This window comes from Amycolatopsis sp. NPDC051373 (assembly GCF_040689465.1).
GTDB lineage: Bacteria > Actinomycetota > Actinomycetes > Mycobacteriales > Pseudonocardiaceae > Amycolatopsis.
The window spans coordinates 109,747-166,932 of sequence record NZ_JBFBAE010000020.1; the positions used below are offsets into that span (position 1 = coordinate 109,747).

Annotated in this window: 54 protein-coding genes and 2 pseudogenes (1 of these 56 only partly in view); 35 read left to right on the forward strand and 21 right to left on the reverse strand. The window is 70.3% G+C overall.

The window, feature by feature from the left end; translation table 11 throughout:
- The 6 genes from AB0383_RS32580 to AB0383_RS32605 all read left to right on the forward strand — a co-directional run.
- Positions 1-324: the final stretch of an enoyl-CoA hydratase/isomerase family protein gene (locus AB0383_RS32580; RefSeq protein WP_364184811.1), read on the forward strand. It extends 486 nt beyond the left edge of the window; the window shows 324 of its 810 coding nt (coding positions 487-810); the start codon falls outside the window, past its left edge; the stop codon is at positions 322-324.
- A complete protein-coding gene (locus AB0383_RS32585) occupies positions 324-1,142 on the forward strand; it encodes a nuclear transport factor 2 family protein (protein WP_364184813.1) in 819 nt (272 codons plus the stop codon). Before AB0383_RS32580 ends, AB0383_RS32585 begins: the two co-directional genes overlap by 1 nt.
- A 9-nt stretch (positions 1,143-1,151) precedes the next feature.
- Complete coding sequence (locus tag AB0383_RS32590) at positions 1,152-2,405, forward strand: cytochrome P450 (RefSeq protein WP_364184814.1); 1,254 nt, start codon at positions 1,152-1,154, stop codon at positions 2,403-2,405.
- On the forward strand, positions 2,402-2,596 hold the full coding sequence (locus AB0383_RS32595; RefSeq protein WP_220242096.1) for a ferredoxin: 195 nt from the start codon (positions 2,402-2,404) through the stop codon (positions 2,594-2,596). The genes AB0383_RS32590 and AB0383_RS32595 overlap by 4 nt, the downstream gene beginning before the upstream one ends.
- Complete coding sequence (locus tag AB0383_RS32600; protein ID WP_366189357.1) at positions 2,593-4,518, forward strand: FAD-dependent oxidoreductase; 1,926 nt, start codon at positions 2,593-2,595, stop codon at positions 4,516-4,518. The genes AB0383_RS32595 and AB0383_RS32600 overlap by 4 nt, the downstream gene beginning before the upstream one ends.
- A gap of 153 nt (positions 4,519-4,671) precedes the next feature.
- Positions 4,672-5,364 carry a TetR/AcrR family transcriptional regulator gene (locus AB0383_RS32605; RefSeq protein WP_364184818.1) on the forward strand — a complete coding sequence of 231 codons (693 nt, stop codon included), beginning with the start codon at positions 4,672-4,674 and terminating at the stop codon, positions 5,362-5,364.
- A gap of 42 nt (positions 5,365-5,406) precedes the next feature.
- On the opposite strand, the gene AB0383_RS32610 is transcribed toward AB0383_RS32605, so the two are convergent.
- From AB0383_RS32610 to AB0383_RS32620, 3 genes are all read right to left on the reverse strand, one after another.
- Positions 5,407-6,207, reverse strand: coding sequence for an alpha/beta hydrolase (locus AB0383_RS32610; protein WP_364184820.1), 801 nt, complete (start codon positions 6,205-6,207; stop codon positions 5,407-5,409).
- A 90-nt stretch (positions 6,208-6,297) separates the two neighbouring features.
- Positions 6,298-7,446, reverse strand: a complete 1,149-nt coding sequence (locus tag AB0383_RS32615) for an acyl-CoA dehydrogenase family protein (RefSeq protein WP_364184822.1) — start codon at positions 7,444-7,446, stop codon at positions 6,298-6,300.
- Positions 7,447-7,704: 258 nt separating this feature from the next.
- Positions 7,705-8,451, reverse strand: a complete 747-nt coding sequence (locus AB0383_RS32620) for a transglycosylase family protein (protein WP_364184824.1) — start codon at positions 8,449-8,451, stop codon at positions 7,705-7,707.
- Between the two features lie 474 nt (positions 8,452-8,925).
- Between AB0383_RS32620 and AB0383_RS32625 the strand changes: the two are divergent.
- Positions 8,926-9,345: pseudogene (locus tag AB0383_RS32625) on the forward strand (nitroreductase family protein); the annotation flags it as partial.
- Between the two features lie 158 nt (positions 9,346-9,503).
- On the opposite strand, the gene AB0383_RS32630 reads toward AB0383_RS32625, so the two are convergent.
- Complete coding sequence (locus tag AB0383_RS32630) at positions 9,504-10,232, reverse strand: SDR family oxidoreductase (RefSeq protein ID WP_364184826.1); 729 nt, start codon at positions 10,230-10,232, stop codon at positions 9,504-9,506.
- A gap of 79 nt (positions 10,233-10,311) precedes the next feature.
- On the opposite strand from AB0383_RS32630, the gene AB0383_RS32635 reads away from it, so the two are divergent.
- The 5 genes from AB0383_RS32635 to AB0383_RS32655 all read left to right on the forward strand — a co-directional run bounded on the left by AB0383_RS32635 (position 10,312) and on the right by AB0383_RS32655 (position 15,350).
- Positions 10,312-11,010, forward strand: coding sequence for a helix-turn-helix domain-containing protein (locus AB0383_RS32635; RefSeq protein ID WP_364184828.1), 699 nt, complete (start codon positions 10,312-10,314; stop codon positions 11,008-11,010).
- Between the two features lie 142 nt (positions 11,011-11,152).
- The gene (locus tag AB0383_RS32640) at positions 11,153-12,646 is read left to right on the forward strand and encodes a glycosyltransferase family 39 protein (protein WP_366189358.1); all 1,494 of its coding nucleotides are present in this window, start codon (positions 11,153-11,155) and stop codon (positions 12,644-12,646) included.
- Between the two features lie 138 nt (positions 12,647-12,784).
- On the forward strand, positions 12,785-13,411 hold the full coding sequence (locus tag AB0383_RS32645; RefSeq protein WP_364184831.1) for a DedA family protein: 627 nt from the start codon (positions 12,785-12,787) through the stop codon (positions 13,409-13,411).
- Between the two features lie 31 nt (positions 13,412-13,442).
- Positions 13,443-14,279, forward strand: coding sequence for an undecaprenyl-diphosphate phosphatase (locus AB0383_RS32650; RefSeq protein WP_364184833.1), 837 nt, complete (start codon positions 13,443-13,445; stop codon positions 14,277-14,279).
- Between the two features lie 714 nt (positions 14,280-14,993).
- Positions 14,994-15,350: a polysaccharide deacetylase family protein gene (locus AB0383_RS32655; RefSeq protein ID WP_364184835.1), complete on the forward strand. Its 357-nt coding sequence runs from the start codon at positions 14,994-14,996 to the stop codon at positions 15,348-15,350.
- 235 nt (positions 15,351-15,585) lie between these two features.
- Here the strand turns inward: AB0383_RS32655 and AB0383_RS32660 are convergent, their stop codons facing one another.
- The 3 genes from AB0383_RS32660 to AB0383_RS32670 are packed head-to-tail and all read right to left on the reverse strand — an operon-like array spanning position 15,586 to position 17,128.
- Positions 15,586-16,593, reverse strand: a complete 1,008-nt coding sequence (locus AB0383_RS32660; RefSeq protein WP_364184837.1) for a M56 family metallopeptidase — start codon at positions 16,591-16,593, stop codon at positions 15,586-15,588.
- Positions 16,594-16,597: 4 nt separating this feature from the next.
- Positions 16,598-16,957 carry a BlaI/MecI/CopY family transcriptional regulator gene (locus AB0383_RS32665; protein ID WP_364184839.1) on the reverse strand — a complete coding sequence of 120 codons (360 nt, stop codon included), beginning with the start codon at positions 16,955-16,957 and terminating at the stop codon, positions 16,598-16,600.
- 27 nt (positions 16,958-16,984) lie between these two features.
- Complete coding sequence (locus AB0383_RS32670; protein ID WP_364184841.1) at positions 16,985-17,128, reverse strand: hypothetical protein; 144 nt, start codon at positions 17,126-17,128, stop codon at positions 16,985-16,987.
- Between the two features lie 160 nt (positions 17,129-17,288).
- Between AB0383_RS32670 and AB0383_RS32675 the strand changes: the two genes are divergently transcribed.
- The 4 genes from AB0383_RS32675 to AB0383_RS32690 all read left to right on the forward strand — a co-directional run bounded on the left by AB0383_RS32675 (position 17,289) and on the right by AB0383_RS32690 (position 19,532).
- Positions 17,289-17,798 carry a hypothetical protein gene (locus tag AB0383_RS32675; RefSeq protein WP_364184843.1) on the forward strand — a complete coding sequence of 170 codons (510 nt, stop codon included), beginning with the start codon at positions 17,289-17,291 and terminating at the stop codon, positions 17,796-17,798.
- A gap of 52 nt (positions 17,799-17,850) precedes the next feature.
- Positions 17,851-18,012, forward strand: a complete 162-nt coding sequence (locus tag AB0383_RS32680; RefSeq protein WP_364184845.1) for a hypothetical protein — start codon at positions 17,851-17,853, stop codon at positions 18,010-18,012.
- Positions 18,013-18,041: 29 nt separating this feature from the next.
- Positions 18,042-18,944, forward strand: a complete 903-nt coding sequence (locus AB0383_RS32685; protein ID WP_364184847.1) for an LLM class flavin-dependent oxidoreductase — start codon at positions 18,042-18,044, stop codon at positions 18,942-18,944.
- 171 nt (positions 18,945-19,115) lie between these two features.
- Positions 19,116-19,532: a beta-ketoacyl synthase N-terminal-like domain-containing protein gene (locus AB0383_RS32690; RefSeq protein WP_366189383.1), complete on the forward strand. Its 417-nt coding sequence runs from the start codon at positions 19,116-19,118 to the stop codon at positions 19,530-19,532.
- 370 nt (positions 19,533-19,902) lie between these two features.
- Here AB0383_RS32690 and AB0383_RS32695 read toward each other — a convergent pair whose 3' ends face one another.
- Positions 19,903-20,487 (reverse strand): TetR/AcrR family transcriptional regulator, encoded by a 585-nt coding sequence (locus tag AB0383_RS32695; RefSeq protein WP_366189359.1) that lies wholly within the window; start codon positions 20,485-20,487, stop codon positions 19,903-19,905.
- A 105-nt stretch (positions 20,488-20,592) separates the two neighbouring features.
- On the opposite strand from AB0383_RS32695, the gene AB0383_RS32700 reads away from it, so the two are divergent.
- On the forward strand, positions 20,593-21,642 hold the full coding sequence (locus AB0383_RS32700) for an aldo/keto reductase (protein ID WP_366189360.1): 1,050 nt from the start codon (positions 20,593-20,595) through the stop codon (positions 21,640-21,642).
- A 131-nt stretch (positions 21,643-21,773) separates the two neighbouring features.
- Here the strand turns inward: AB0383_RS32700 and AB0383_RS32705 are convergent, their stop codons facing one another.
- Positions 21,774-22,625 carry an SDR family NAD(P)-dependent oxidoreductase gene (locus AB0383_RS32705; RefSeq protein WP_366189361.1) on the reverse strand — a complete coding sequence of 284 codons (852 nt, stop codon included), beginning with the start codon at positions 22,623-22,625 and terminating at the stop codon, positions 21,774-21,776.
- Between the two features lie 147 nt (positions 22,626-22,772).
- Between AB0383_RS32705 and AB0383_RS32710 the strand changes: the two genes are divergently transcribed.
- The 3 genes from AB0383_RS32710 (at position 22,773) to AB0383_RS32720 (ending at position 25,356) form a co-directional block, all read left to right on the forward strand.
- Positions 22,773-23,606: a helix-turn-helix transcriptional regulator gene (locus tag AB0383_RS32710; RefSeq protein ID WP_366189362.1), complete on the forward strand. Its 834-nt coding sequence runs from the start codon at positions 22,773-22,775 to the stop codon at positions 23,604-23,606.
- Between the two features lie 215 nt (positions 23,607-23,821).
- A complete protein-coding gene (locus tag AB0383_RS32715; protein ID WP_366189363.1) occupies positions 23,822-24,658 on the forward strand; it encodes a helix-turn-helix domain-containing protein in 837 nt (278 codons plus the stop codon).
- Positions 24,659-24,732: 74 nt separating this feature from the next.
- Complete coding sequence (locus AB0383_RS32720) at positions 24,733-25,356, forward strand: dihydrofolate reductase family protein (RefSeq protein WP_366189364.1); 624 nt, start codon at positions 24,733-24,735, stop codon at positions 25,354-25,356.
- Between the two features lie 119 nt (positions 25,357-25,475).
- Here the strand turns inward: AB0383_RS32720 and AB0383_RS32725 are convergent, their stop codons facing one another.
- The 3 genes from AB0383_RS32725 to AB0383_RS32735 all read right to left on the reverse strand — a co-directional run bounded on the left by AB0383_RS32725 (position 25,476) and on the right by AB0383_RS32735 (position 28,275).
- On the reverse strand, positions 25,476-26,147 hold the full coding sequence (locus AB0383_RS32725; protein ID WP_366189365.1) for a fasciclin domain-containing protein: 672 nt from the start codon (positions 26,145-26,147) through the stop codon (positions 25,476-25,478).
- A gap of 133 nt (positions 26,148-26,280) precedes the next feature.
- A complete protein-coding gene (locus AB0383_RS32730; protein ID WP_366189366.1) occupies positions 26,281-27,849 on the reverse strand; it encodes a molybdopterin-dependent oxidoreductase in 1,569 nt (522 codons plus the stop codon).
- Between the two features lie 165 nt (positions 27,850-28,014).
- The gene (locus AB0383_RS32735; protein WP_364184849.1) at positions 28,015-28,275 is read right to left on the reverse strand and encodes a hypothetical protein; all 261 of its coding nucleotides are present in this window, start codon (positions 28,273-28,275) and stop codon (positions 28,015-28,017) included.
- A gap of 125 nt (positions 28,276-28,400) precedes the next feature.
- Here AB0383_RS32735 and AB0383_RS32740 point away from each other — a divergent pair, with 125 nt between their 5' ends.
- The 7 genes from AB0383_RS32740 (at position 28,401) to AB0383_RS32770 (ending at position 39,494) form a co-directional block, all read left to right on the forward strand.
- Positions 28,401-29,249 carry an NTP transferase domain-containing protein gene (locus tag AB0383_RS32740; protein ID WP_364184851.1) on the forward strand — a complete coding sequence of 283 codons (849 nt, stop codon included), beginning with the start codon at positions 28,401-28,403 and terminating at the stop codon, positions 29,247-29,249.
- A 38-nt stretch (positions 29,250-29,287) separates the two neighbouring features.
- Positions 29,288-31,090 (forward strand): aldehyde ferredoxin oxidoreductase C-terminal domain-containing protein, encoded by a 1,803-nt coding sequence (locus AB0383_RS32745; RefSeq protein ID WP_364184852.1) that lies wholly within the window; start codon positions 29,288-29,290, stop codon positions 31,088-31,090.
- A gap of 53 nt (positions 31,091-31,143) precedes the next feature.
- A complete protein-coding gene (gene fdhF, locus AB0383_RS32750) occupies positions 31,144-34,098 on the forward strand; it encodes a formate dehydrogenase subunit alpha (RefSeq protein ID WP_364184854.1) in 2,955 nt (984 codons plus the stop codon).
- Positions 34,095-35,825, forward strand: a complete 1,731-nt coding sequence (locus AB0383_RS32755; protein ID WP_366189367.1) for an NAD(P)H-dependent oxidoreductase subunit E — start codon at positions 34,095-34,097, stop codon at positions 35,823-35,825. Before fdhF ends, AB0383_RS32755 begins: the two co-directional genes overlap by 4 nt.
- On the forward strand, positions 35,822-37,042 hold the full coding sequence (locus tag AB0383_RS32760; RefSeq protein ID WP_364184858.1) for a molybdenum cofactor synthesis domain-containing protein: 1,221 nt from the start codon (positions 35,822-35,824) through the stop codon (positions 37,040-37,042). The genes AB0383_RS32755 and AB0383_RS32760 overlap by 4 nt, the downstream gene beginning before the upstream one ends.
- Positions 37,039-38,946: a molybdopterin biosynthesis protein gene (locus AB0383_RS32765; protein WP_364184860.1), complete on the forward strand. Its 1,908-nt coding sequence runs from the start codon at positions 37,039-37,041 to the stop codon at positions 38,944-38,946. Before AB0383_RS32760 ends, AB0383_RS32765 begins: the two co-directional genes overlap by 4 nt.
- Positions 38,947-39,272: 326 nt before the next feature.
- The gene (locus AB0383_RS32770; RefSeq protein WP_364184862.1) at positions 39,273-39,494 is read left to right on the forward strand and encodes a DUF2188 domain-containing protein; all 222 of its coding nucleotides are present in this window, start codon (positions 39,273-39,275) and stop codon (positions 39,492-39,494) included.
- 75 nt (positions 39,495-39,569) lie between these two features.
- On the opposite strand, the gene AB0383_RS32775 is transcribed toward AB0383_RS32770, so the two are convergent.
- The 5 genes from AB0383_RS32775 to AB0383_RS32795 form a co-directional block, all read right to left on the reverse strand.
- Complete coding sequence (locus AB0383_RS32775; RefSeq protein WP_366189368.1) at positions 39,570-40,613, reverse strand: cytochrome d ubiquinol oxidase subunit II; 1,044 nt, start codon at positions 40,611-40,613, stop codon at positions 39,570-39,572.
- A complete protein-coding gene (locus AB0383_RS32780; protein WP_364190249.1) occupies positions 40,610-42,046 on the reverse strand; it encodes a cytochrome ubiquinol oxidase subunit I in 1,437 nt (478 codons plus the stop codon). Before AB0383_RS32780 ends, AB0383_RS32775 begins: the two co-directional genes overlap by 4 nt.
- A 340-nt stretch (positions 42,047-42,386) precedes the next feature.
- Positions 42,387-42,770 (reverse strand): hypothetical protein, encoded by a 384-nt coding sequence (locus AB0383_RS32785; RefSeq protein WP_364190240.1) that lies wholly within the window; start codon positions 42,768-42,770, stop codon positions 42,387-42,389.
- Positions 42,743-43,027 carry a hypothetical protein gene (locus tag AB0383_RS32790; protein WP_364190237.1) on the reverse strand — a complete coding sequence of 95 codons (285 nt, stop codon included), beginning with the start codon at positions 43,025-43,027 and terminating at the stop codon, positions 42,743-42,745. The genes AB0383_RS32785 and AB0383_RS32790 overlap by 28 nt, the downstream gene beginning before the upstream one ends.
- Positions 43,024-43,542 carry a hypothetical protein gene (locus tag AB0383_RS32795; protein ID WP_364190234.1) on the reverse strand — a complete coding sequence of 173 codons (519 nt, stop codon included), beginning with the start codon at positions 43,540-43,542 and terminating at the stop codon, positions 43,024-43,026. Before AB0383_RS32795 ends, AB0383_RS32790 begins: the two co-directional genes overlap by 4 nt.
- 70 nt (positions 43,543-43,612) lie before the next feature.
- Here AB0383_RS32795 and AB0383_RS32800 point away from each other — a divergent pair, with 70 nt between their 5' ends.
- Both AB0383_RS32800 and AB0383_RS32805 read left to right on the forward strand, forming a co-directional pair.
- Positions 43,613-44,392: a transposase family protein gene (locus tag AB0383_RS32800; protein WP_366189369.1), complete on the forward strand. Its 780-nt coding sequence runs from the start codon at positions 43,613-43,615 to the stop codon at positions 44,390-44,392.
- 581 nt (positions 44,393-44,973) lie between these two features.
- On the forward strand, positions 44,974-46,680 hold the full coding sequence (locus tag AB0383_RS32805; protein ID WP_366189370.1) for a GMC family oxidoreductase: 1,707 nt from the start codon (positions 44,974-44,976) through the stop codon (positions 46,678-46,680).
- Here AB0383_RS32805 and AB0383_RS32810 read toward each other — a convergent pair.
- On the reverse strand, positions 46,569-47,168 hold the full coding sequence (locus AB0383_RS32810; RefSeq protein ID WP_366189384.1) for a DUF389 domain-containing protein: 600 nt from the start codon (positions 47,166-47,168) through the stop codon (positions 46,569-46,571). The two genes, AB0383_RS32805 and AB0383_RS32810, sit on opposite strands and share 112 nt — an antisense overlap.
- 76 nt (positions 47,169-47,244) lie before the next feature.
- On the opposite strand from AB0383_RS32810, the gene AB0383_RS32815 reads away from it, so the two are divergent.
- Entirely contained in the window at positions 47,245-48,081 is an 837-nt protein-coding gene (locus tag AB0383_RS32815) for a cyclase family protein (protein WP_366189371.1), read from the forward strand.
- 343 nt (positions 48,082-48,424) lie between these two features.
- Complete coding sequence (locus tag AB0383_RS32820) at positions 48,425-49,390, forward strand: TIGR03557 family F420-dependent LLM class oxidoreductase (protein WP_366189372.1); 966 nt, start codon at positions 48,425-48,427, stop codon at positions 49,388-49,390.
- 244 nt (positions 49,391-49,634) lie between these two features.
- Here the strand turns inward: AB0383_RS32820 and AB0383_RS32825 are convergent, their stop codons facing one another.
- Positions 49,635-49,994, reverse strand: a complete 360-nt coding sequence (locus AB0383_RS32825; RefSeq protein WP_364190222.1) for a VOC family protein — start codon at positions 49,992-49,994, stop codon at positions 49,635-49,637.
- Positions 49,995-50,998: 1,004 nt separating this feature from the next.
- On the opposite strand from AB0383_RS32825, the gene AB0383_RS32830 reads away from it, so the two are divergent.
- The gene (locus AB0383_RS32830) at positions 50,999-51,379 is read left to right on the forward strand and encodes a hypothetical protein (protein ID WP_364190219.1); all 381 of its coding nucleotides are present in this window, start codon (positions 50,999-51,001) and stop codon (positions 51,377-51,379) included.
- Between the two features lie 199 nt (positions 51,380-51,578).
- Here the strand turns inward: AB0383_RS32830 and AB0383_RS32835 are convergent, their stop codons facing one another.
- Positions 51,579-52,046, reverse strand: coding sequence for a GNAT family N-acetyltransferase (locus tag AB0383_RS32835; RefSeq protein WP_366189373.1), 468 nt, complete (start codon positions 52,044-52,046; stop codon positions 51,579-51,581).
- Between the two features lie 452 nt (positions 52,047-52,498).
- Between AB0383_RS32835 and AB0383_RS32840 the strand changes: the two genes are divergently transcribed.
- From AB0383_RS32840 to AB0383_RS32850, 3 genes are all read left to right on the forward strand, one after another.
- Complete coding sequence (locus tag AB0383_RS32840; RefSeq protein WP_364190213.1) at positions 52,499-53,269, forward strand: DUF2637 domain-containing protein; 771 nt, start codon at positions 52,499-52,501, stop codon at positions 53,267-53,269.
- 792 nt (positions 53,270-54,061) lie between these two features.
- On the forward strand, positions 54,062-55,051 hold the full coding sequence (locus AB0383_RS32845; protein WP_364190210.1) for a hypothetical protein: 990 nt from the start codon (positions 54,062-54,064) through the stop codon (positions 55,049-55,051).
- A 73-nt stretch (positions 55,052-55,124) separates the two neighbouring features.
- Complete coding sequence (locus AB0383_RS32850; RefSeq protein WP_364190207.1) at positions 55,125-55,982, forward strand: SDR family oxidoreductase; 858 nt, start codon at positions 55,125-55,127, stop codon at positions 55,980-55,982.
- Positions 55,983-56,279: 297 nt separating this feature from the next.
- Here the strand turns inward: AB0383_RS32850 and AB0383_RS32855 are convergent.
- A pseudogene (locus tag AB0383_RS32855) lies at positions 56,280-56,691 on the reverse strand (transposase); the annotation flags it as partial.
- Positions 56,692-57,186: the final 495 nt, after the last annotated feature.

Consider the following 57,186-nt stretch of genomic DNA (forward strand, 5'->3'; position numbering starts at 1 on the left):
TCGGTGATCGGGCGGCACTGGACGAAGCTCATGATGTTCGGCGGCGAGCGGGTCGACGCGCCCACGGCGCTGCGGATCGGCTTGGCGCAAAAGGTGGTTCCCGCCGCCGAGCTGATGACCGCCGCACGCGAGCTCGCCGGGCGGTTCGCGGCGATGGCCCCGCTCGCCGTGGCCAGCGGCAAGAACCTGGTCAACCGCGGCGTCGACCGCGGCGAGTTCGACCACTCGACCGCCGCGCTCACCACGCTGCACGCCACCGCCGACGCCGCGGAGGGCATCGCCGCCTTCCTCGGCAAGCGGCCGCCGAAGTTCGAGGGCCGCTGATGGCCGCCCGCCCGGACCCGTTCGTGGCGCTGATGCGCCGCTACGTCAACGACTACACCAACCGCCACGACGTGTCGGTGTGCGCGGAGATCATGGAGCCCGGCTACGTCCTGCGCATGGGCCCGCACGAGGTCGCCGGGCGCGACGACGCGTACATCCCGGCGGCGCAGCGGCAGTTCGAGCAGTATCCCGGGCTGTGCCTGACGGTCCACTCGATCGTCACCGACGGCCGGAAACTGGCCCTGCGGTTCTCCGAACACGGCCGGCGCGCCCGCGACGGGCAGGTCGCCGTGTGGACGGGCATCGGGCTGTACCGCTGGAACGGCCGCCGGCTGGAGACGAACTTCGTGGAGCAGGACTACCTGTCCCGCCGCCGTCAGCTGAGCTCCGGGAACCCGGCGCCGGTCGACCCACCCGCACCGGCCCCGTGGGACACCGAAGCCGAACCGGCGAACCCCGCAGCGGAATCCCTGGTCCGGCAGTGGATCGCCGCCGGTGGGGCCGTTCAGCCGAAGGACTCCCCGGCGTCGGTCCGCTTCGACGACGGCGACGCCGGGCCCGCCTTGCTCACCGACGTCACGTCGAGGATCGACGAGCTGTTCTCCGCGGGCGAGCACGTCGCGTTCCGGATCACCGCCACGGGCGCCTACGCCGGCGGGCTCGGCCCCGACGGCGGCGAGGCGGCCGTCGGCACGCCCGCGACCCTGCACCTCGTCGGTCTGGTCTCCGTCGAGGGCGGCCGGATCGGCGGCTGGATCGTCCGCGACCGGCTCGGGCTGGCCCGCGGCCTCGCGCAGCCTGCCGCCGCCGGCTCCTGAGAGGACACCATGTCTGCCACCGAAAACCCCGCAGTCCCCGACGACCTGCTCGAGCCGTCCGCGAGCGCCGACCCTTATCCCGTGCTGCACGAGCTGCGCGCCGCGGACCCGGTGCACTGGAGCGAGAAGCACCGCGCGTGGCTGCTCACGCGCTACGAAGACGTCTCGGCGGCGTTCCAGAACAAGGCGTTCTCCAGCGACCGCGTCCGGCCGCTGCTCGCCGCGCGCGCCGAGCGGCCCGACCAGCCGGAGGCGACGACCGCGGTGCTCGGGCTGATGGCGAGCTGGATGGTCGTGTCCGACCCGCCGGCGCACACCCGGCTGCGCAAGCTCGCCGCGGGAGCGTTCAAGGGCCAGGGGATCGCGCGGATGGACGGGATGATCACCCGGATCGTCGACGAGCACATCGACGGCTTCCTGCGCGGCTCCGGCCCGCAGGACCTGATCGAGCACATCGCGTATCCCTTGCCCACCACCGTGATCGCCACGATGCTCGGCGCGGCGCCCGAGGACCGCGACCGCTTCCGCGAGTGGTCCGACGAGCTCGCGCTGGTCGCGTTCGGCGCCGGCGGCACCGCGCGGGCCGAACGGCACGAACGGGCGTTGCGGGGCCTGCGGGAGATGGACTCCTACATCCGTGAGCTCATCGCGAAGCGCCGCACCGACCCGGGCGAGGACATGCTGTCCGCGCTCATGGCGCACGACGGCGACGCCGACCACCTCTCCGACGACGAGCTCGTGGCCATGTGCGCCCTGCTGCTGTTCGCCGGCCACGAAACCACGACCAACTCCATCGCCAACTCGTTGCTCGCCCTGCTGCGGCGGCCAGACCAGCTCGACCGGCTGCGCCAGGATCCGGCGCTGATCGGTCCCGCGGTCGAGGAGCTGCTGCGGTTCGACGGGCCGATCAAGGTCCTGATCCGCTGGGTCGTCGCGCAGACCGAGGTCGGGGGACGGACGATCGCGCCCGGCGAACGCGTCCACCTCGTGCTGGCCGCCGCCAACCGCGACCCGGCGAAGTTCACCGACCCCGACTCCCTGGATCTCGGCCGCGCGCCCAACCCGCACCTGGCGTTCGGCAAGGGCATCCACGCTTGCATCGGCGCGCAGCTCGCGCGGATGGAGACAAGGATCGCGGTGGGCCGGATCCTCGCCCGCATGCCCGGACTCGCGCTCGCCGGCGATCCACAGTGGAAGGCGAGCCTGGCGTCGCGGGCCATGGAGACTCTCCCCGTCTCGCACGGCGCCGGGAGGACCTCGTGAAGATCGGCCAGGTGCCCGACGTCTGCCAGGGCCACGCGCAGTGCTACATCATCGACCCGGAGCTGTTCCCTCTCAACGACGACGGCTTCTCCGGCGTCGCCGCGGAACAGGAGGTGCCGCCGGGGGAGGAGGACACCGCCGAGATGGGCGTCGAGGCGTGCCCGGTCGCGGCGTTGCGGATCCTGCCGTGAGCGCGCTGGACGTCCTGTTCACGCCGGTGCGGGTCGGCCGGCTGACGTTCGGCAACCGGCTCGTGATGGCGCCCATGGGCACGTGCCTGGACCAGGGCGGCTATATCACCGACGACACGGTGGCCTACTACCGGCGCCGCGCCGAGGGTGGCGTCGGCGCGATCACGGTCGAGGGCTGCCTGGTTTCCGCGGACACGGTCGGGCCCGAGCCGCGCCTGTGCGCGCCGCAGTTCGTGCCGGGGCTGCGGCGGATCGTCGAGGCGGTGCGCCCGCACGGATCCGTGGTGGGCGTGCAGCTCATGCACCCGGGCCGCCAGGTGGTCGCCGGCCCGTCCGTGGCGCCGTCGCCGGTCCCGCTGAACTCGGCCGCGCCCACTCCGCACGAGCTGACCGGGCCCGAGATCGAGCGGATCGTCGCCGACTACGCGCAGGCGGCGAGGTTCGCGGCCGAGGCGGGCTTCGACTATCTGGAGGTGCACGGTGCGCACGGGTATCTGCCCTCGAACTTCCTGTCGCCTCGGCACAACCTGCGCACCGACGGCTACGGCGGGAGCCTCGAAAACCGGGCCCGGTTCTCGCTCGAAGTGGTGCGCGCGATCGTCGCGGCCGTGGACCTCCCGCTCGTCTGGCGGCTCAACGGGACCGACGCCGAGCCCGGCGGGTTCGACCTGGACTCGGCCGTCGCGGTGGCGAAAATGCTGGAGGACGCGGGTGTCGCGTCGATCTCCGTGTCGTCGGGCACCTGGCTGACCCTGCACGAGACGCTGGCGCCGATGGCGGTGCGGCGTGGCCACATGCGCCCGCTCGGCCAGGCCGTGCGCCGGGCCGTGTCGGTGCCGGTGATGGCCGTCGGCCGGCTGGACGACCCGGCGCTGGCCGCCGAGATCGTGGCTTCCGGCGACGCGGACCTGGTGCTGCTCGGCCGTGGATTGATCGCCGAACCGGACTGGCCGGACCTCGTGCGCGCCGGCCGGCTGGACGAGGTGCGTCCGTGCATCGCGTGCAACGCCTGCGTGGACCTCGTCGGCCGCGGCGAGCGGGCGCGGTGCTCGGTGAACCCGGAGGTGGGGCGCGAGCTCACGTGGTCCGTCGAGCCGGCCGCGGCGCCGCGACGCGTGATGGTGGTGGGCTCCGGGCCGTCGGGGCTGGAGGCCGCGCGGATCGCCCGGCTGCGCGGGCACCGCGTGTCCGTGTGGGAGGCCGACGACGCGCTCGGCGGCAAGCTGTCCGTGGCGGGGGCGGCGCCCAGCAAGCGGGAAGTGTTGCGGTTCCGGGATTTCCAGGCTCGCCGGCTGGCCGAGCTGGGGGTCGAGATCCGCACGTCGGCACGCGTCTCCGCGGGGACGGTGGCCGAGGAGCGGCCGGACGTCGTGGTCGTCGCGACCGGCGCGGTTCCGTTGGTGCCGCCTGTGCCCGGCATCGACGGGCCGGACGTGCACGACGCGCAACGGCTGCTGCGCGGCGAGATCGAGGTGGCGCCCGGGACCCGGCTGGTGGTCGTCGGCGGCAGCGCCACCGGGTGCGAGACCGCGGAGCTGATGCGGGCCCGGGGCGCCGACGTGACGATCGTCGAGATGCGCGGGAGCATCGGCCGCGGCATCGAGGCGATCACGCGGCGGCAGCTGGTGAAACAGCTGCGCCACGACGGTGTCCGCATTTTCACGAAGGCTGTGGTCGTCGGGATCGAGCCAGGCCTTGTGCGTTGGCGCGCGGCCGACGAGGACACCGGCGACACCGCGCCCGAGGAGACCGTGCCGGCCGATCTCGTCGCCCTGGCCATCGGCTGGTGCGCGACCGGCCCGCAGGTCGCCGCCGAGCTCGCGGCCGACGGCATCGACGTCCGCATCCTCGGTGACGCCGAAACCCCGGCGGATTTCGTGCGCGCGATCAACGCCGGCGCGGACACGGGGCTCGCCGTCTGAGTGCCGGCCGCTCGCCGACGGTAGCGTGATCGCCACCCGCCGGGGCCACGGCCGGTGGTTGACTAATCGGTCGTTTGGTAGATTGATGGTTTCGAAAGGTCCGCTCGTGCCCAGTGCGCCCGGCGGCGAAGCTCACGAATGAGGGTGGTCCGGGTGCGGCAGCCGGCGGGCAGGGCGGAGCGGCGCGGCGGTGGTTCGCGCAAACCCCGTGAGGAACGGTGGGCGGAGCTGTTCGCCGTCGCCACCGAGGTCTTCTACGAAAAGGGCTACGAAGGCGCTTCGCTGCAGCACATCGCCGACCGGCTGGGGCTGCTCAAGGGGAGTCTCTACTACTACATCCACTCGAAGGAAGACCTCCTGTTCGAGGTCATGAGCGAGGTCCACCGCCAGGGTCTCGCCAACATCGTCGAACTGGCGAGCCGGCCGGGTGACCCGTTGCAGCGCCTGCGCAACGTGGTGATCGGGCACGTCGACCACATGTGCAGCAACCTCACGGGGACCACCGTGTTCCTGCACGAGATGGCGGCGCTGCCGGAGGAACGGCAGGCCGAGATCCTCGGCGGCGAGCACGCGTACCGCTCGGTGTTCCTCGACCTGGTCCAGAAGGGCAAGGCCGAAGGCCTGGTGCGCGCGGACATCGACCCCAAGCTGGCGAGCCTGTCGATCCTGGGGTCGGTGAACTGGGTGTACCGCTGGTTCCGGCCCGGGGGCGAGTTCACGCCGAAGCAGATCGGTGAGCACTTCGCGGACCTGATCGTCCACAGTCTCGCGGCCGACGGCGTGCTGTCGGCCGAAAAGCCCGCCAAACCCAAGCGGGGCAAGGAAACCACGGCGTCGGACAGCTGACTCGCCGCGAGCCGGGTGGTCCCGGCCCGCAGCGGGTGAGGGTCAGGCGTCGAGGAATTTCCGCAGCACGGCGTCGAACTGCTCGGGCTGCTCCAGGAACGGGCAGTGCGCGGCCTTCCCGATGATCTCCAGCCGGGATCCGGCGATGTGCTCGTGCAGGTAGGGCGCGTTGCCCGCCGGCACCGCGACGTCGTCCGCGCCCGTGATGACCAGCGTCGGGACCTTGATGAGCTCCAGCACGTCGCGGTAGTCCTGGATGATGAAGCCCCACGACGCCAGCGCCATCGCCGCCTGATCGCAGCGGCGCATCTCGGCCAGCGTGGCTTCACGGTCCTCAGGTGAAAGCGGGGCGGCGAAGAACGCCGGCAGCAGGCTTTCCGCGGCGGCGCCGAAGTCGCTGCCGACGAGCCCGACCCAGCCCAGCAGGCCTTCGAGGTCGGCGAAACCCAGGTCCCAGCCCTCGGACTTCAGCAGCTTCGGGCTCGCGCCGACCAACGTCAGCGTGCGCAGGCGGTCGGTGCCGAACAGTTCGACGTACTGCAGGGCCGTGGAGCCGCCGCCGGACCAGGCCACCAGGTGCACCGGCGCGTCGCCCGTCCACGCCACGACCTCGGCGAGATCCGCCGCGAGCCGTGCGGTCCGCTGGCCGCGGGTGGTCTTGTCCGACTCGCCCTGCCCGCGCGGGTCGTAGGACACGACCCGGAACGAGGCGGTGAGTGTCTCGAACTGCTTGCGGAACCACCACGTGGAGACGCCCCAGCCGGGCAGGAGCAGCAGGGTGGGGCCGGCTCCTTCGTCCCGGACGTGCAGCCGGGTGCCGTCGCGCATCGTCAGGTCGGGCATCGTTGCCTCACTCGAATCTACCGGTCGTTTGGTGGCCGAGCTTAGCAGTGGCGCGGGCCACATCCAAGACGGACGCGTCGCCCGCTCGGGTCAGAAGCCCAGCGAGCGGCCGATGATCTCTTTCATGACTTCGGTGGTGCCCGCGTAGATGGTCTGGATCCGGCTGTCGGTCCAGGCCCGGGCGATGGGGTACTCGGCCATGTAGCCGTAGCCGCCGTGCAGCTGCACTCCGCGGTCGACGACGCGCTGGCACAGCTCGGTGGTCCACCACTTCGCCTGTGCCGCCTCGACGGCGTCCAGCTCGTCGCGGCTGTGGGCGAGCAGCAGCCGGTCGACGTAGGACTGGGCGATCTCGGTCTCGGTTTTCATCTCGGCCAGCACGAACCGGTTGTGCTGGAACGAACCGATCGGGCTGCCGAACGCCTCGCGGCTCTTCGCGTACTCCACGCACAGCTCGTAGGCCCGGCGAGCCTGCGCGGTGGCCTGCACGGCGACGGCGAGGCGCTCCTGGCTGAGGTGGTTCATCATCAGGTAGAAGCCGCGGCCCTCGTCTCCGAGGAGATTGGCCGCCGGTACGCGGACGTCGTCGAAGAACAGTTCGGCGGTGTCGGCGGCGTGCTGCCCGACTTTGGCCAGCTTCGCGCCGCGGCGGAACCCCGCGCGGTCGGCCTCGACGACCAGCAGCGAGATCCCCTTGCGGCCCGCCGCGGGGTCGGTTTTCACCGCGGTGATGACGAGGTCGGCGTTGAGGGCGTTGGTGATGAAGGTCTTGGCGCCGTTGACGACGTAGTGCTCGCCGTCGCGCACGGCGCGCGTGGTGATTGCCGCGACGTCGGAACCCGCGCCAGGTTCGGTCATCGCCAGCGCGAGGATGGCCTCGCCGGCGACCACGCCGGGCAGCCAGCGGGCGGCCTGCTCGGCCGTGCAGTGGTCCACGAGGTAGGGCAACGCGATGTCCGCCTGCAGCGACAACCCGAGGCCCGCGCCCAACACGTCCGCGGCGGCCAGCTCCTCGTTGAGGATGGCGTTGAAGCGGAAGTCCGCGCTGCCGCCTCCGCCGTGCTCCTCGGGCGCGGAGATCCCGAGCAGCCCGACTTTCCCGGCGGCGCGGAACAGCTCGCGGTCGACGCGGCCGGCGGCCTCCCACCGTTCACGGTGCGGAACCACCTCGGTCGCCACGAACCGCCGGACGCTGTCCCGGTACGCCTCGTGTTCGGCGTCGTACACCGCGCGCTGCACCGCCCCACCCCGCTTCTGTCGGCTGGGGCGAAACTACCTGACGTCTGTTTGGTGAGCAAAGGCGGCGGATGGTGCCTGCCGGCGGGGACGAGCGGGGTAGACGGGCCGGTGTTCCCACAACGAGAGCCCGCCAACCCCGCGCGCCTTCCGCCGCGAACTCGCCGAAGGTGCCCGAGCGCACCGCGGCGGGGGATCCGCGGTGGCTCGCCGTCCGCGTCCGCGGCGCCCGGGGGAAAGCGGCGCGGACGCGGACGAGGGTCACTTCGTGGCGATCTTCTGTCCGACCAGGATCAGGTCGGCATCGGGGACGTACGCCGAGTTCAGCTGCTGCAGGTGCTGCCAGCCACCGGCGACGCCGGTGCGCGCGGCGATGCCCGACAGGGTGTCGCCCGCGACGACGGTGTAGTCGCCGTTGGGGTTCGACCGCGTCGCACCGGCCGCGGGCGTGCTCTTGACCTGTGGCTTGACCTGCGGCTTGACCTGCTGCTTGACCTGCGGCTTCGCCTTGGCCTTGAGCTTGGTCTTCGCCTCGGGCTTGGCCGCCTTGGCCTTGCTGTGGCCGGTGGCGGCGCCGCTGTTGGCGGACCCGGTGCTCAGCTGGCCCGAGAACGAGCCGAAGCCGGCCGGGCCGGAGCCCGTTTTGCACTCCCACGGCGCCGAACCCGACCTGGCGTAGATCCGGTCCGCGACGACCTGCTGCTGGGCGGGGGACGCCTTGTCCGCGGTCGGGGCGAACTGGCCGCCACCGTTGGCGAGCCAGGTCTTGGTCACGATCTGGAACAGACCGGCCGGGCGTCCGGCGCGCTGGCCGGCCGCGGTGTTGTTGACCGCGGTCGGGTTGCCGGAGCTCTCGCACTTGACCAGTCCGGCCTGCCCGGGGAAGGCGTTGGCCGTGCCGGCGCCGACGAGGCCGATGCCGCCGAGCGCGGCGCTCGCGAGAGCCGCGGTCGCGCCGGTGCGTTTCAGGACGGTTTTGGTGTGGCTGGGTTTGCTGTGTCGCCCCACGGGGGTGGGCTCCTTCGTTTTCACACCGCGCGCCGGGCTCCGCGGCCAGGGGAGGGCCGCGTCTGCCGGAGTCTCGCGGTGGCTTCCGGCCGCTGATCCTCGGGGGTGGATCGCAGGTCACCGCGAAAGCACGAGCAGGTTAAGAACAAGCAACGACATGTGTACAGAGTCCGTGGGAAGCGACACAGATCAACTGGCGGCGTAGTGATCGTGCGACGGTGTGTCATGTCAAATCGGTGTCAGTCGGTGAGTAGATCTTGGCTCAGTGCAAGCAAAATCCAGTTGTGCGGATGTCGATTCGGCATGAAACCGGTTGCGGAGAAAAATTTCCCACTTGCCGTGTGGTTCGCCAAGCGGCACTAGTTTTCGCGGCTGGAGTGTCACGTTCGACTGTTCGCGAAACCCCAGCGGGCACGGTGGATCTTGCGCCATGCTGATCACATGGAGTTCTCCGAGGTTCTGCGCCACCGGCGGATGGTCCGGGCCTACCGGCCCGACCCCGTACCCGAAGACGTCCAGCGCCGCGTGGTGCGGGTGGTTCGCCGCGCGCCGAGTGCCGGTTTCAGCCAGGGGCACCGGCTCGCGGTGATCACCGCGCCCGACGTCCGCGCCCGCATTGCCGAGATCGCCGAGCAGCCGTATCTCGACCTCGGCCTTCCGGCGTGGATCTCGGAGGCGCCCGTGCTCATCGCCGTCGGGATCCGCGAGGCGTCGTACCACGAGCGCTACCAGGAATCCGACAAAACCGACGAGGAAGGTGCGGAAGGCGAGTGGACCGTTCCGTACTGGTGGTTCGACAGCGGCGCGCTGCTGTCCCTGCTGCAGCTCGCCGCCACCGATGAGGGTCTCGCGACGGGGTTCTTCGGCCCCGGTGAGCGCTCCCAGTTCGAGGCCGTCCACGCGCTCACCGGGTTCGCCGAAGACGTGGCGCTGACGGGTGTTCTCACGCTCGGGTTACTCGGCCGAAGACCCCGACGCGCCGCCGAGCGGCAGTGCTGGAAAGCGCCGGAAGCTGCCGCTGGACGAGCTGATCACCTGGCTCGGCTGAGCCGTCAGGCCAGGTTCAGGCCACCGTCGACGGTCAGTACGGCGCCGGTCGTGTACGGGCTGTTCAGCAGGCTCAGCACGGCGGCCGCCGCGTCTTCGGGCGCGCCCAGCCGGCCCAGCGGCGCCCGCTCGCCGACGGTGTCGCGCAGGTCCGTCCAGTCGTGGGTGAGCGGGGTGTCGATGTAGCCGGGGGCGATCGCGTTGACGCGGATCTCGGGCGCCAGCGCGACCGCGAGCAGCTTGGTCAGGTGGATCAGGCCGGCTTTGCTGACCGCGTACGGGATCGAGCTGCCGCTCACGGTGAGCCCGGCCACCGACGCCACGTTGACGATCGTGCCGCGGGTGGCTCGCAACGCGGGCGCGGCGGCGCGCGAGAGGTGCCAGGGACCGAGCAGGTTGACGCCGAGGACCTGGTCCCACCATTCGTCCGGCACGGCGTCGAGGTCCCGGTGCGGGATCTGCCGCGCGATGCCGGCGTTGTTCACGACCACGTCGAGCCGGCCCCACCGCTCGACGGCCGCGGCCACCAGCTCCGGAGCCACCCCGGGGTCGGAGATGTCGCCGTCCACGTACACGGCGTCCGGAAGCTCCGCGACGAGCGCGTCGCCCGCCTCGGGTTTGCCGAAATCGTGCACCACGACGCGGTGCCCCTGCCCGGCCAATGCGCGGCACACGGCGCCGCCGATGCCCCCGGCCGCGCCGGTCACCAGCGCCACCGGGCTTTTCGTCGTCACGTGACGGCTCCCTCCGTTCTCGTACCATTGTAATGCGCCGACTATTGACTGACTCGGTCAGTCAATTAATACTGGGCCCGTGCGAGGGAGAGTGCCGGCGCGGCCGGTGGGGGAGATCGCCGAGGCGGCGGCCCGGGTGTTCATGGCCAAGGGCTACCAGGCGGCCGGGGTGTCCGACGTGTCCGCGGCCCTCGGGCTGAGCCACGGCGCGGTCTACAACTACGCCAAGAGCAAGGAAGCGTTGCTGTACCTGGCTTTGCTGCGCCTGATCCGACCGGACGCGCTGGACACGCTGGCCACCCCGGTGCCCACGCCGACGCCGGAGGAGATCGTCGCGCTGATCGACGGCTGGGCCACTGACGGCAGCGGCCTGCCCGCGCTGGCCGCGTCCGCCGGCCGGCGGCAGCGACCCGTTGCCGACGAGCTCGGCGGGATCGTCGACGAGCTCTACGGCTTCATCGAACGCAACCGTCCCCTGCTCGCGCTCGTCGAACGATGCGCGGCCGACCTCCCTGAGCTCGCGCAGTACTACTTCGTGCAACGGCGCCGCGGCATGCTCGACACCCTCGCCGACTACCTCACCCGGCGGATCCGCTCCGGCGCGCTGAGCGCCGTCCCCGACGTGCCGGCCGCGGCGCGCTTCATCGTCGAGACCATCGCGTGGTTCGCCTGGCACCGCCTCGGCGACCCCGACTCCGCCCGCCTCGACGACGACGCCTGCCGGGCCACGGTCCGCCATCTGGTGCTGGCCGCGTTCGTACCCCGTCCCTCGCCCTGACGTGAAGGTCGAGATGTCCTTCGCGGCAAAGGAAAGTCCGCGAGGGACAAATCGCCCGTCCACGCCTGCCGTGCCACGGTCGGCCACCTCGTGCCGGCCGCGTTCGTGCCCCGTCCCCGTCCTGACCGGAAGGCGAGAAGCCATGCATGACACGGGAAAGCTCGAAACCGACAGGCCGCGCGCCCGAGCCGAGCGGCTGGCGTGGCGCCCGGTGCTGGCGGTGGTCGTGGTGGCCGGGGTTGTGCACCTGGCGGTGGCGGCCCGCTTCGGCTGGCACCGCGACGAGTTCTACTACGTGGTCTCCGGCCGGCACCTCGCCTGGGGCTACCCCGACCAGCCGCCGCTGACGCCGTTGCTGGCGCGGCTGGCCGCCGACCTGCCGGGTGGTGTCCTGCCCCTGCGGGTGCTCGCGATCGCCGCGCAGCTGGGCTGCGTCCTGCTGGCCGCCAAGCTCGCGGCGGAGTTCGGCGGCCGCGCTCGTGCCCAGACCATCACGGCCGCGGCGATCGCGGCGTGTCCCGTGTTCGTCGCAGGCTCGATGTTGTTCGGTACCACGGTGACGGACCAGCTGGCCTGGGCCGCGGTGTTCGTCACGGTGGCGAGGGCGCTGCGGTCGGGCACCGTCCGCGCGTGGCTCGTGGCCGGCGCGGTGGCCGGGGTCGGGCTGGAGAACAAGTACACCGTCGGGGTGCTGCTGCTCGGTGTTGTCGTCGGGTTGGCCCTCTTCCGGCGCACTGTGCTGCGGGCCCCCGGGCCGTGGCTGGCCGGTGCGCTGGCCGCGGTGCTGGTCGCGCCCAACGTGGTGTGGAACGCGCAGCACAGCTGGGCGCAGTTCCGCATGGCCGGCGTGCTCTCGGCCGAGCAGGGCGGGCCGCTCGGGGCCCTGTCGAACGTGCCGCTGCTGCTGCTGGTACTCGCCGGCCCGCCGCTGATCGCCATGTGGATCTTCGGGGTGCGGTGGCTGGCCGGGAACCGTGATCACCGGTGGGTGCTCGTCGTCGCGGTGACCGCCGTGGTCGTCTTCACCGCGGGCGGCGGCAAGAGCTACTACGCGGCGCCGGCCTTGATCGGCCTGTTCGCCGCCGGCGGGGTGTGGGCCGAAACCCGGTACGCGGCCACCCCGCGACGATGGCGGATCGCGATCGCGCTCTCGGGGGTGTTCGCGGTGCTGATCGGACTGCCCGTGTTGCCGGTGAGCGCGGAACGTGTGTTCGCCTCGGTCAACCCGCAGCTGGTGGAGACCTACGGCTGGCCCGATTTCGTCCGTCAGGTCACAGCCGTCGCCGACACCCTGCCGCGCGGCTCCAGCGTCTTCACCAGCAACTACGGCGAAGCCGGCGCCCTGACGCTCCTCGGACCTGACGCGGGCCTGCGTCTGCCGGTTTCCAGTGCGCACAACGGTTACCTCCTGTGGGGCCCGCCCGCGGGCACCCCGGACTCCGTGCTGTGCGTGGGGGAGCGGGGCCCGGACTACCTGCGCCGCTTCTGGTCCGACGTTCGCGAGATCGCGCCCATCACCACCCCGGGCGGCGTCGCGAACGAAGAAACCACGAACCACGCGGCGATCTACCTGTGCCGCCAACCCCATGGCACCTGGGCGCAGCTGTGGCCGCCGGGACTCAGCCATCTCGACTGAGCGCCTCAGCGGCCGCAGCCGGGCGCGCAGGCCGAGCCTCACTCCGGGATGGGGGCTGATCGCCGTTGAAACGACAGTGGTGTAGAAATACTACATCGTTGTCGAAGATCTGGGCTCCCGGGGAAGGCGGTCGGCTGCATGAATCCGTTGAGCGCCACGTCGTGGCTCTCGAGCCTCGGCACGGCGGGGGTGTTCCTCGTCCTGTTCGCCGAAACCGGCCTGCTGATCGGGTTCTTCCTGCCCGGTGACTCGTTGCTGTTCACGGCCGGGCTGTTCTGCACCACCAGCGCCACGGCGGCCGTCCACCTGTCGCTGCCGCTGGTGCTGGTGGCCGCGGTCGCCGGGGCCCTGCTGGGTGCGCAGGCCGGGTTCGTGCTCGGCCGCCGCGGGGGCCGGGCGCTCTTGGCGCGCACGGGTAACGCGCACCTGCATCGCGGGATGAGGAGGGCCGAGGAGCTGTTCACGCGTTACGGTCACGCGAGGGCGATCGTCCTCGCCCGGTTCATCCCGGTCGTGCGCACGGTGCTCAACCCGCTCGCGGGCGTTCTCGACGTGCCCGCGCGGACGTTCACGCTGTGGCAGGCCCTCGGCGGGCTGTTGTGGTCGGTCGGCGTCACGGTCGCCGGGTACCTTCTCGGGGCGAGCATCCCGGGGATCGACCAGTACCTGCTGCCGATCATCGCGCTCGTGGTGATCGTTTCGCTGATCCCGCTGGCGCTCGAAGTTCTCCGGAGCAGCAAGCAGAGCCGCGGCGGCGGGTCCTGATGTTCTCGTTGCATGGCAAAGGAAAAGTGAAGTGAGCGCGATCGACCTCGGCCAGTCCGTGATCCTCGGGATCGTGGAAGGCCTGACCGAATTCCTGCCCGTGTCCTCCACGGGCCACCTGAAGATCGCCGAGGGGCTGCTCGGCATTCCGGTCGACGACCCGTCGGTGGTGGGGTTCACCGCGGTGATCCAGGTCGGTGCCATCGCCGCGGTGTTGGTGTATTTCTTCCGCGACATCGTGCGGTTCACGGCGGCGTGGGGCCGCGGGCTGGTCAACACGGAGGCGCGCCGGGAGCACGACTACAAGTTCGCGTGGTGGGTCATCCTCGCCACGATCCCGATCGTGGTCGCGGGGTTGTTGTTCCAGTCGCTGGTGAAGGGACCGCTCGCGTCGTTGTGGGTGGTCGCGATCTCGCTCATCGCCGGAAGCGCGATCATGTGGGCGGCGGACCGGTTCGGGACTGGCAAACGCGGTGAGGCCGAGTCGACGTTCGCCGACGCGATGCTGGTCGGCTCGTCGCAGATCCTCGCGCTGCTGTTCCCCGGGTTCTCCCGTTCCGGCGCCACGATCTCGACTGGGCTCCTGCGCGGCCTGGACCGGGTCGCCGCCACGCGGTTGTCGTTCTTCCTGTCGATCCCGGCACTGACCGGCGCCGGCCTCTACGAGCTGAAAGACGCCCTCGGCGGCGGCCTCGACGTGCTGCCGCTCCTGGTCGGGACGGTCGTGTCGTTCGTCGTGGCCTACGCCTCGATCGCCTGGCTGCTGAAGTTCGTCGCGGCGCACACGTTCACTGCGTTCGTGATCTACCGGGTCGTCGTGGGGGTCGCGCTGCTGGCCGCGCTGGCCTCGGGCGTGCTGTCGGCCTGAGCCCGCGCCGGGCCGGCGCGGGGTCAAAAGCGCGGAACCGGCGGGCCTGGTGGGGTATCTGACGGATCCCTCGGTGCACCGGCTGTGCGTGAGCGCGGGCCGACCTGACCGTGGCACCCAACGAGACGGCGGCACGGCAGGCGCGACTGGGGCGCGGGCTGCGTGCTGGTCGCGCCGCCACCGGTCGCGCCCGCGCTCCGGCCGGTCGCCGGCGCGGCAGAGCGGACGCGGCAAAGGTTCGCGCACGGCCTGCCCGCGGATCGCGCGCTGGCCCTGGTCATGGCGGGTCCTGGGGCGTCGGCGAAGTCGAGCGGACGGTGGCCCATCTGCGCGCCGACGGCTCGGCCGAGCCCGTGTTCGTCTGCGGCCGCAACGACGCGTTGCGCGACCGCCCGCGGAGCGCCGGCCTCCGGCACGCGTTCGGGTGGGTGGACACGATGGCCGACCTGATGCGCGCGTGCGACGTCGTGATCCAGCCCGCGGGCGGGCTCACGGCTGCCGAAGCCCTTGCGACGGGCTGCCGGTGCCGACCTACCGCTTCCTGCCCGGCCGCGGCCGCGCCAACGCCGTGCTGGACCAGGAGAGCGGGGTGCCGAGGGTCGGACCCCGGACGCCGGACCCCGGACGCGCCCGGCCCGGCGTTGCGTGCCGCGCTGACCGGTGCCCCCGTGCCCCCCTGCAGCCCCTGCCGTCCCTGCCGGTCGGTGTGGCCGGGTGATCCGCGCGGCTGCTCTGGGCGGCATCGCCGGCCACGCCGCTCCGGCTGCGTTGTTCTTGCCGGCCCTGCGCACCGCCGCGCTGGCGGGAGTGGGCGACCCCGGCCACGTCGCGCTCACGTTAGACGACGGGCCGTATCCTCGCTCGACGCCGCGTTTCCTCGCGCTGCCGGCGAAAGCGGGGACGCGGGCGACGTTTTTCGTGCTCGGCCGTGAGCTCGCCCGTTGCCCGGAGCTCGGGCGCGAGATCGTCGCCGCCCGGCACGAGGCCGCAGTGCACGGCTGGGACCACCGCTGGTTCCTGCGCCGTTGCCCTCAGGACTTCACGACGACCTCGCGCGCACGGCCGAGCTGATCACCGACTCACCGGCGCCCGGCCGCGCCCTATGGAGGTGTTTCGACGAGCTCCCTGGTCACCGCGCGGAAGCTGGACCTGCGGCCCGTGCTGTGGACGACCTGGGGGTTCGACTGGGCCCGCCCGTGCGACCCCGGCGTCGGTGGCCGCGACAGTCCACACGGGACTTCGCCCCGGTGGCACGATCCTGTTGCACGACTCCGACGTCGCTTCCTCGACCGTCGGTTCGTGGCGCTCAGCGCTCGGCGCACTCCCGGCGGTCCCGGCCGGCCGCGCGGATCGCGGCCTCGCGGTGGGGCCGCGGTGCGACCACGGAGCCGGAAACGCACGAGGCCAGCTGGGCGGCCTCGATGTCGGCGTGCAGCGCGATCGCGGCGTGCGCGCCGGCGCCGGCGGACCAGCCGCAACAGCCGAGCACCACGGCGACGGCCAGCCAGGTCAGCACCACGCGCAGGCGCGGCGGTGACGCGGGGGCGTCGAGCAGCGCGCGCACCCGCTGCGGCACCGGGCCGCCGCCCGCGGCGAGCGCGTACGAGCCGTGCCCGCGGTCCGCCAGCGCGGCCTTGGCCACCGCCGTCGCGACCACGCGCCGGTCGCCGACGCCGGACGCGGCGGCTTCGTCGGCCCAGCGTTCCATCGCGAACCGGGCCGCCGCCGTCAGCGGGCGAACGAGCGGGTTCACCGCCGTGGCGAGAACGCCGGCCGCGGCATAACTCGGATGACGCAACCGCAGGTGCGCCCGCTCGTGCTGCAGGAGAGCGGCCCGCTCGCCGGGTTCGAGCGCGGCGAGCATCCCGGTGGACACGGCGATGCGGCCGCCGCGCCCGGCGATGGCGAACGCCACGGGCTCCGCTCCCGGCAGGACCACTACGCCGCCTTCGCGGGAATGCTCGTCCAGCTCCGCGTGCACCCGCCGGTACCAACGCCAGTGGAGTTGGCACGCGTGCGCGGCCGCGAGCGCCGCGGCGATCAGCAATGCGCAGCAGACGATCGCCACCGGGATCGGCACGTCGGCGGTGAACGTCGCGGGAGTGAAGTCACCCAGCTCGGCGACGACGGGCACCAGCGACAGCCCGGCGAGCGCGCCCACGGCCAAAGCCCCGACGCTGCCCGCCGCGAACACCAGCGCCAGGAACGTCAGCAGCCGCGTCGCGCCCCGCGGGGACAACCGCGGCGCGAGCCAGCGGGCCACCGGCCACGACGCCACCGGGAGGACGAGCGGAACGAGCAGGCCGGCGCCCACGGTCTCACTCGCCTTTTCGGTCGTGCTGAAGGAGGTTGAGCAGCGCCTGCTCGTCGTCGGCCGACAGGTTCGACACGAACCGGGCCAGCACGCTCTCGCGGTTGGCCTCTCCGTCGAGCACCGCGCGCATCCGCCGCGCCGCCAGTCCCGGGGCGTCTTCCGCCGGGCTGTAGACGAACATGCGGCCCCGCTTCTCCCGCGTGACGACGTCCTTGTCGTAGAGCCGGGACAGGATCGTCACCACGGTGGTGTAGGCGAGCGTGTCGTCGCCGAGCCGTTGCCGCACGTCCGCCGCGGACGCCGCCCCGTGCTGCCAGAGCACGGCCAGCACCTCGGCTTCGAGCTCACCAGGTCCCCTGCGCATGGCCTGAATCTACACTGGTGTCGTAGTTCACGGTGCCGTCGGCGGCCGGAACCGGAGCGACGCGGCGAAGAAGTCACGCTGGCCGGCCTGCGGGTAGCGGGTGAGGTTGCCGGGCATCGTCGGCAGGAGCTTGTCCGGCGCGTCGGGGCGGTCGCAGGTGAAGATGACCATCGGGGAGTGGATGTCGAGCTCCCTGCCTGCCGGATGCAGGCTTGGACCATGGCGTCGGCGAGAGTGCGCAGGGTGAGGCCGGTGCCGCCGACGTAGAGGAGGTTGCCGGCGCGGTCGGTGCCGAGGCCCGGGCGCCAGGTGTACTGGAACTGAGCCGCACGTGCTCGCCGTACTTCGCGGACAGGTCGTCTGGTGCATCACGCGGGTGGACGACCAGCCCGCGGCGTTCGTCGACGACCGCGCGTTCACCGTGATCGGCATCCTCGGCGACGTCGGCCTGGACCTGGACCGCGCGCTGGACACCTCCGTCGTGCTCCCGCACACCACGACGGCCGACCGGCTGGCGGCCGGCGCGCCGACGAAGGTCCTCATCCGCACGGACCTCGGCGCGGCGAGCCTGATCGCCCGCCAGGCGCCGATCGCGTTGAGCGCCAGCGGGCACGACTCGCTGCAGGTCCTGGCGTCGCCGGACCCGGCGAGCCTGCGCGGCGGCGTCGAGCACGACATCAACGGGCTGTTCGTGGTGCTCGGGCCGGTCTCGCTGGTGGTCGGCGCGATCGGCATCGCCAATGTCACCCTGGTGAGCTTGCTGGAACGCGTTGGCGAGATCGGGCTCCGCCCCTCGCGCGCCGCCGGCACATCGCGGCGCAGTTCCTCGTGGAATCGGTGACCGTGGGCTGTTCGGCGGCCTGCTCGGCAGCAGCGCGGGGATCATCGCCACGGTGGTCGTCTCCGCGGTGAACGGCTGGACCCCGGTGCCGGACCTGTCCCTCGCCGCGGGCGCGCCGGCGACGGGCGCGTTGGTCGGGCTGCTCGCCGGACTGTACCCGGCGATGCGGGCCGCGCGCATGGAACCGGTGGAGACGCTGCGTTCGGGCACCTGAGGCGCTCGGTGGCCGTAGGATCGGTGATCATGAGGTACGCGATCGCGATTCCGCAGTACTACTCCGACGGCTCGTTCGATCCCGGTGCGTTCCGGGACTACCTGGTGCACGCGCAGGAGGCGGGCTTCCACAGCGCGTGGACGCAGGAGGCCGTGTTCGGCAGGCGCCCGCAGCTGAGCCCGATGGAGGCGATGACCTTCGCCGCCGCGTGCACCGACACCCTCCGGCTGGGCTGCACGGTGTTCGTGTCCACGCTGCACATCCCCGCGCAGCTGGCGAAGAGCACCAGCAGCCTCGACCAGCTGTCGCGGGGCCGGCTCGAGGTCGGCGTCGGCTCCGGCGGCAAGAACCGGCCGTTCCCGGCGTTCGGCATGCGGCCCGAGCGCTACCTGGCCCGGTTCACCGAAGGCGTCGAGCTCCTCAAACAGCTGTGGACACAGGACAGCGTCGACCACGACGGCGAGTTCTGGCAGCTGTCCGGCGCGACGATCACACCGCGCTCGTTCCAGAAGCCGCACCCGCCGCTGTGGTTTGGCGGCAGCGGGCCGAAGGCGCTGAGGCGCGCCCTCGACCTGGGCACGGGGTTCTTCGGCGCGGGCTCGACCCCGACTGCCGACTTCGCCGAGCAGGTGCGGTTCGTCCGGGCGCAAGGCGATCGCCCGGACTTCGAGATCGCCAAACGCGTCTACCTCGCGGTCGACGCCGACGCCGCACGCGCCCGGGAACGCGTCAACGCCGAGCTCACCGGGCTCTACGGCGGCCTCCCGCCCGCCATCGAAGCCGCCGCGATCGCCGGCACCCCGGACGACTGCGTCCGCGCCGTCCGCGAGGTCATCGACGCCGGCGCCGAGCTCATCCTGTTCACCCCGCTGTACGACCAGGCCCGGCACGCGGACGTGATCGCGAAGGAGATCATCCCGGCCTTGAGGTGACTGTCACGCCGGTGCCCTGAAACGGCTTCGACGGGTTCGGCGATGACCTCCGGTTGCCCCGCGGGAAAACGTGGCGTGAAGGGCATTCGGAGCGCCCGGTTGCCATCGCTGTCGTGACCACGCCTGGGGAAACGCCCCCTCGGCGCCGAGGCCCAGCAGGCCATCCGGCGCCTGACGGGGTTCGACCCGCGGTCGTGGCTGTCCACAGTGGCGCGCACGACCGACATCACGACGCAGATGGCCGTCGCGGCCGCCGACGAAGCCCTGGCCGCCGCAGGGCTGCTCGAGGATTCCGTGCCGGGCCCGGCCGGCGCCGATCCCGACCACGCGGCCGTCGTCCTCGGCACGGCCACCGCCGGGTTGACCACGCTGGAGACGCCGGCCGAGGTCCTGGCCCGGCTGGGCGACCGCAAGATTTCCCCTCACCTCGTGCCGATGGTGATCCCCCACGCGGGTGCCGCGGCGCCGAGCGTGCGCTACAGCGCGAGCACCATCACCACCGCCTGCGCGGCCGCCACCGACGCCATCGCCGCGGGGCCAGGCTCGTCGCCTCGTGTGCCGCCGACGTCGTCCTCGCCGGTTGCGTGATTCCAGCATCACGCCGACGTTGACCGCGGGGTACACCAACATGCGTGCGCTGACGCCCGCCGGCTTCTCCCGTCCGTTCGATGTGGACAGAGACGGAACCGGCGCCTCGGAGGCGAGCGGCGTGCTCGAACCCCTGGAGAAAGCGCTTGCTCGCGGCGCAGTCTTGACCATTTCCTGCAACGCGACTCAGGCTCGTCGAGCGTCGGCGGCGCAGACCTGGAACACCCTTCGAGGCCCCTACTACTTCGTATTTCCCGGCGCCGACCGGTCCCGTGGCGAATACCCTCGGCAAATCGCTCTTCGACGCTTCAGTCTGACGACGGAACTGCACCCGCCGACCGGAAAGCCCGCCCGCCAGGCTCGCTCCACCTCAGACCGGCCGCGGCGGCGCCTGCAACCCCGAGAAAACCGCCGCCACAAGACGCCGCCCCTGTGCCGCACCGGCGTCGTTGTTCGGGACTCGCCAGAGGAAGCTCATCAGCAGGATGATGTCCGCCGGGTCGTGACCCGGTGCGATGGTGCCCTCCGCGACGCAGGCGTCGACGAGCTTCGTCACCGCCGCGGTGGTCGGGGCCCAGGAGGCAGTGATCACGTCCTGGGCGGCGGCGCTGTGCAGCGCGTCGCCGAGGCCGTGCTTGATGCGGATGTACGCGGCGAGCGTCTCGAACCACTCGATGAAGGCGGCCTTCGCCGACGGCTGACGGGCCAGGACCTCGTCGGCGGTGGTGGTGAGGCGGTCGATGTCGTGCTGGTAGGCCGCCAGGATCAGGTCCTCGCGGGTGGGGAAGTGGCGGTAGAGCGTCCCGGCGCCGACGCCGGCGCGCTTGGCGACCTCGCTCAGCGGCACGAGGGGGTTCTGCCCGAACAGTTCGTGCGCGGCTTCGATGATCGCGACCCGGTTGCGCGCGGCCGCTTTGCGCTGTGTGCCGTAGGTGCTCGGCGTCCCGTCGGTCATGCCTCCGATCATGCCTCACCTTTGACTCGCGGAGAATCCTCCGCTAGTTTCGAAGGTACTTGTGGAGGATCCTCCGCGAGTTTGCCTCGACAGGAGACACTCCCCATGCGTTATGTGAAGCTCGGTACCACCGGCCTCGATGTCTCGCCCATCGCGATCGGCGCGATGACCTACGGCGAGCCGGACCGAGGCCACCCCGTCTGGTCCCTGGGCGAGCAGGACGCCCGCCCGCTGATCAAGCACGCTCTCGAGGCCGGCATCAACTTCTTCGACACCGCCAACATGTACTCGAACGGGTCCAGCGAAGAGATCCTCGGCCGCGCGCTGAAGGACTTCGCGGATCGCGACGACGTCGTCATCGCCACCAAGCTGCGCCACCCGATGCGTCCCGGTCCCAACGGTAGGGGGCTCTCGCGCAAGGCGATCATGTCCGAGGTCGACCACTCGCTGCGGCGGCTCGGCACCGACTACATCGACCTGTACCAGGTGCACCGCAACGACCACGCGACGCCGCTGGAGGAGACCCTCGAGGCCCTCGGCGACCTCGTGAAGCTGGGCAAGGTGCGCTACCTGGGCGCGTCCTCCATGCACGCCTGGGAATTCGCGAAGGCCCTGCACGTGCAGCGCGAGCACGGGTGGGCGCGGTTCGTGTCGATGCAGGACCACTACAACCTGCTGCAGCGCGAGGAGGAGCGCGAGATGATCCCGCTGTGCCTCGACGAGGGCGTTGGCACGATCATCTGGAGCCCGCTCGCGCGCGGCCGCCTGGCCCGCGCCTGGGACGACGCCAAGGCCACCGTCCGAGCCACGACCGACGGCGACTACGCCGACCTGCTCTACTCGCCCGCGGAAGAGGCGTCGAACCGCGCGATCGCGGACGCCGTCGGCCAGGTGGCCGCCGCCCACGGTGTGAGCCGCGCGCAGATCGCCCTGGCCTGGCTGCACCGCCAGCCGGTGGTGACCGCCCCGCTCGTCGGTGCCGGATCCGTGCAGCAGATCGACGACGCCGTGGCCTCCCTGGACGTCGTCCTCACCGACGACGAGGTCCGCGCGCTCATCACCCCGTACACCCCGCGCCACGACTGGCAGGGCATCTCCGACGAGGCCGAGCTCGACGCCATCCGCGCCCGCGTGCCCGGCATGGCCCTGGCGTAGCCGGCCGGCCGGTGTTCGGCAGGGCAGGTCCACAAGCGACACACCTGGGCCGAGCGAGGCCGGGGATCCCGTGGTACCGGAGCGTTGCGGATCCCAGATCCCCGTGGGAAAACCTGGTGCCGCAGTACCCGTCACAAGCCGCCTGCGGCGTCGGCCGCCGAGCCGTGAGCGGCACGCGGGAGACAGTCCGACTTCTCCCAGCCCTCGAGGCGGCGCGCGTACTCCGCGCGGACCAGGTCCAGGCCGCCGGTGCCGAACAGCACCCGCAGGGGCGGTTCCTCGGCGTCGGCGAGTTCGAGCACGGCTTGGCCGGTGGCTTCGATGTCGCCGGGGACGAAGTTCGTGGCCCTGTCGTCGTGCGCTTCGCGAATGTGGGCGTAGGCGTCGTCGGGCTGGGTCTGCGGGGAGTTGGCGGCCAAGCCCGTCTGGAAGACGATCGGCTCGATGAGCGTCACCTTGATGTTGTAGGGGGCGACCTCCGCCGCGAGTGACTGGCTCACCGCCTCCAGCGCCCACTTCGACGCGTGGTACAGGCCGAGCGCCGGGTAGGCGACGACCCCGCCGAGCGAGGAAACCTGCAGAATGCGGCCGCCGCCGCGGGCACGCATGCCCGGCAGGACGGCACGGGTGGTCCACATCGCACCGAAGTAGTTCGTCTCCATCTGCTCGCGGACCTGCTCGTCCGTGGCTTCCTCCACGGCGCCGACGAGCATGTGCCCGGCATTGTTGACCAGCACGTCGATGCCACCGAAATGCGCCTCGGCCGCGGCCACGGCCTCACGGACGGCCGTCGCGTCCGCGACATCGAACCCCAGCGGCAGCACCTGGTCGCCGTAGGCGTCGACGAGCGGCTTCAGCGACGCGGCATCCCGGGCCGTCGCCGAGAGCCGGTCGCCGCGCTCCAGCACGGCCCGCGCCCACGAAGCGCCCAGCCCCCGCGACGCCCCGGTCAGAAACCAGGTCTTCGGGCCTTGTTCGGTCATCACGTGCTCCTCTGCCGTGGGAAGCCGGTGGTTCCGGCCCCTCGTCCACCACATTCCGGCGCGGGCGGCCACGCAGGCAGAGCGAGCTCTTCCCAGGGACCGGCAGAGTCCCTGGCTGACCGGGGCTTCCGGAGCGACACTGGGCCCATGGACTCCGGACAGCTCTCCCACTTCCTGCGGGTGCGACGCGAGGCGCTCACCCCCGGCGAGGTGGGGGTCACGTCCTCGACGCGGCGCCGCACCCCTGGCCTGCGCCGGGAGGAGGTGGCCGCCCGCGCGGGCATCTCCACCGACTACTACACCCGCCTGGAACAGGCCCGCGCCCCGAAACCGACGTCGTCGGTACTGCGCGGCCTGACCCGCGCGCTGCGCCTGACGCTGGACGAGCGCGACCACCTGTTCCGGCTCGCCGGACACACCGCGCCCGACCGGCTTTCGACCGACGACCACGTTTCCCCCGTGCTCCTCGGCCTCCTGGACCGCCTGCACGACATGCCGGCGCAGGTCATGACCGACCTCGGCGAGGTCCTGGCGCAGAACGAGCTCGCGACCGCCGTCTTCGGCGACCACCTTCAGCTCGACGGGCCGGAACGCAGCGTCGTGTACCGATGGTTCACCTCAGCCGACGGCCGAGCCGCCTACCCGCCCGAAGACAGGGCACAGGAGTCACGGGTACTGGCCGCCGACCTGCGCTCGGCGCTGGTGCGGCGAGGCGACGCCCGAGCGCGGGCACTGGTCGACAAGCTGCTGCGGGACAGCGCGGAATTCGCCGAGCTGTGGTCCGCACACGACGTCGCCGTCCTGCGGAGCCGCCGCAAACGCGTCCTGCACCCCGAAACAGGTCTCCTCGAGCTCGACTGCCAAGCGCTGCTGGAAGAAAACCGGTCCCAGATCCTGGCGGTCTTCGTGCCCGTACCCGGCACGAACACCGCCGACCGCCTCGCCCTTCTCGGCGTACTCCGCGCCGGCCAGGACCACTGACGACCGGCCGGTCAGCGCGTCGGCGTCAAGAGGCGGCCAGGTCGACCGGATACTCGAAGCAGGCCTGTCCGCCGAAGGCCGTCCCGCTCGACGGCACGTGGCTTCCCCGGACCGAGCACACGTAGCCGCGGCCGGGCGCGGCGCACGCCGCCGGGACCGCCGGCGGGTGCGGCGAACTCCTCGCCATCTGAACCCTCGTCGGCCACACTGAGCCGATGGACTACGTCGGCCGGGTGCCCGCGTCGCCGCTGGACCGGTTCATCGACGACATCTACTGCCTGACCGGGGTGCCGCGCCATCGCCGGATGACCGTGCCCCCGATGCCCTCGGCGCATTTGTTCGTCAACCTGGGCGGACCGTTCGTGGTGCGCGATTCCGACGCGCCGCCGGTGCTGGTGGCCGGTGGGTTGTTCGCGGGAGTGCGGACGAGGCGGTTCGTCGTCGAGTACCCCGGCTGGGTGCGGCTGGTCGGGGTGCACTTCAAGCCGTGGGGGATTTCGCCGTTCGTCGACGTGGCGGCGACCGAGTTGCGGGACCGCTGGGTGCCGGCCGACGCCGTGTGGCCGCGGTCCGCGGATCGGCTGCGCGACCGGCTCGGCGACCTCACTTCGGCCACGGAGGCGCTGCGGGTCGTGGAGGAGGAGCTGCGTGCACGGCTGGCCGAGACCGCCCCGCGCGGTCTCGACCTGGTCCAGCACACCGGCAGGTGGCTGGAGACCGCCCACGGCACGATCCCGGTCGGTGCGCTCAGCGATGCGGCCGGCGTCAGCGGCAATCACCTGGCCGCGCAGTTCAAGTCCCACGTCGGGCTCACCCCCAAGCGGGTGGCGCGGATCTACCGCTTCGCGCGGCTGATCCTGTCTGTCGACGCGCGGGGCCCGGTCGACTGGCCGGACCTCGCGCACCGGGCGGGCTACTTCGACCAGGCACACTTCAGCAAGGAGTTCAAGGACTTCACCGGCCACACGCCGACCGGATACCTGACCCTGCGGCGCCGATTGCCGGCCGAGGAAGGGTTCCCGCCGGACAGCGGTCCGATGCCCGCCGAGTGAATTTATACAAGCCCGTCGCCCACCGCGGACGGCAGGATCGGGGCATCCGCGCGAGGAGATCCGAGGAGTGACTGGTGGGCACGGTGATCATGCACAACGTGGCGTCGCTGGACGGCTTCATCGCCGACGACAAGGACGACGTCGGCCCACTCCACGAGTGGTACTTCAACGGGGACAACCCGATCATCGAACGCGGCGGCCGGCAGGGCGAGCAGGACTTCGACCATTCCGGAGCGGGAAACGCCTTCAAGGTCTCCAGCGCTTCAGCGGACTACGTCCGTTCGATGTGGGAGACGATCGGCGTGATCGTGATGGGCCGCCACCTGTTCGACCTCGTGAACGGCTGGGAGGGCAAGCCGCCCGCGGGCGATCACGTGGTCGTCGTGTCGCACCGGCCCAAGCCCGAGGGCTGGCACCCCGAGGCGTCGTACCACTTCGTCGGCGATGTGGCGGCCGCGATCGACAAGGCCCAGGAGCTCGCCGGCGAGCGGACCGTCGCGGTGAACGCCGGCGACGTGGGCGGCCAGATCCTCGCGGCCGGCCTCGTCGACGAAGTGGCGATGGACGTGGTGCCGGTGGTCTTCGGGTCGGGCAAACGCTACTTCGGCGGCATCGACGGCCAGTACCTGCTGGAGGATCCCCACATCGTCATCCAGGGCGAAGGGGTGCTGCACCTCGGATTCAAGGTGCGCCGCTGACGCGGTCCACTGTGGCCGGCCAAGCGAGGCAAGGGCGTGGAGACCGCAACGAGCCCGGCGTGGCCTGTGGGCAAGCACGCCGGGCTCGTCGTCCGGAGGGTCCGCGTGGAACCTCGGGGTCAGTTCTTGTTGGTGCCCGGGGTGAGGACCTTGTCGATGACGAAGACGGTGGCGTTCTTCGTCGGGATGTTGCCGCAGAGGACCTTGGCGCCGTTGACGGTCATGGTATCGCCGGTGCCTTCGATCTTGAGCGGGCCGCCCGCGGTGTTGAGCGAGGTGACGGAACCCGCGGCCTCGAGACCCTTGGCGTCGTAGCGCTTGCCGACGACGTGGTATTGCAGGATGGGCGCGAGCTGGCCGGGGTTCTGGGCCAGTTCGGTGAACTTCGCGTCGCCGAGGGCGTTGAACGCCGGGTCGGCGGGGGCGAAGACGGTGATGGCCTGCTGGCTGTTGAGGGTGTCGACGAGGTTGGTGGCCTTGACCGCGGCGACCAGCTTGGTCAGCAGCGGGTTGGTCGACGCGGCCGACGCGACCGGCTGCGGGCCCATGGAGTCGAGCGAGCCGGGGGAGTTGCCCTGCGGCAGCTGGGAACACGCCGGGCCGAAGACGTCGGCGTTGGTGGTCATGCCGTTGGCGGCGCCGGAGTCGTTGCTCGACGACATCGGGGCCGACGACGACGGGGCCGGGGTGCTGCCACCGGACGAGCCGCCGTCGGTGCTGCTGCCACAGGCGGCGAGCGCGAGGGCGGCGGAAGCGGTGACGCCGATTGCGGCGATACGAAGGGATTTCACGGTATAACTCCGTTCACAGTGGACAGATGAGTCAGGACCGGCCGCAGTGGGGTCGGCGGGTGTTTCTCATGAGGGATTCGGTGCCGGCCGGGGAAAGGATTGGTGCGGTTGGCAACTCTTTCGAGTGAGCCGGTCAGGTCGCGATGAACGTGGTGGAGTGCCAGCCGGTGGCGCCGTCGGGGACGGTGCCGGCGCGTTCGTCGGTCTGGGTGTAGCCGGTTTTGTCGGTGGCGCGGACGAACACCTGGTGGGTACCGGGTTTCACGGCGATCTGGGTCCACCACATGCGCCAGGTGTTCACGTTGACCTCGGTCGAGAGGGTGGTCCGTTGCCACGGGTTGTTGTCCACTTTGATCTCGACGTTGGCGATGCCGTTGTGCTGCGACCACGCGACACCGGCCAGCCGCACCGCGCCCGCCGGCACGGTGTCGAAGCCCTTCGGGGTGTCGATGCGTGATTCGGTCTTGATCGGTGCCTGCTCGCCCCAGCCGCGTTTGAGCCAGTACGCCTGCCGGGCCTTCCAGGTGGTCACCTCGATGTCCACGACCCACTTGGTCGCCGACACGTAGCCGTAGAGTCCCGGCGTGACCAGCCGTGCGGGAAATCCGTGTTCCAGCGGAAGCGGTTCGCGATTCATCCCGATCGCGAGCATCGCGCCGCGGCCGCGATCCTGGGCCGCTGCCACAGGGGTGCCGGAGGTCCAGCCGTCGACACTCGTGCAGAACAGCTGCTCCGCTCCCGGCCGCACCCCGGCTTCGGCCAGCAGGCCGGCCAGATCGACCCCGATGAAGTCGGACGTCGACACGTAGTCACCACCGACCTCGTTGGACACACAGGTCATGGTGATCGTGCGTTCGACCAGCGGGCGGTTTCGGATGTCGGAGTAGCCGTAGCGCAGTTCACGCTCCACCATGCCGTGGATGCGCAGGCTCCAGTCCTCCGCGCGCAGCTGCGGTACCGACAACGCCGTGTCCACCCGGTAGAACTCGGGGTTGGGCGTCAGGAACGTCGGTGTCCCCAGCTTGGCGAAGTCGGCGTCGGCCGGGATCGCGGGCGCGGATTTCGCGGGCACGAGGGTACCGATCGCCGCCCGGGACGCCGTCGCGTCCCGCGTGCCGCTGACCAGCCGGCCGGCCCCGCCGAGTACCCCGGCCCCGACGAGAGCACCGGCCCCGCCGAGGAGAAAGGACCGCCGCGACGTACCCCCGGACCCCTCGGCCGGCGGGCTCTTGCGGGGCGCGATCCGGTGCAGCAGCAGGAAAACGGCCACGCCCACCACCAGGCTCGCCGCCGGCGCCAGCAGGGCGACGGCGGTCAGGTCCGGCCGCTGGTACACCGCGAACCCGCCGAGCAGCCCGAACAGGGCGACGATGACGACACCCGGCCGGGGCGAACGCAGCGACAGCACCCCGGCGACCGCGGCGGCGGCCACCATCACCGCGGCCATGCCGCCGAGCAGCACGACCTTGTCGTAGGTGCCGAACGTCCGCACCGCGAAGTCCTTCAGCCCCACCGGCGTTAGGTCGATCGCGCCGTTGCCGACGGCCAGGTAGGGCGAGGCGTTGACGCTGATGAACCCGGCGACGAGGTGCCCGGCCGCCAGCGCCGCGAACAGCGCCAGCACGCCGCAGAGCGCCGCGGAGGGGATGCGTAGCCGTGGGGGCGCGGTGCTCGGCGCGGCGGGGGCTTCGGTGGTGGCCATACCGGTCATTCGGCCCCGCGCGGCTTCCGGATGGGCACCTGCTCGGGTGAGTTTCCGATCGGCACCCATACACTGCGGAAGCGGTGGCGAATACCTGGTGACCCGCCTGCCGAGTGCCGACGGCTTACTCGGGCGCGTCGGCCGGGAGGGATCTAACATGGCCGGTCATGCCGGGGCCTTGACGAGGACACCGCCCCCACTATCCACAGTGGAGGAACCGGTGACGCCCGAAGCGCTGCTCACGAAGGTGGCGCTCGACTCCAAACCGGCACCGGTGTCGCGTCCGGTTTCATCTCCCACGGCCGCGCCGTCGTCGGCCAGATCGCCCATGACGTCGCCGTGGTGCGCCGGCGGCGGATCGTGGAAACCGGCACCCGCTCGCGACGGCCGGTGGCGGCGGGAGCGCTGGACCGCCGTGATGCTCACCGTGTGCGGCAGCCGAGGTCGGCCCGCCTGGGCGACTCGTGACTCGACAGCCGGCGTGAGCCGCGTTCGCAGCCGGGCCGTTGTTTACTCGCCACTGTCCGTGACTCGCGGCTATCCTCCGTCAGATGCAGAGCGAGGCGGGTGTGGTCCTGGCGGGAGGGCGTTCATCCCGGATGGGTCGGCCCAAGGCGGGCTTGGAGTGGCACGGCTCGACATTGCTGTACCGGACGTGCGCGGTGCTGGGCCGGGCGATCGACGGCCCGGTGGTGGTCGTCGCGGCGGCCGGGCAGGAGCTGCCCGGTCTGCCGGCCGGGGTCGCGGTGGTCGAGGATCCGGTCGAGGGCCTCGGGCCGATGCAGGGTGTGGCGGCGGGGCTGGCAGCGGTGGCGGAGCGGGCCGAGGTCGCGTTCGTGTGCTCGACGGACCTGCCGTTGCTGCATCCCGCGTGGGTGCGGCGGGTGCTGCGCGGGCTGGCGGAGACGGGCGCGGACATGGTCATGCCGTTCGCTCGGGGATTCCGGCAGCCGCTGGCTGCCGGGTACCGGACGTCGCTGGCCGGGCTGATCACCGGGCTGATCGGAGAGGGGAACCTGCGGCCGGGGATGTTGCTCAAGCACTGCGACGTCATCCAGCTCGACGACACGCAGCTGCTCGACGACCGCAACTTGGCGCGGCTCGATCCGGAGCTGGAGTCGGCGGTCAACGTGAACACGCCGGAGGACTACGCCGAGGTGCGCGGTCGCCCGGCGCCGGAGGTGACGGTCGAGCGGTTCGGGGCGCTGGCGGGCAGGGACGGGCATCGGCCGCGCACGGGCCGGGCGGCGACGCTGGGTGCGGCGGCCGAGCTGGCCGGGCTGGCGCTGGACCGGCACGTGGTCGCCGCGGTGAACGGGGAGCAGGTCACGCGGGATCCGTGGATGCCACTCGTGACGGGCGATTCGGTGGCGTTCCTGTCGGCGGACGCCGGCGGCTGACCGCGCCACAACCGCTCGAACGGGCCTACAGTCAAAGCATGGCGCCGGGAGGCTTTTTCGGACGGGCACTGGTCGTCAACGTCGGCGACGACACGGCGACCGGCGAGACGTGCGAGCTGGACGAGCGGGTGCTGCGCGCGTACCTCGGCGGTGTCGGGCTGGGTACGTGGCTGCTGCACCGGTTCGCGCCGCCGCGGGTGGATCCGCTGGCGCCGGAAGCGCCGTTGGCGTTCGTGTTCTCGTCTCTCGTGGGCACGCCGCTCACCACCAGCGCGAAGTTCGCCGTGGTCGCCAAGTCCCCCTTGACCGGCTTGTTGACCGACGCGCTGGCGTCGAGCCAGTTCGCGATCGCCGGGAAGCTGACCGGGCACGACGCAATTGTCATCCGGGGCCGCGCGGCGCGGTTGTCGGTGCTGCTCGTCGACGGTGCCGGTGCGCGGCTCGAACCGGCGCCGGAGCTGGCCGGGTTGTCCGCGGCCGACGCCGAAACGCGGGCCCGGCAGCGGTTCGGGCGCGGCTGGCGCACGGCGGCGATCGGGCCGGCCGGGGAGCGTCAGGTCCGCTACGCGACGATCAGCCACGACGGCCGCCATGCCGGACGAGGAGGGCTCGGCGCGGTGCTGGGGGCCAAGAACATCAAGGCGGTCCTCGTGCGGTCGGCGACCAAGGTGGCGGTGGCGGACCAGGCCGGGGTGCTGGCCGCGGCGAAGGATCTGCGGCGGCGCAGTTTCGGCCCCGCGACGGCGAAGTACCGGGAACTGGGCACGCTGGCGAACCTGCTGGCGTTCAACGCGGTCAGCACGCTGCCGACCCGCAACTTCACCTCGGCCACGTTCGACGGTGCGCCGAGGCTGGCCGCCGAGGAGCTGCACGAGCTGCGCGGGGTGGCCCGCAACAGCTGCGCGTCCTGCTCGATCGGGTGCGAGCACATCTACTCCCGCAAGGGCGGCGGCAGCCAGCGGATGGAGTACGAGAACGTGTTCGCCCTCGGCCCGCTGTGCGGGGTCTCCGATCCCGACGACGTGTTCGCCGCCAGCGCGAAGTGCGACGAGCTGGGCCTGGACACGATCTCGGCCGGCGGCACCATCGCGTGGGCCATGGAATGCGTCGAGCGCGGCCTGATCGACGAACCGTGGCTGAAGTTCGGCGACGGCGCCGCCCTGCTGCGGGCACTCGACGCGATCGGTACCCGTGAGGAAGGGCTGGGCGAGCTTCTGGCCCAGGGATCCCGGCGCGCGTCCGGGATCGTCGGGCACGACTCGATCGGCTTCGCACCGCAGGTGAAGGGCCTGGAGCTGCCGGGTTACGAGCCCCGCAGCCTGCAGTCGATGGCGCTGGGCCTGGCGGTGAACGCGCGCGGCGCCGACCACAACCGGTCCGGCGCCTACGAAGCCGACCTTTCGGGCGAGGTGAACCGGTTCCGCGGCGGCGCGGCCCACGTCGGCGCGGCGATCGGCACGGAGGACCGGGCCGCGGTGATGGACTCGATGATCCTGTGCAAGTTCCTGCGCGGGGTGTTCGAGGACCCGTTCAGCGAGTGGGCCACGCTGTTGTCCCTGGTCACGGGGTGGCCGGTGGACTCAGCCGAGTTGCGTACCACGGCCGCGCGGATCGTGCGCGCGAAACGGGCGTTCAACCAGCGCGAAGGGGCAACCGCGAAGGACGACACCCTGCCGCCCCGCCTGCTGGAAACGCCGCTGGAACTGCCTTCCGGCCGCTCCGCGACGTTGACCGCTCAGCGGTTGCAGGCCATGGTCGACAGTTATTACGTTGCCCGTGGGCTCGATGAGGAAGGACGGGTGCGCGCGAGCGACTTTCCCGATCTTCTCCTCGACGCCTGACTAACGAGGGTATGTTGTATGCAGCATCCGCTCGCCTGCGACGGAGGTCAGTGATGACGACAGTCGACGAGCCCGCCACGGCGGTGCGCACGGTGACCACGACGATCGACGGCCACTCCGTGACGGTGCCCGAAGGAACCACCATCTACAACGCGGCGCAGCAGGCCGGCGTGGACATTCCCGTGCTGTGCCACAACGAACGCTACGACCCCGTCGGCGTCTGCCGGATGTGTGTGGTCGACACCGGTGGCCGCGTCTTCGCCGCCGCGTGCGTGCGCCCGTGCGAGGACGGCATGGAAGTCAAGACCAGCACGCCCGAGCTCGAACGCAACCGCGCGACGCTGACCGAGCTGCTGCTGTCGGACCAGCCGGATCGCGCCGAGGACCCCAAACAGACCACGACCGGGGACAACCTGTTGCTGGAGCTGGCCGACCGCTTCGACGTCGCCAAGGAAACCACCGACCTGCCCTGCGGATCCGGGCGCGGCACGGACCTGTCCAACCCGGTCATCAGCGTCGACCACGACGCCTGCATCCTCTGCGACCGGTGCGTGCGGGCCTGCGACGACATCCAGGGCAACGACGTGATCGGCCGCTCCGGCAAGGGCTACTCGACGAAGATCGCCTTCGACCTCGACGACCCCATGGGCTCCAGCTCGTGCGTCACCTGCGGTGAGTGCGTCCAGGCCTGCCCGACCGGTGCGCTGACCAACAAGGCGATCAACCTCATCCCGATCCAGCCCCGCGAGCAGCTCGACGCCGTCGACAGCGTCTGCCCCTACTGCGGGGTCGGCTGCGCGCTGACCTACTACGTCGACCGCGACCGTGAGGCGATCTCTTTCGCCGAAGGCCGGGACCAGCCAGGATCGAAGAGCCGGCTGTGCGTGAAGGGCCGCTACGGCTGGGACTACGCCGCCTCACCACAGCGGCTCACCACACCGCTCATCCGCATCGACTCGTCGTACCCGAAGGGCCCGCTGTCCGCGGACGTGCGGGGCGACGCCGAGAACGACCGCGGGCGCGGCGGCGGCGGTGGAAACCGCAGTGGTGGCGGCCGGAGCCAGAAGCGCGGTCGCGACGGCCGGCGCAAGCCGGGCGGGCTCGTCGACTACGACGAGGTCATGCCGCACTTCCGCGAGGCGACCTGGGACGAGGCGCTCGACCTGATCGCGCGGCGGCTGAAGGAGATCCACGCGACCGGCGGGCCGGGCGCGATCGCCGGGTTCGGCTCGGCGAAGTGCTCCAACGAGGAGGCCTACCTCTTCCAGAAGCTGATCCGGGCCGGGTTCGGCACGAACAACGTCGACCACTGCACGCGGCTGTGTCACGCGTCGTCGGTCGCGGCGCTGTTCGAGGGCGTCGGCTCGGGCGCGGTGTCCACAACCTACGGCGACGTGGCCAACGCGGACATCGTGATCATCACCGGGTCCAACCCGACGGCGAACCACCCGGTCGCCAGCTCGTTCTTCAAGCAGGCCCGCCGCCGCGGCACCAAGATCGTGTACGTGGACCCGCGCGCCAGCACGGTGGCCGAGCACGCCGACTACTACTGCCAGGTCAAGCCCGGCACCGACGTCGCGTTCTACAACTCGATCATGTACGAGGTGATCCGCCTCGGCCTGATCGACCGCGAGTTCATCGCCGAGCGGGTGTCCGGCTACGACGAGCTCGCGCGCACGGTCGCCGAGTACCCGCCGGAGCGCGCCGCGCAGATCACCGGCGTGGACGCGGACCTGATCCGCGAGGTCGCCCGCGAGTGGGGCGAGGCGGGCGCGGGCGTCATCTACTGGGGCATGGGCATTTCCCAGCACACCACCGGCACCGACAACGCCCGTTGCCTGATCGCGCTGTGCTCGATCACCGGCAACGTCGGGCGGCCCGGCGCCGGGCTGCACCCGTTGCGCGGCCAGAACAACGTTCAGGGCGCCTCCGACGCGGGCCTGATCCCGATGTTCTACCCGGACTACCAGGGCGTGGACCTCGACGGCACCCGGAAGCGGTTCGAGCAGGCGTGGGGCACGGCGCTGGATCCGAAGCGCGGGCTGACCGTCACCGAGATCATCGGTTCCGTGCTCAAACCCGGTGGCGTGCGCGGGATGTACATGCTCGGGGAGAACCCGTTCCTGTCCGACCCGAACATCAACAAGGTCCGCAAAGCCTTGGCCGCGCTGGACTTCCTGGTCGTGCAGGACATCTTCCTCACCGAGACCGCCGAGTTCGCCGACGTGATCCTGCCCGCGTCGTCCTACCTGGAGAAGGACGGCAGCTACACCAACACCGACCGGCGGGTGCAGCTGGGCCGCAAGGTCATGGACCCGCCCGGGCAGGCGAGGGTCGACTGGGAGATCGTGCAGGACATCGCCCGGCGGATCGGCCTGGACTGGAACTATTCGGCGCCCAGCGAAATCTTCGACGAGATGGTCGCGCTGATGCCGTCGTACAAGAACCTGCGCCACGAAAACCTCGGCCTGTCCGGCAAGCTCTACCCCAACGCCGACCCGGAGCACACCGACGGCACCGTGGTGCTGTTCGACGAGCGGTTCAACACCGACGACGGCCTGGCCCACCTCGTCGCCGCGCACTGGCTGCCCGCCAAGGAACTCCCGGACGCGGAGTACCCGCTGGTGCTCAACACCGGCCGGCTGCTGGAGCACTGGCACACCGGGTCGATGACCCGGCGCTCGTTCGCGCTGGACTCGATCGCCCCGATTCCGGAGGTGTACATGCACCCGAAGGACGCCGCCGACCGCGGCCTGGCCCACGGCGAACGGGCCCGTGTGCGGTCGCGGCGCGGGGTGATCGAGCTGCAGGTGCGGATCTCGCACCGCGAACAGCTCGGGAACTGCTTCATCCCGTTCCACTTCCGGGAGGCGGCGGCGAACCTGCTGACCATCGACGAGATCGACCCGTACGGCAAGATCCCCGAGTTCAAGTTCTGCGCGATCCAGGTCGAGGCACTGGGCGCGGCGCACACGGAATCCGTCACGGCGGCGGGAGTCGCGGAATGACCTTGATTCCCGAGCGGGTACCCGGTGTCGAGGCGCGGGCGGGCAAGTTCCCCGGCCCGTCGCTGATCCCGGCGCTGAACGCGATCCAGGCCCGGCTGGGCTGGCTGCCGCGCGAGGAGCTGGAGGAGCTGGCGCGCGATGTGCGCCGGCCCCTTTACGAGATCGAGGGCTTGATCTCGTTCTACCCGCACTTCCGCACCACGCCGCCGAAAAAGGTGCAGATCAGCGTCTGTCACGACCTGTCGTGCTGGCTGCGCTCGGGCGAGGACCGGATCGCGGAGATCAAGCGGCAGTACGGCGAAGACACCGACGTCGAGCTGGTCGAGGTCTCGTGCCTGGGCCGCTGCGACGCCGCGCCCGCGGTCGCGGTGAACGAGCACCCGGCACCGGTGTCCGAAGTGGACACTTTGGTCACCGCCGCGCGGGTTGGGGGCGTCGGGCACGCGTCGGCGGCGCGGCGCGAGGAACCGTGGCCGAACGACCCGTACCCGGGCGGCTCCGGTGTGGGCGACCGCTATCGCTCGTTGCGCGCGTTGCTGGCCGGTGAGATCAGTGCCGAGTCCGTGGTGGCGACGCTGAAAGACTCCGGGCTGCGCGGCATGGGCGGTGCCGGGTTCCCGACCGGGCAGAAGTGGAGCCTGGTCGCGGGCGCGCAGCCGGGCACCGTGAAGTACGCGATCTGCAACGCCGACGAGTCCGAGCCGGGCACCTTCAAAGACCGGCAGATCCTCGCCGAGCAGCCGCACCTGGTGCTGGAAGGGCTGCTGCTGGGCATGGCGGTGGTCGGCGCCGAGCAGGGCTGGGTGTTCATCCGGCACGAGTACGGCCCCGAGGAACACGTGCTGCGCGAGGAGATCGATGCGCTGCGCGAGGCCGGAGTGATCGGGCCGGACGCCTGCGGCAGCGGGCGCCGGCTGGACCTCGACATCTTCGTTTCCCCGGGCGGCTACATCCTCGGCGAGGAGACGGCGCTGCTCGAGTGCATGGAGGGCCACCGCGGCGAGCCCCGCAACAAGCCCCCGTTCCCGGGCAACTACGGCCTGCACGGCCGCCCGACGCTGATCAACTCGGTGGAGACCTTCGCCGACGTGCCGGTGATTCTGCAGCGGGGCGCGGACTGGTGGCAGGCGCAGGGCATCGGCGAGTCGACGGGCTGGAAGTTCTTCGCCGTTTCCGGGCACGTGACCACCCCGGGCGTCTACTGCGTGCCGATGGGCACCACAGTTCGGGAGCTGATCGACACCGCCGGTGGTGTGCTCGACGGCGCGGCCGTGGGCGCGGTGCAACCGGGTGGGGCGTCGTCCAACTTCATCGGTCCCGACCGGCTCGACCTGCGGCTGGACTTCGCGTCGCTGGCCGAAGCCGGGACGATGCTCGGCTCCGGCGCGCTGGTGGTGCTGGCGGAGGGCACCGACCTGCTGGCCGCGTCGACGAACGTGCTGCGGTTCTTCCGCAACGAGTCGTGCGGCAAGTGCGTGCCCTGCCGAGTCGGGTCCACCAAGGCGCACACGCTGCTGCGCGGCGTGCTCGATTCGGGCGCCGAGCTGGACGACGCCGGGCGAGGGAAGGTCCTGCAGCTGGAAGAGGCCATGCGCAAGACCTCGATCTGCGGGCTCGGCCAGGTCGCGCTCGGGCCCGTGGTCTCCGTGCTGGGCTTGGCCAAGGGCGCCGCCGCGGCCCGTCCACACCCGAAGCCTGAGGGCGCGAAGAACCAGCCGGATCGGTGAGCGGACGCGAGTTCTTCACCACCCGCACCGTCGCCGAGGCCCTCGCGGGGTTCCGCCCTTCGCATCGCACCGCGGTCGAGACGGTCGCGTTGCCGGCGGCACTGCACCGGGTGCCGGCCGGGAACATCCCGTCGCCGCACGCCTTGCCCGGCTTCGTCAAGTCCACAGTGGACGGATTTGCGGTCCGGGCGGCGGACACCTATGGCGCCTCCGACGGCCTGCCGTCCTACCTCGACCTGCTCGGCGCGGTGCGGATGGGTGCGGCGCCCACGGTGTCCGTGCGCCCGGGCGGCTGCGTGGCGATGCCGACCGGCGGGGTGCTGCCCGAGGGGGCGGACGCGGTGGTGATGGTCGAGTTCACCGCCGAAACCATGCCGGGCACGATCGAGGTCACGCGGCCGGTCGCGCCGGGCGGCGGGCTCGTGCGTGCCGACGACGACGTGGCCGCCGGCGGGTCGCTCGTCCCGGGTGGCCGGCCGTTGCGTGCCCCGGATCTGGGCCTGCTGGCCGCCGCCGGCGTGGTGGCCGTGTCGGTGCACGCACGGCCGCGGGTCGTGATCATCTCCACGGGTGACGAAGTGGTTCCGCCGGAGACCTCGTCGCTGAGCGCGGGCCAGGTGCGTGATGCCACGGCGTCCGCGTTGGCCGGCTTGGTGCTCGACGCCGGTGGTGAACCCGTGCTCGGCGGCATCGTGTCGGACGAACCCGGAGCGTTGAAGGACAAGCTGACCTCGGTCCTGCCCGGGGCGGACCTGGTGGTCGTGTCGGCCGGGTCGTCGGTCGGGGCCCGGGACGAGACGGCGGGCGCCGTCGCCGCGGTCGGCGAGGTGTGGTGTCACGGGCTGGCGATCAAGCCGGGGAAGCCCACGCTGCTGGCCGAGTGCGCCGGGGTTCCGGTGATCGGCCTGCCGGGCAACCCGCTGTCCGCGCTGGTGGTGTTCGGGCAGATCGGGATTCCCCTGCTGTGGCGGCTCAGCGGCTGCGAGACCCCGCCCGCCCGGCCGTCGACGCGGGCGCGGCTGTCGCGAGATCTGGCCTCGGCCGCCGGGCGGCTCGACGTGGTGCAGGTGCGCGTGCGTGACGGCGTCGCCGAGCCGCTGTTCGGGCCGTCGGCCCTGCTGTCGGTGCTGACCCGGGCGGACGGGTACGTGGTCATTCCGGAGCCGGCGACCGGGCTGGACGGCGGCCTGGACGTCGATGTCACGCTGTACGCATGAACAGCCCGTTCATCTCCGACGTCCCCGCCGCCCAGGCCCACGACGCCTGGCGGGAGGCGCGGGCCGCCGCGGGGTGCCCGGCCCGGGTCGAGGCGATCCGGGTCCCCGTCGGTGCCGCGGTCGGCCGGGTCACCGCGGAACCGGTGTGGGCGCAACGGTCCTCGCCGGCGTTCGACTCGGCCGGGATGGACGGCATCGCCGTGCGGGCGGCCGACACCGTCGGGGCGTCGGAGACGACGCCGGTGGTCGTGACGGACTTCGAGGTCGTCGACACCGGCGACCCGCTGCCGCCCGGGTACGACGCGGTGGTCATGCGCGAGCACGTCCACCACACGCGCGACGGTGCCGAACTGCGCACGGCGGTCCCGCCGTACCAGCACGTGCGCTCCATCGGCGAGGACATCAGCGCCGCCGAGCTGCTGTTGCCGGAGGGTCACCGGCTGCGCCCGGTCGACGTCGCCGCCAGTGCCGCCGCGGGCGTGACGGTGCTGTCGGTGCGGCGGGCGCCGATCGTGGTGGTCATCCCGACCGGCGACGAGATCCGGCCGATCGGGACCGAGCTGCGGCCGGGTGAGATCGCCGACACCAACTCGGTCATGCTGGCCGCGCAGGCCCGCGAGGCCGGCTGCGACGCGCGGGTCACCGCCATCGTCGCCGACGACCCGGCCGCCATCACCGCCGCCGTGCGCACGGCCGCGCGCGAAGCCGACCTGGTCATGCTCATCGCGGGATCCAGCGCGGGCCGCGACGACTACACCGCCCGCGTGGTCGCCGAGGCCGGAACCGTTGCCGTGCACGGAGTCGCGGTGCGGCCCGGGCATCCCGTGGTGCTCGGGACGGTGACGGGCGAGAAGGGCACGCCGATTCTCGGTGTTCCCGGCTATCCCGTCTCCGCGGCTCTCACCTTCGAAATCTTCGCTGCGCCCCTGCTGGCCGAGCTCGAAGGCGCCGCACCGCGCGAGCGGCCCTCGACGACCGCGCGGCTCGCCCGGAAACTGCCATCGGTGGTCGGGATGGACGACTGGGTGCGCGTGCGCCTGGGCCGCGTGCGCGACCACGTCGTCGCAACCCCGCTCCCGCGCGGCGCCGGTGTGCTCACCTCGCTCGTCCGCGCGGACGGGCTGCTCGTCGTCCCGGCCGGTATCGAAGGACACCACGCCGGCACCGAGGTCCGGGTGGAACTGCTGCGCGGGCTCGCCGAGATCGACCGCACCATCGTCGCGATCGGCTCGCACGACCTCGTCCTCGACCTCGCGGCCTCGGCGTTGCGCGCCAACGACCCGCTGGTGACGCTCGCTTCCTCCAACGTCGGCTCGCTCGGCGGCCTGGTCGCCCTGCGCGACGGGCTCTGCCACCTCGCCGGTTCACACCTGCTCGACCCGGCCACCGGCGAGTACACCCTGCCCTACGTGGAGCGGTTGCTCGGCGAGGACGCCGCGGTGATCCGGCTCGTCCACCGCGACCAAGGCCTTCTCGTGGCGCGCGGAAACCCGCTGGGCCTCAAGGACATCGACGACCTCACGCGTCCCGGCGTGCGCTACGTCAACCGCCAGCGCGGCGCCGGCACCCGCGCCCTGCTCGACCACGAACTGGGCCGCCGCGGCATCGATCCCGCCGTCATCCCCGGTTATGCCCGGGAGGAACACACGCACCTCGCCGTCGCCGCCGCGGTCTCCGCCGGCCGCGCCGACACCGGGCTGGGCATCCTCGCCGCGGCCCGCGCCTTCGGCCTCGACTTCGTGCCTGTCGCGCAGGAACCCTACGACCTCGTGATGCGCGCCGCGGACGTGTCGCACGACCTGCTGGCTCCCCTGTGGACACTGCTCGCGGACCCGGGCTTCCGAACACGCGTCGAGAAGCTCGGCGGCTACTCCTGCGCCCAGACCGGCGAACGCATCCGCTGACTCAGGCGGTTCCGTTCTCCGGCTCTTTGTGCCGGGGCTTCGCAAGGGTTCTCGTCGCGCAGGGGCAGCGCCGGGAAGTTGTTGGCGGACGAATCGGTGACGAACACAGCGATGGGCACGCCGCCGGCCACCACGAGTTCGGGGAGGACCGAGTCGAGGACGAACGCACGGAACGGTTTTCTGCTCGGACACAGCCGGACAGAACGAGAAGGGCCCCGCACCTGTTTTGCCTGGTCGCGTGGTCGTTGTGGATCCAGCGCGGGGCGACGGCTGGTCGGCCTCGCAGCGGGCGCAGTGGTGCGCGCGGCACGGAAGGAGAGGCAGCGATGAAGGGCGACATCGAGACCTACTTCGAGGGCGGCCAGTGGAAGAACAAGGTCGAGGGCAGCAGCCGAGCCGCGAACATCCACGACACGAACGACGACGCCGCCGCCGCCGGCAAGGGTCGCGACATGGCCTGGCAGCGCAAGGTCGAGCACTTCATCTGCAACAGGGACGGCCGGATCGGGGAGCGCAATACCTACGGCCACGACCCCCGCAACATCTGAGGCTGACGTAACCCCATTCGATCTGCAGCCAGCAGCGGGTTCGTCGGCGGCTGGGTCGTGGCTGTCGGTCACGGCTCAGCCGGCCTCGGTGTCGACGGCGGGGTCGGCGGCGTCCTCGAGGCCTTCCTCGGGGAGCAGTCGGCGCTGGTCGAGCACGTAGAGCAGCACGAAGCCGGGTAGCACGATCAGCACGGCGAGTCCCACGGCCACGAGCATCGCGGTCTGGGTTCCGGTTGGTGCGGCGGCGGCGGCGATGGTGAGGGTCTCGGGCAGCAGGTAGGGCCATTGGGCGATGCCCCAGCTGAGGATGATGCAGGCGACCGCGACCACGGCGAGCACCCGCGCGCCGCGGGCGGCGTCGCGGACCAGCAGCACCAGGGCGCCGAACCCGCACAGGACGCTGAGCACGACCGGGGGCAGCGCCCACGAGATCAACCGGCCGAAAACGTGCGGCGCCGAGGCGCTCAGGACGATGAAGCCGATCATGGCGACCACGGCGGCGACCAGGGCGCTGACCACGGCGCGGCGGCGGAAGTAGCCCGCCAGGCCGCTGTCGCCGGCTCGCCGGGCGTCCCAGACGAGGTACACCGCCGCCAGGTAGGCCGCCAGCACGACCGCCAGCCCACCCGTGACGAGCGAGGTCGGGTTCAACCAGCTGCCGACGGGGTCACCGGTTTTGCCGCCGGCGGGCACGCGGCCGGACGCGATACCGCCCGCGATCGCGCCGAAGCAGAAGGGCACGAGCACCGAGGAGAGGGCGAACAAGCCACCGAAGATCCGCCGGACGCGCACGGTGACCACGGTCTTGCGGAACGCGAAACTGGCGCCGCGCAACACGATCCCGAAGGCCGCGATGGCCAATGGGACGAACATCGTGAGGGTGATGGACTGGAACGCGGCCGGGAAGGCCGACCAGGTGACGACGAAGATGAAGATCAACCAGACGTGGTTGGCCTCCCACACTGGGCCGATCGATTGCTCCACCAGGCGGCGCGGCGCAGCACCGCGCTCGGGTCCGCCGGCGGTCAGGTCCCAGAAGCCGGCGCCGAAGTCGGCTCCGCCGAACACCGCGTACGTCGCGATGGCGACCAGCAGCACGGCCGCGACCGCGGTGCTCACGGCTCAGGCTCCCCGGTTTTCACCGGGTCGGGTTCCTTCGCCGGTGCGTACGGGGTGTCGAGGTCGGCGAACCCGCCGGCACGGCGGAAGCGCCGGCTCATCGAGCGGAGCACCATGATCGTGGTGGCGCCGAGCGCGACGTAGAGGACGATTACGGTGATGAAGGTGATCCAGACGCCGGTGTTGCCCGTCGCCGCGGCCTCGACCTTCATCAGGTTGTAGACGATCCACGGCTGGCGGCCGACCTCGGTGACCACCCACCCGGCCTCCATCGTGACCACGGCGAGCACGCCCGAGCACGCCGCGGCGCGCAGGAACCACTTGCCCGCCGGCAGGCGCCGCCGGAACAACCAGACCGCGCCATACCACAGCGACAGCAGGAGCAGCAACGTCCCGAGACCGACCATCACGTCCCAGGCGAGGTGGACGATGTTGGCCTCGAGAATCGTCGGCCGGGCGTCGGGCGGCACGGTGTCGAGTCCCTGGATGACGGTCGCCCGGCCGGTGCTCGGGTCCGACAGCCACGACGCCATGCCCGGGATCGGGATGCCGCCGGTGACCGTGCCGTCCGCGTTGAGGCGGCCCAGCAGGGTCTCGGGGACGTCCGAACTGGTCGTCGGGACCAGTTCGATCGCGGCGAACTTGACCGGCTGGTTGTCGTAGACCCAGCGCGCCAGGGTGTCGCCCACACCGATCTGGATCGGTGTCGCCACCGCGGCGACGCTGAAGGCGATGGTGAACCCGAGCTTGTGGTAGCGATCGGTCCGGCCGCGCAGCATCCCGGCCGCGTACACCGACGCGACCAGGAATCCGCCGACCAGGTAGGCGGCGACGACCATGTGCGCGGCCTGCAGCGGCATCGCGTCGTTGAAAATCACCCCGAGCGGGTCGACCTCGACGATCTCGCCCTGCGCGTTCGCGGTGAACCCCGACGGGGCGTTCATCCAGGCGTTCGCCGCCACCACGGAGACCGAGCCGAACACCCCGGCCAGGACGATCGGCACACCCGTCCAAAAGTGCGTCCACGGTTTCAGCCGGCGCCAGCCGAAAATGTAGATGGCGACGAAAATCGCCTCGGTGAAAAAGAACAGCCCCTCGAACGCGAACGGGATGCCGAAGGCCTCACCCCACCTCCCCATGAAATTCGGCCAGAGCAAACCGAACTCGAAACTCAACACCGTCCCCGTCACCGCGGCCACCGCGAATGTCACGGCCATGTACTTCGACCAGCGCTGCGCGAGCACCAACGCCGCCCGGTCATGGTGGCGCACCGCCCGGTAATTCGCGATCAGGACCATAAACGCCCACGACACCCCAAGCGGCACCAGGATGATGTGGAACCCGAGCGTGAACGCCATCTGCGAACGCGCCCACGGCACAGGATTCACGCCCGCAGCCGCGTTCGCCAAGCCCGTCAACGTTTCGCCCACCATCACCCCTGCCTCCCCATAAACGGCCGACGCCGCCCGGACGGTCCGCCGGTTGTGACGATGCCCCCGACCCTGTCGGGTCCGCACCCGGCGAGCATCACCTCACGGGGATGACGTCGGCCGCGGCGCCATCACCCCGCCGAACCTCGACCGCATCGCGGCCGGGAGCATGCGGTACACACGGCAGCACCCGACCGCGCTGTACTCCCCGACCCGGCGCGGTCGCCTGAAAGTCGAGACGCTGAGGATTTTCACGCACCGTCGACTGTGACTGTGCACGGTATTTTCACCGGATCGCATCTCTCACCTCGGCGCCGGTGTGACGACACGTGCGCCGGGGAGCTCAGCCTGGTGGTGTGGCGGCGATTCCGGTTTCCTCGGCTTGGTCGATCGGTTGCTTCTGGTTGCGCCACCACCGCAGCCGGCCCCAGCCGAAGACGGTCATCAAGATCGCGCCGGCGACCACGTAGATGCTCAACACGATGGCCGGCTGAGTGATCGAGTTTCCACCGAAGTACAGGGTGTTGCGGATGAGGGTGACTCCGTTCCACAGCGGCAGACCCGGGCCGATGAATTGCCAGAACGCCGGCAGGTAGGCGGTCCCGTTCACCCCGCCGGTGGAAGGGTTCCCGAAGAAGACCACCACGATCACCGTCACCAGGGTGCCGAATGGCCCGATCAGGCTTTGGAGCGTTCCCGTCAGGAGAGCAACGGCGAGCAGGACCAATGCGAATTCGCCCCACAACGGCCAGAAGTTGCTCCCCACATTGGGATAGGCATGGAGCCCTGGGCCGACGATGAGGTTGAAAACAGGCTGGCGACGACCGCGTACCCGGTCAGGATGGCGACGCGTCGGTGGGCGGCAGCGGTTCCGGTTCGTTGCATGGCAAGTGTCGAGCCGAGGTATCCGGCCACCATCAGCACGAACACCACGAGGCCGGGAACGACACCTTCGGGGTCTTCTTTCGGCAGGGTGTTGATCACACTGACGTGGACCGGTTGGCCCAGTTCCTTGCTCGCCTTGAGGTATTCGGCGGCATGACCCCGGGCGCCCACAGGCTCGCGGCCTCCGAGATCACCACCGTGTTGGTTTGGGAGACGAAGCCTCCGTAGATGGTGGTCTGGTTCGCGGCGTTCACCAGGTCGGCTTCGCTGGCATAGGTGTGGATCGTCATGCTGACGTTCTCCTGCACCGCGCTGGTCAGCGGCGATGATCCCGTCACGCCCCAGGGCAGGTTGCGGGCGACCACACCGTGCTCGGCCCAGACGTAGGTGGTCACCATGATCGCTCCCATCACCAGGGCGATCAGCAGGCCGACGATCGTCTTCCCCCACTTCGGCGCGCGCGTCTCGGTCCCGGCATCCGCCGGCGGATGCGCGCCCGTTTCGTGCTTTCCACGGTGAGCCGTATTAGGCGTCGGACCGGCAGGTAGCGCTGACTCAGCATCCGAGCCGGCGTTGCGCTGGTTGTGGTCCTGTGTGCCTCCCGATGCGCTCATCGCAACCCTCCTAAGGGATGTCTCGTAACCCGGTGTGGGTCTGGTTGCCTAGATAGTTGATCATGTTGTGGTGCAGGTGATCTCGGCGTCGCGGTCGGAGTGGATTGCCCCGTTCACGGGGTTGGAACCGGGTCAGTTCCGCAGGTTGGTACGGATCGTGGCGAAACGTGGCGGTGACGAGATCGCCGATGGCCGACCTGGTCGTCAGTGGCGCCTTGACCTGGCCGATCGTGTGCTGCTGGTCGCGACGTACTGGCGGACGAACCTGACGATGCGCCAGATCGGGCCGCTGTTCGGGGTGTCGCATTCCGCGGCGCATCGGGTGATCGACACGATCGGGCCGCTGCTGGCGCTGGCCCCGGTCCGCACACGGCGGATCGACGCGATCGCGATCGTGGACGGCACCCTGGTGCCGACGCGGGATCACCGGCTGGCGGCGCCGTCGAAGAACTACCGGTATTCGGCGTTCGTGCAGGTCGCGATCGATGCCGACACCCGGTTGGTGATCGCCACCGGCGACGCGCATCCGGGCAACGCAGGCGACTGCACCGTCTACCGCGCCTGCGGCATCGAGCAGAAGTTGGCGGGGCGTTCGGTGATGGCCGACGGCGGCTACCAAGGCAATACCGAGGTGATCATGCCCTACCGCAAACCTCGTGACCGCAGCGATCTGCCCGGCTGGCAGGAAGACCTCAATGCCGGCCATCGCAAGATCCGGGCCCGTGTCGAGCACGCGCTGGCGCGGATGAAGTGCTGGAAGATCCTGCGCGACTATCGCCGCGCCGCCAGCACGCTGAACGACACGGTCTCCGGCATCGCGCATCTGCACAACATCCTCCTCGCAGACTGATCCGCAACACCAGTCCCACCAACCACAAGACCAGTTACGAGACATCCCTTAGGGAGCATGGCGATTAGCAGCACCGTCACAGACGTCGCGTGCTCGGACCTCACGCCAGGCTGATGAGGGTTCCGCACAGTCTCGCCTCGAACAGTTCAGCAGTTGAGGAGTTCGGCGACATCGCCCGGTCATCACCTATTCCACCGCCCGCTGTGCCCATGCGCGACCGGCAACCTCTCGTTGCCCGCATGGATGATGTCGGACGCCGCCGGGTGCGGCACCCGGTAATCACCCGCTCCGGGCGATGCACCGCACCCTGAGCGCTGGCGACCGTGGTGGACGACTGCAATTCGTCGAGTGCGCCACGCCGACCGGAAGGGGCACGATGGTGCTCGATCTGTCCCGGTGGCAGTACGTAATGACACAGATCTACCACCTCCCATTTGCCCCGGTGACCATCGGGCCGGCGTTCCTTACCGCTCTCCTGCACACATTGTGGCCGCAGCGGTCGGGTCGAACACCTGCAGCTCTCCAGGTTCTTCGTCACGCTGATGCTCACCCCTGTCGCCGTCGGAACAGCCGACGGTCCCGTGCAGGAGTTCCAGATTCGATTGAGGGGCTCCGTGTACTCACGCACGGTCGGCGGTGTGTCGGGCCGGGACGAACCACCCCTGCGCACACCTCGGATTCGCGAACGAATCAAACCGGGGTGCTGCCCCGATCCGGCCACTAAGGAGTCCGGGATGACCGAGCACTACGACGTCATCGTGATTGGGAGCGGCGCCGGCGGCGGCACATTCGTCCGCCACCTCGCCCCCTCCGGCAAGCAGATTCTCCTGTTGGAGCGCGGTGACTGGCTGCCCAGGGAGCCCGCGAACTGGTCCACCGCGGATGTGTTCGTCGACGGCCGCTACATCTCACCTGACACTTGGCACGACGGCCGCGGCCGATCCTTCCAGCCGCAGGTCCACTACTTCGTCGGCGGCGCCACCAAACTGTACGGTGCGGCGCTCTACCGGATGCGCCAGGAAGACTTCGACCAGCTGAACCACCACGACGGTGTTTCGCCGGCGTGGCCCATTTCCTACCAGGACATGGAGCCCTATTACAGTGCCGCCGAAAAGCTCTACCAAGTACACGGCGTGCGCGGCGAAGACCCGACAGAGCCGCCCGCGAGCCGGCCCTACCCGTATCCGGCCCTGTCGCACGAGCCGCGGATCCAGCAACTGTCGGATGACCTCGCTGCCAAGGGCTACCACCCGTTCCACGCACCGTGCGGTGTTCTGCTGAACGAGGAGAACATCCCCTTCAGCACGTGCGTGCGCTGCGCGGACTGCGACGGGTTCCCGTGCCCGCTGCACGCCAAGTCCGACGCGGAGGTGATCGCCCTCCGGCCCGCCCTCGAGTACCCCAACGTCACACTGATCAGGAACGCGCGCGTCGTCAAGCTCGAAACCGATGCGGCGGGAACCGCCGTCATTCGCGTACTCGCCGAGCACGAAGGCGAGACGGTGGCCTATCGGGGCGACGTCGTCGCCGTCGCCTGCGGTGCTGTCAACTCGGCGAAACTGCTGCTGGCCTCGGCCAACGACAAGCACCCCCACGGGCTGGCGAATGGTTCGGACCAGGTCGGCCGCAACTTCATGTATCACGACAGCCAGGCCGTGCTGGCGCTGTCCAAGGAACCGAATCCCACCGTCTTCCAAAAAACCTTGGGTGTCAACGACTTCTACTTCGGCGGGCCCGACTTCGACTATCCGATGGGCAACATCCAGATGATCGGCAAGTCGCAGGCGGAGATGTTCCGCGGTGAGAAGCCCATCGAGACGAAACTGGCGCCGAACTGGGCGCTGCGCGACGTCGCGACACACGCCGTCGACTTCCGGCTGTCCACTGAGGACCTTCCGCAGCCTGAAAACCGCGTGACACTCGGGAAGGACGGCAGCGTCACCCTCGCCTACACCCCGAGCAACCCCACCGCCGCAAAACGTCTGTACCACCAGCTCAAATCCATGCTCTGCGGGCTCGGAATGCACCCGGAGCACCTCATCAACCGATTCGCCTACATGAAGACCGACATTCCGATCGCAGGGTGTGCCCACCAGGCCGGCACTGTACGGTTCGGCGCCGATCCCGCGACATCGGTGCTCGACTCGGATTGCCGAGCACACGAGCTCGACAACACCTACGTGGTGGACACCAGCTTCTTCCCCAGCATCAGCGCGGTGAACCCGGCGCTCACCACGATGGCGAACGCCATCCGCGTCGGTGACCACATCCTCGAGCGAATCCGTTGACAACGTCCGATCCGGACGACGATGTTGAGCAGCAGCCGGAGCGGAGAACCCCGCGCCTCGTCCCATGCTCCCAACGCGGGCGAAACACCGATATCGGCGGCCGCCGGAATGGTGGTGACCGAAATGAACACGCCGAGCAGTGCGCTCGTCCTGTCCTCGGTCAGAGACGCTATGCCGACGATACCGGCCAGCGCGAAACCCACGAGCAGCGCCGTCGGACCCCGCTGGATTCTCGGTCCGGAACGACGGTCGATCCCGAGCGCGATGCCGAGGATACCTCCCCTCGGCTCGGATCCGAGCCTCGACCTGCTCCCACACCGAGCCCGCGCCCGGTCACCGAGTTCGTCGGCTCGAGCCTTCGCCGCCCGCCGTTCATCCCTTGACGCGCCGGTTGCAAAAGCTCGGCAAGCCGGATCACGCAGGTCTGCTTCGGCTCGGGGAAGCGCCTTTCTGCCGTAGGGTGAACAGATGCCGACACCCGACGAGATGAGCGGGGCCGACTTTCAGGCGCTCTACTCGCAGCTGCGCAGCACGGCACCCGGGGCCGACACTCCTCGGGGCGCCTTGGACACCGTCACGCACGAACAGGTGCTCGCAGCCATCCGTGAGGTTCGTTCCGGCTACACGGTCTCGCTCGCCGCCCCGGTGAACACCCGAACCGCACCGGACGACGCCGAGCCGGCCGAGCACCGGCTCACCGCCCCGGCCGCCGGCGTCCAGGAGGAGCGCGGCTTGCAGTTCGCCCGGGACCGCATCGCCATGAACGTCCATGGTGACGTCAACAGCCACATCGACGCACTCTGCCACGTCATCTACGACGGCACTCTGCACCGCGGCGTGCCCGCTACGGAGGCTCTCTCGCCGGACGCAGCGATCGAGCAGTCCATCGAACTGGCGCGTGATGGAATCGTCGGCCGCGGAGTGCTGCTGGACATTGCCCGGCTGCACGATGTGTCATGGCTCGAGCCGGGAACCCACGTGAGCCTCGAGGATCTCGCCGCCGCCGAGGTTCGCCAAGGGGTGCACGTCGACCGTGGCGACATCCTCCTCGTGCGGGTCGGGCATCGACGGCGCCGCGACGAGCTCGGCCCCTGGGACGTGGCCGACGCGAGGGCCGGACTGCATCCGACCGCCGTGCGCTTTCTGGCGGACCGGCAGGTCGCCGTGCTCGGCAGCGACGGCAACAACGACGCGGCCCCCAGCGTGTCGCGAGACGTCGCCTTCCCCGTACACGTGCTCGCCATCCACGCCGCGGGCGTGCATCTGCTCGACTACCTGCAGCTCGAGGACCTCGCGCGCCTCTGTGCAGGGGAAGGACGCTGGTCGTTTCTGTGCGTGATCGCGCCCCTGCGGTTCACCGGCGCCACCGGTTCCCCCGTGAACCCGCTCGCCATTCTGTAATCCTGCGGTCCGGATTTCGGGAAGGTGGCGACGTGACCCAGACGCTGCGGCGACTTCAGGCCTGCAGCCCAGATGGCAGGTGCTCCACCCTGGCTACGCTGCCGTGACATCGTGACCCCGGACGCGAGCTGCACGCGTCCTTCCGGCACCGTCTTCGACACGGCTGTCACCATGGCGGGCAAGCGCGTGGGTGCGCTGCCGATCTGCGTGGTCGCGCAGGCCGATGTCGCTCGAGCGATGCCGAATCCGGATGCGGGTGCGCTGGTAGGGCCCTCTCGCACCACTGACCGTTCAGGCTGCTCGCACAGTGTGTGCTGGGGCGAGGAAGGGGTACCCGTCCGTCATGACATCGATCGGCTACTTCCTTTCCTGCGAGCAGTACGGCCCGCGTGAACTCGTGGCCCAGGCGCGCGCCGCCGAGCGTGCGGGATTCGAGCGGTTGTGGATTTCGGATCACTTTCACCCGTGGCACGACCAGCAGGGCCAGAGTCCGTTCGTGTGGTCGGTGATCGGCGCCTTGTCGGAAACGGTGTCACTGCCGGTGACGACCGCCGTGACGTGTCCGACCGTGCGAATCCATCCAGCGGTGATCGCGCAGGCCGCAGCGACCGCCGCAGTTCAGCTGGACGGCGGCTTCGTGCTCGGCGTCGGGTCCGGGGAGGCCCTGAACGAACACATCCTCGGCGACCCGTGGCCGTCGGCGGGAGAGCGGCTGGCGATGCTCGAAGAGGCGGTCGAGGTCATCAGGCTGTTGCACTCGGCGGGCGCGCGCGGTGAGCAGGTGAGTTATCAGGGGACCTATTACCAGGTGCAGGAGGCGAGGATCTACACGGTGCCGGACGAGCCAGTGCCCATCTACGTGTCCGGGTTCGGGCCACAGGCCACGCAGCTCGCTGGGCGGATCGGGGACGGCTATTGCACGGTGCTCCCGGATGCGGACCTGATCCGCACCTTCCGAGAGGCCGGCGGTCGCGACAAGCCGGTGCAGGCGGGCATGAAGGTCGCGTGGGGTCCGGACGCCGACGTGGCGCTGGACGAAGCGCATCGCCTGTGGGCCAACGACGCCCTGCCCGGCCAGCTGGGCCAGGTTTTGCCGCGGCCACAGGACTTCGAGGCTGCCACGAAGCTGGTGCCGCGCGGCGACGTCCGTGAAGCGATCGTGTGTGGGGACGATCCGAAGGCGCACCTCGATCGGGTACGCCAGTATGTCGAGGCCGGGGCGGACGAGATCTACGTCCAGCAGATCGGTCCCGATCACGACGGGTTCTTCCGGGGCTGGGAGGAGCACGTGCTGCCGGAGTTCCGTTGACCTGGCGAGCGGTAAGGCACTCGGCGCCAAGGTCGACGTCGTCCTTCGCCGTCCCGCGTCCAGGGGACAGCCGCAGCGCGGACACGTTCCGCCCGGTGTGGAGCCGGAGCCGTGTGCACGGGAGACGGCCTGTGGCGGCCAATGTGCCATCCCTGGCCGTGGATGCGGCGATTCCGGGGATGACTGTGACAGCGTATTTCTTTCGGGTGCCGCGAAGGCTGTCAGCTGCCCGAGGGGGCTTTGCTCAGGTCGACGACGCAGAAGCGGTTGCCGTCCGGGTCGGCGAGGACGACGAGTCCGCTTCGGATGGATAGTTGTTCCAGTCGACCTGGTATGCGCCCAGCTCGACCAGCCGCGCGATCTCGGCCATCTGCTCCTCTGAGGTGTCGACCAGGAGGTCGAGATGCAGCCGAGGGTATTCTTCCACGGGCGATTCGCTGTACATGAGGCCGAGCGCATGGACGGAGCCGTCTGCGTGGTCGAGGGTGCGCCAGCGAGTAGTCGCCCATTCTTGGGTCTCCGTAAGGTTCAGGGCCGCCGTCCAGAACGTGACCGCGCGCGGCAGGTCGGAAACACCGATAACCGGAAAACCCAGCCTGAGCATGAATTCGAGGCTAAGCGGCAGAACCCTTCCGCCGCACGCCCTCGGAGAGCTCCGCTCGCCTTGCGCTCCGCGCGCCCGCGGGTGCCTGATAGACACCAGGTGTGCTCGATCTGCGCGGAGGCCGACGCGCGGCACTAGAGTCGTCAAGGACGCGCCCGATGCGCGACGAGTGCGGGTGAATCCCGCGGGATCCCTACTCTGCTGCTCCCCGCTTCTCCAGCGTAGGATCATCCGCCCTACCGTAAAATTGCCCGGGCGGCTGGATGTGGCGACCACCGGGGGTCGGCGATGTCCCTCCCGAGAAAACTTGTGGCCGCGAGACGTCATTCTTGCGGTGAGCGGTGGTCTCGTCGCGGCCTCAAAGTCCTTTGTGGATCTCCCGGTAGCGTATCGGGCCGTTGTCGGCCGTCCCGGCGTGATGTTGGCCCCGCACCCGGCCGAGTGTCGTTGAAGGTCGGGTCCCCGGTGACCGGGAACGCTCGTGCCGGGTCGGCCGGCCACTGCGGATCCAGGGTCACCCACATAGTCGGCTCGCCGTCCGCGGTGATCAGCTCGTAGCGCACCCCACAGGTCGTCGCCGGCGCCCCGGAGATCAGATGCTGCTGGCTCAGGGCAAGCCGTCGAAGATGAAGGCGACAACCAACCCAAAGCACCTGGGCTCGACGAAGCAGTTTTGCTCGACGCGTTGCCGAAGCTTGCGCTGAACCGGGCCGCCGCCGGATCTGCTGCGGACATTCTTCGAGGCACTCCGGCTCGAAGTACGATTGCAGCCCTCTACGTCGGGTTGACCCGGGGCCGGCAGGGCACCACCGCCCACGTCACCACTGTGGCCGTGCCGAAGGACGCGCCCGAAGGCGTGGCCCTGGAGGCGTTGCGCCGCACGCCCGCCGCGGTGCTCGCCGGGACGTTCGAGTGCGCCGATCGCAGGTGCCGCGTGGCCGGGCAGCGGCGAGCGCCGCGACCACCGTCAGCTCAACCAGCGCACCAAGGGCGAGGTGCGGCCGGTGCCACGCCCTCCGCCGCTGACCGCGATGCTGCACCGCCACGCCGAGCAGTACGGCGTCGCAGAGGACGGTCGGCTGTTCCGGGGCCTCGAGGGTGGAGACGTCGCGGAGTCGACGCTGGCGCGGGTCTGGGGACAAGGCCTGCAAACGGCGCTGTCCGAGGAGAAGTATCGATCGCCGCTGGCGCGCCGGCCGTACGACCTGCGGCACGCGTGTGTGTCGACATGGCTGGCGGCCGGCGCACGGTCCGCGCAGGTGGCTGCCTGGGCAGGGCACTCAGTTGCTGTGCTGCACGAGGTGTACGCCAAGGCGCCCGCAGGGCTGGAAGAGGTATCGCTGGCGAAGATCGCCACAATTTTTAGCCTGGTCGAGGACGAGTAGGCGCCGGCCCTTTCCACCGCGACGAAAGTGGACCGCGAAGAGACCACGCGTGTAGTCATACTTTGCCGGTCGGCTCAAGGCGCTGCCGGACGACACAAGATCGGCCCCTGGCCGGGTTGCGCCTGGTCAGGCTAGTTACTGCGTCATCGCCAGTCATCCCGAGGTTGTCCAGCACCCCTTCGGTGTCGCGGTTGGCGGATCAGGTCAGCGCGCACCGCAGGACGATCTCGCCGTCGTCGATCTCGCCGGTCGGCTGGAAGCCGAAGCCCCGGTAGAACGGCCACGGTTCGCCCTTTCCCGGTTGGTAACTGGTGAACAGTTCGGTGCCGCCGTCCGCCCTGACCAGTTTGATGACCTTGGCAAGCGTGGCGCGCCCATAGCCGCGGCGCTGGAACTCCGCTCCGACAAGCAGCCGCCACAGGACGTATGAGCCGAGCACGCCGCGCGTACCTGGCGGCACCGCCCAGTTCAGCATGACGAAACCGACAGGCACGTCGTCCGCGTACACAGCGCGATACCAGGGCGACAACTGTGGTTTCTTGCGCGCTTCCTTCAGCGATTTCTTCACCGATGCGACGAACTTCTTCTGGTCCGGCCGGACACGCACGGCGCATACCGCGTCGCGGTTGTCGTCGGTGATCTCACGCAGTTCGACGTGTCCGGTCACCTGGCCATTATCGGCCCGGGGCCCGCCAGTCGTGCCATCCGGCGGTCCCCATGTGTAGAGAGGTGAATGTAGGTCGGGGTCGTTGGTCTTCGCGCCGGCGCGGCGATACCGACGAGCGCGGGGACGGTGAGGTAGCCCCAAGAGCGCCGCCAGCGGGTTCCGGCAACGACCGCGGACCGCGCTTCCTGGGCCTACCGGCCGAGGAAGATGTAGACCGCTAATAGACCGCGCGTAGCCGTACTTTGCCGGTCGCCGTCGCGCGCCACCGGTTGACACAAGATCGGCGCCTGACCGGGTTTCGCCTGGTCAGGGGGCCAGTTTGTGCTGGTCGGAATATGTGCCCCCGGCCGGGTTCGGACGACATCTACATCAGTGGAAATGGCCTCTGAGCTGCGGTTTTCTTCGGTTATGGGCATCTTGAGCTGCCGCCGTCCTCGCCGAGGTGAGGCGGCGTGACCGCCGGGACGATGCAGAAGGAAGCGATCGACCACGCGATCGGAGCAGCGCGGTCAGCAGGCCGACCGTGGCCGCTGTGGATCCAATGCGGGGCCACGGGACTGGTGGCGCTGGGCGCCGCGTACGCGTCCTACCAGCATGGCCGCGCGTTCGCCCTGCGCTTCGGTGCAGATGCGACCACTGCGTCGATTTGGCCGCTGATCGTGGATGGCCTCCTGACTCTGGCGACCATTGAGCTGTGGCGGGGCGAGGAAAGCGGCAAATCGCCCAACGGCCGCCGGCTAGCTTGGACGGCCTTCCTGTTCGGGATCTCGCTGTCGCTGTGCGCGAACGTGGGCTCGGCGCCGATCCTGAGCGTCTTCGGGGTCACGGTGGCGGCTTGCCCGCCGCTTGCCCTTTTGCTTGCTGTGGAGCTGCTCAACCGCGCGCTGAAGCGCCACCAGATCAGCCACCACCGCGAGGTGGTGCACATCCCGGCCTCGGACTTGAGTTCATCGAGCGGCGACGGTGGCCGGGTTGATGACGACGACATGCCCGAAACCCCCGAGGTCCCGACAGCGGAAGAACGCATGTGGCGGTACTACTCGGAGCAGATCGGCGTCGGCCGTGAGCCTTCGGGTGCTGAGCTTGACCGGATTGCGGGAACCCACAACTACGGGCGCCGGGTGCTGCGTCGTTGGAAGGATTCCGGTCGTGCTTCTTTGGCCGCCCCTTCACCTTTACTCCCGGTCGACAGTAATGCGTTCGTCGTCGAACCCGCTGGTTAAGAGATCGCGTTTCGACGTGTCGGGTGGTGTCGAGTGATGCCGGACAATACCTTTTCGGCTGGTCACCGGCCATCACTTATGTCGGAGCGTACCGCGTTCTGTCGTCGTGTGCGCGACGTCTCGGGCTCTTCTCGGGCACGTGGTGCCGGATTCTGTCGAGGTATCCGTGCAGGTCAATCGCGGAGGTCGCGGGTCCGGGTGGGGGTTGCCGGGGAGGTCGGGTGCTGTGTTGAGGCCTGGTGAGGGCCGCGATCCGGTGCTGTCAGCGGTCACGCTGATCGTGGGGATCATCGTGGTGCTGACCTTCCTGTTCGGTTTCGGGAACGTGCTCACGTTGGCACTCCGGCTGGGAGTGCCAGCCTGGGTCGCACCGCTGGTGGCGCCTGCAGTGGAGCTGTCGGTCGTCGGGCTGCTGCTCGCCATTCGGTCTCTGTCGCTGCGGGGCGCACATGTTGAGGTGATCCGGCCGGCGCGCGGCTGTTGTTGGCCTCGAGTGTGGTGGAGGCCGTTGCGTTCGCCCAGTAGCCATCGGATCCAGGCTGTTAGGTGGCGAGTTTCGCTCACAGCCGGTAGCGCACGGCAGTCTCGGTCATGCTCGGCGTGGGTTCGCGGAGTGCCGTGGTCCTTCCGTGGTCCGTGCCGTCCCCGATGACTGTGTGCCGTTCATGCGGACGCCGCCGCCCGCGCTGGGATTACCCGGTGATCCGACACGAAAACCCGTCGGTGTGATCGAGCCTCGGCGCCGCTGAAACTCTTGGTGTGGGCGTGCCGCGACGGGGGTTGGCCGTCCGGGTGAAACTGGCTGTGCTGGACATCGGGTCGAATTCGGCCCAGTTGCAGGTGGTGGACGTATCTCCCGGGGCGCCGCCGCTGCCGGCGTTTGCGGTGAAGGAACCGACCCTGCTCGCCGAAGAACTGCAGCACGACGGCGCGCTGAGTGAGACCGGGATCGAACGCGCGACGATCGCCGTGAGCCGCGCCGTGGACCAGGCGGTGCGGCTCGGCGTCGACCACCTCTACCCGTTCGTCACGGCGGCGGTGCGAAATACGTCAGCCGCGCTTCCTCCTCACCGGAGAGGAACTGGGCCGGATCCCGGATGCCGCCTCGACCCGGTCGCCGTGCGCCGCTGGTATGGCTGGTCGGCCGGGCGGCTGTTGCTGATCGACATCGGCGGCGGATTGATGGAGCTGGTGCTCGGCCGGGACGTGGAACCCGAGCTGGCGATCTCGCTTCCGTTGGGCGCGGGCAGGCTCACGCGGGAATTCCTCACCGCCGATCCGCCGACGAGCAAACAGGTGAAGCGCCTGCGTCGGCACGTCCGGGGCACGCTGTCCGAAGTCCTCGATCGGTTGCGGTGGGAAGGCCCGCCGCGCCGGGTTGTCGCCACGTCCAAGACGTTCAAGCAGATGGCCCGGCTGTCCGGCGCCGTGTCGCAGCGCAAGGGGCCGTTCGTGATCCGAGAGCTCACGGTCGCGGCCCTACGCGACCGCATCCCGCAACTTACCGAGGCGACGGCGGCCGATCGCGCTCACTTCCGCGGCATTTCGCGCTCGCGCGCTCGGCAGGTGGTCGCCGGTGCCCTCGGTGCCGAGGGGACCTTGTCCGCGCTGGACGTGACGCGCGTCGAGGTCTGCCCGTGGGCGCTGCGGGAGGGAAACATGCTTCGGCACCTGGAGCGTGTCGCGGAAATGCCGACGCTGCCGCTTCTGCCGCTGATCCGGCACCCGGACGCCACGGTCCGCCCTCTGCACACCGCCGAGGAACGGCAGGCGCCCTCCTGAACGGTCTGACCCGGTTCGGTGCGCGGGGCGCGGGGTAACCGGTCCGGACGAACCGATCCGCACGGGAGGACTGATGACCGAAGAGCGACTGCGTCCGCCGCAGCAGCAAGAGCCACCTGGGCTGACCGAGGACATGGACCCCCGGCCTCGAGACACGATGGCGGACTACGAGGGACGCGGGTTGTTGACGGGGCTCAAGGCGCTGATCACCGGTGGGGATTCCGGCATCGGGCGCGCGGTCGCGATCGCGTTTGCCAAGGAGGGTGCCGACGTCGCGATCGCCTACCTGAGCGAGCACGCTGACGCCGAGTACACCGCCGAGCGAGTACGGGCCGAAGGCCGTGAGTGCCTGCTGCTCCCGGGAGACCTGGCTCGCGCCCGGCAGTGCCGGGACGTCGTCGACCAGACCGTGAGTCACATGCATGGTCTCGACATCCTGGTGAACAACGCCGCCACCCAATGGCCGGTGGACAAGCCCGAGGACCTCGGTGACGAGCAGTGGCTGCACACGTTCGACGTGAACATGCACAGCTATTTCCGGGTCACCTCGGCGGCGTTGCCGCACCTGCGTGAAGGTTCGGTGATCATCAACACCGGCTCGGTCAACGGCTTGCGCGGCAACAAATCGCTCATCGACTATTCCGCGACCAAGGGCGCAATCCACGCGTGGACGATGGCGATGGCCCAGGCCCTGGCCGGCCGGGGCATCCGGATCAACTGTGTGGCACCGGGCCCGGTGTGGACGCCGCTCATCCCGTCCACGTTCCCGCCTGAGAAGGTGGAGAAGTTCGGGCTGCAGGTGCCGTTCGAACGTGCGGCGCACCCCGACGACCTCGCGCCGTCCTACGTGTTCCTGGCGTCGAACCGGCTTTCGTCCTACTACAGCGGCGAAGTCATCGCAGCGCTCGGCGGCGAGACGACACCCGGCTGACCGAGCCCGGCGACCACAATGGCGGGCGCCCGATAAGCGGTTGCGGAGCACGAGTCAGCCTGAGGTCGCCGGCGCTTACCGGCCGGTGAGGCGGCGGTTGAGCCAGGCGACGTACGGCGAACGGTGCGAACCTCGTCGAGGCCCTCGTCCTCCGGCTGACGCGGGCCGTGCTCACCCTTCACCCCGGCCGAGGCAGCCTGAACGACGGAGAACGACGCACTATACGGGCGGGCCACTGTGATCGCGGTGCCGCCGGTGGCCGTCGACGATGATCAGCGGATCGTCGGCGTCGGTGCCGTGATCGGGTGCCCGGTCACCGACTCGTTCCCACGCCTCGGCACGGGCTGCGGCGCGCGCAGCCCGGATAGCCGTTACCGCCCTGCTCGCGTCGCCGGCCGCTGTGGTGATCAGCCGGGACACGGTCGGGTTCGACGCGACAGGCCCGAACACGCCCGGTTCGGCCCGCGCCAGGCCGATGTCGGCCAGGCAGTCACCGCCCAGGGCGAGGGCGGTCGCCAGATCCAGCACGATCTTGCCCGGATCGTGTTTGCAATGCCAGGGGTTTTCGCCACGACGACAATGCTGCCGACAACGCCGCGGCCAGCTCGACCGCTTCGGCCGTGCGCGGCAAGAGCACCCCACCAGCCCGCGACACGACACCCGGACCCGACCCACCTACCGCCAGCCGCGGATAGGGCGAACTACACACTTACCGACCTGAATGGCGCTCCTGAACCTGCAACCGATACAGCCCTCGACAAACCGTATCATCGCAGCTCAGCACACCATTCTCCGCCATGGCACGCCGCCGAACCTCACTCCCGCGAAAGCCCCGGGCTAAGTAGTGTTATCAGCGCATCGCCCGCGTGCGGGTTGCGTGGGAAGACGCGATGCGTGAGCGCTAACGTAAGGCGAAGAAGAACGTGTGCTTGCCCCACGGCGTCGGGTATGAGTTTGTGGGCGTCGGCCGGCAGGCCATGAGACATCGGGTGTGCCGTTGAGGGGTGAGCTGGTCGGAGGCGGATGCGTCGCGGCCGAGCAGTTGAAGGCGGCGCGGTGAAAGCGAGGTCGCCGACGCGGCGGATCGGCCGCACGGGTGCTCGTGAGTAATCCATGGGCCGCTCCTGTTGCGGCTCAGGCGGTCCGGGGCTGCAACGGGAGCGGGGCGGACGCACAGGGGCGAGTTCTTCATCGTAGGGCCGGG

Excerpts from the sequence above, each read along its gene's own strand:
- AB0383_RS32585 (WP_364184813.1), top strand. The coding sequence starts at position 324 with ATGGCCGCCCGCCCGGACCCGTTCGTGGCGCTGATGCGCCGCTACGTC.
- AB0383_RS32755 (WP_366189367.1), top strand. The coding sequence starts at position 34,095 with ATGACCTTGATTCCCGAGCGGGTACCCGGTGTCGAGGCGCGGGCGGGC.
- AB0383_RS32590 (WP_364184814.1), top strand. The coding sequence starts at position 1,152 with ATGTCTGCCACCGAAAACCCCGCAGTCCCCGACGACCTGCTCGAGCCG.
- AB0383_RS32695 (WP_366189359.1), bottom strand. The coding sequence starts at position 20,487 with ATGACCGACGGGACGCCGAGCACCTACGGCACACAGCGCAAAGCGGCC.
- AB0383_RS32645 (WP_364184831.1), top strand. The coding sequence starts at position 12,785 with ATGAATCCGTTGAGCGCCACGTCGTGGCTCTCGAGCCTCGGCACGGCG.
- AB0383_RS32730 (WP_366189366.1), bottom strand. The coding sequence starts at position 27,849 with ATGGCCACCACCGAAGCCCCCGCCGCGCCGAGCACCGCGCCCCCACGG.
- AB0383_RS32780 (WP_364190249.1), bottom strand. The coding sequence starts at position 42,046 with ATGGTGGGCGAAACGTTGACGGGCTTGGCGAACGCGGCTGCGGGCGTG.
- AB0383_RS32700 (WP_366189360.1), top strand. The coding sequence starts at position 20,593 with ATGCGTTATGTGAAGCTCGGTACCACCGGCCTCGATGTCTCGCCCATC.
- AB0383_RS32665 (WP_364184839.1), bottom strand. The coding sequence starts at position 16,957 with ATGCGCAGGGGACCTGGTGAGCTCGAAGCCGAGGTGCTGGCCGTGCTC.
- AB0383_RS32745 (WP_364184852.1), top strand. The coding sequence starts at position 29,288 with ATGGCGCCGGGAGGCTTTTTCGGACGGGCACTGGTCGTCAACGTCGGC.
- AB0383_RS32705 (WP_366189361.1), bottom strand. The coding sequence starts at position 22,625 with ATGACCGAACAAGGCCCGAAGACCTGGTTTCTGACCGGGGCGTCGCGG.
- AB0383_RS32795 (WP_364190234.1), bottom strand. The coding sequence starts at position 43,542 with ATGAGCGCATCGGGAGGCACACAGGACCACAACCAGCGCAACGCCGGC.
- AB0383_RS32765 (WP_364184860.1), top strand. The coding sequence starts at position 37,039 with ATGAACAGCCCGTTCATCTCCGACGTCCCCGCCGCCCAGGCCCACGAC.
- AB0383_RS32740 (WP_364184851.1), top strand. The coding sequence starts at position 28,401 with ATGCAGAGCGAGGCGGGTGTGGTCCTGGCGGGAGGGCGTTCATCCCGG.
- AB0383_RS32850 (WP_364190207.1), top strand. The coding sequence starts at position 55,125 with ATGACCGAAGAGCGACTGCGTCCGCCGCAGCAGCAAGAGCCACCTGGG.
- AB0383_RS32710 (WP_366189362.1), top strand. The coding sequence starts at position 22,773 with ATGGACTCCGGACAGCTCTCCCACTTCCTGCGGGTGCGACGCGAGGCG.
- AB0383_RS32770 (WP_364184862.1), top strand. The coding sequence starts at position 39,273 with ATGAAGGGCGACATCGAGACCTACTTCGAGGGCGGCCAGTGGAAGAAC.
- AB0383_RS32670 (WP_364184841.1), bottom strand. The coding sequence starts at position 17,128 with ATGGTCATCTTCACCTGCGACCGCCCCGACGCGCCGGACAAGCTCCTG.
- AB0383_RS32640 (WP_366189358.1), top strand. The coding sequence starts at position 11,153 with ATGCATGACACGGGAAAGCTCGAAACCGACAGGCCGCGCGCCCGAGCC.
- AB0383_RS32715 (WP_366189363.1), top strand. The coding sequence starts at position 23,822 with ATGGACTACGTCGGCCGGGTGCCCGCGTCGCCGCTGGACCGGTTCATC.
- AB0383_RS32825 (WP_364190222.1), bottom strand. The coding sequence starts at position 49,994 with ATGCTCAGGCTGGGTTTTCCGGTTATCGGTGTTTCCGACCTGCCGCGC.
- AB0383_RS32610 (WP_364184820.1), bottom strand. The coding sequence starts at position 6,207 with ATGCCCGACCTGACGATGCGCGACGGCACCCGGCTGCACGTCCGGGAC.
- AB0383_RS32820 (WP_366189372.1), top strand. The coding sequence starts at position 48,425 with ATGACATCGATCGGCTACTTCCTTTCCTGCGAGCAGTACGGCCCGCGT.
- fdhF (WP_364184854.1), top strand. The coding sequence starts at position 31,144 with ATGACGACAGTCGACGAGCCCGCCACGGCGGTGCGCACGGTGACCACG.
- AB0383_RS32685 (WP_364184847.1), top strand. The coding sequence starts at position 18,042 with ATGAGGTACGCGATCGCGATTCCGCAGTACTACTCCGACGGCTCGTTC.